This is a genomic window from Rhizobium sp. GN54 (assembly GCF_021026345.1).
Classification (GTDB): Bacteria; Pseudomonadota; Alphaproteobacteria; order Rhizobiales; family Rhizobiaceae; genus Mycoplana.
Genome location: NZ_JAJNCZ010000002.1, coordinates 171123 through 228048, shown reverse-complemented (window position 1 = coordinate 228048; position 56926 = coordinate 171123). Strand labels below are relative to the sequence as shown.

The window sequence follows — 56926 nt, the reverse complement described above, 5'->3', positions numbered from 1 at the left end:
TAGGAATGCGTCAGAAGCCCTGTCCGGCCGAGCGGGTGCCGGCCGTCGACGGACGTCATGCGCAGGGCCTCGACGCCATGGAACCGCTTCTCCCGCATGGTCAGCTTGAAGGTGCCGGGCGGCGTCGGGCCGCGCATCTTCATATGGGCGTATCGCGGGTTGTCGCGCATCTTGCCGATGCCCGAATGGGCCTCCAGCCTTTCGCCGTTCGGCAGATGCACGATCCCGGCGGAGATGTCGTAGTAGGCGGTGCGCCCCCTCGCCTTCCGGCCGAAGCTGCCGAACAGGCCGGGCCGCTTCTCGCGCACCTCGTCGTCGTCCTTCAGCTGGGAGGGACTGGCATAGGCAAGCTCCCGGGCGGCGGCGGGCTTTGCGGCCTTGCGATCGGTTTCCGCGTCATCGACCTTCGCCAGCCGCTTCGGCCGGGCCTCCGGCAGCGGGATCGTATCGGGCAGGCCGAGTTCGGCCGCCTCCTCGGGCAGCACCAGGTTGAAGGGCTTGTCGAGCGATGGACGCGCCGCGCCCGGATCGACCAGCGCCGAGACCAGCGTCGGCTGCACGGCGACGTTTGCCGCAGCCACGGTCCCGGTCGTCGTGCTGGCCTCGGCCCGCGAGGACGCGGCCAGCGCGTAGGCCTGCGCCTTCCTTGCCGTCTCGCGCTCGATCTTCGCCGCAGCAAGGACGGCGCGCCGGTCATAGTGGTCCTTGATGACCGCAACAGTGAGGCCGGCGGGCCAGAGCTGATCAGCCGGGGTCTTCGACAACCGGGAGAACTTCTTGATGCGGATATTGCGCTCGACCGGCGCCTTCTGCGCCAGCTTCGGCATGTCGAGGGAGGCCTGCAGCCGCCCCTGCTTGGCAGCCGCCGCCGGAGAAGCCGTCGCCTGGACCGTGGCGAGCGCGCCGGAGACCCAGGCACCGGCAGCGACCGAAAGGCAGGCGGCGAATGCGCCGAAGAGCATGCCGCGCGTGGTCTTGAAGAAGGAGCCGCCCCGGGAACGGGAAGGAATTTCACCGCACGCAACGACAGATGACGCCATGATACCCGTTACCCAAACTACTGGTTACTCGATCCGGCGCCAATCGAACGGATTGTCGCCGGGACCGGCCCGATGGCGTCGCAGCGCCGTCTTTCTCGGCGCCCCGTGCCATGCACGCTGGTCGAAACAATGACCGAAATGCTGTCAAACTATGGTAAGCAAATCCTTTACGGCGTTTCAGAAAACGCCGGCAGCACGGCTTGGATGCCTGTGCAGAGGCCGGAATCGTCCAGTATTTTCAACAGCCTCCGCAAGGAAGAACGCTGCAGAAAATATTCTGCGGGCGCGCGAAATCCGGGCAGCTTCGCAATGGCGAATTGCTTTATCTGCTAACGAAAGGGAGTGGGCAGGTTAGTGCGGAAGCCGGCCTGGCTGGCAGACACACGGCGGACGAGACGGCGATCATCCGCGCACGCGGGGAGGCCGTTCGCCTTGTCGCCACTCGACAGGCGGACGAGCCGAGTTCGGCCCACAACAGTGCCTCAGGCCACCTTCATCGGCGGCATGCCGTCATGGATCGCCTTGCGGATCTCGGCGCGGAAGGCCGGCGTATCGTGCTCTCCATGATTGTACACCGCATGCAGCACGGCGGCGTCGATCAGCTCCTCCTCGCTGTCGGCGGAGATGGCGATCGTGCACTTCATGTCGCTCGGAAATTCCCGGCAGTCGATATATCTGCGTCCCATGGGTCCCTCCCGGTGCCCGGCGGCCGGCGCGCGACCGCGAAACGGCAAGGATACGTCCGCGCGGCACGACGGACAAATCACAAAGCCCGGTGCCACGCCCGCAAGGATCAGCCGATGTCGGGTGCCCGTCCGGTCCAGTCGGCCAGCGCCTCGTAGGCGGCAGCGACCTGCAGCACCGCCCTGTCGGCACGCGGCGGCCCGATGATCTGGATGCCGGCGGGCAAGCCTTCCGGGCCGAAGCCGGCCGGCATGGCGGCGACGGGCAGCCCGGCCATGGTCGGCCCGATCACCACCTCCATCCAGCGATGGTAGGTGTCCATCGCCCTGCCCGCGATCGACCGTGGCCAGTGCGTCTCCACGTCGAACGGAAAGACCTGCGCCGACGGCAGCACCAGAAAGTCGTAGCGCTCGAACAGCGCCAGCACATGCCGGTACCAGTCGCTGCGGACCGCAGACGCCGCGGCGATCTCGCCGGCCGACAGCGCGAGCCCGTTCTCGATCTCCCAGATCATTTCCGGCTTCATCATCGCCCGCCGATCGGGATCGGCATGATCGGCCGCCTGCGCGGATGCGACGAGGAAGTGGCGGTAGGTTTTCCACCCCCACCAGAGGCGGTCCATGTCGAAGCCCGCCGGCACCTCGGCAACGGCGGCGCCGAGCGCGGCCAGGACCTCGAGCGCCGAACGGCAGAGCTCCAGCACGCCGGGCTCGAAAGGCAGGTGGCCGCCATGGTCGCCGAGCCAGCCGATCCTCGCCGCGGAGACGTCGCGGGCCCTGCCCGGCGCAAGATCTTCCGTCGGCAGCGACAGCGGATCGCGGGCGTCATGGCCCGCCTGGATCGCAAGCAGCGCGGCGACGTCTGCGACCGAGCGCCCCATCGGCCCGTTCACCGCATGCTGGCCGAGATAAAGTTCGTTGCCGAGCGAGGGCACGCGGCCGAAGCTCGGGCGGAAACCGATGACGTTGTTGAAGGCTGCCGGATTGCGCAGCGATCCCATCATGTCGCTGCCGTCGGCGACGGGCACGAGCCGGGCCGCCAGCGCCGCCGCCGCACCGCCGGACGAGCCGCCGGCGCTCTTCATCACGTCGTAGGGATTGCGCGTCGCGCCGAAGACGTCGTTGTAGGTATGCGAGCCGAGCCCCATCTCCGGCGCATTGGTCTTGCCGATGACGATGGCGCCGGCCGCGCGGATGCGCTCGACATGGATGTCGTCATGATCCGGCACGAAATCGCGATAGATCCGCGAGCCGTAGGTGCAGCGGATCCCACGGGCTTCGGAGAGATCCTTGACGGCGAAGGGCATGCCGTGCAGCCATCCGCGCGACCGCCCCTCTGCGAGCGCCCGGTCGGCCGCCTCGGCCTCGGCGATCAGTTCGCCCTCGTCCCTGAGGCTGACGATCGCGTTGAGGAGCGGGTTGATCGCTCCGATCCGCGCCAGATACGCCTCCATCACCGAACGGCAGGAGATCTTGCGGCCATGGATCGCCACCGAAAGCTCGGTTGCTGACAACGCGGTCAATCCGTCCACTTCGGCATCCCTTCCTCTCGTGCGCGCAAATCCTTATACCAACCTGCAGTGATATTGACCGATTGCGCCGGAGCGATTTTGGCCTGCGGCCAAGAGAAAACCGCAGTCGGACCTGTCGGTCCGGCGAGGATTTTCGACGCCGTCCGCAGTCCAAAGGCGCCCGGCCCTCCGGGTGGGCCGCCTGTCGGCCACCGGCGGCGTCGCAATCCTCGACCGATGCCCAGGCATCGCTCTGCGGTATGCTCCTTTCCGGATGACCGCAGGCGGTCCCACGCAATCGGCCAATATCACTGCAGGTTGGTATTAGCGCACCCGCCGGTGAACGCAAAGCCGGCCTGCCCCATTGCTCCCGGCCTGCCGCCGCCCTAACGTCACCCGGAATCACGGGAAGGAAAGAAGACCATGGCGGCACCGCTCATCGAACTCTGCGTCGAAGGCATCGACGGTTTCTTGGCGGCGCAGGAGGCCGGCGCCGACCGGGTGGAGCTCTGCGCCAGCCTGATGGAGGGCGGCCTGACGCCGAGCCTTGCGACGATCCGCGCAGCCGTGAAGGCGGCCCGTATTCCGGTCCATGTCATCATCCGCCCCCGCGGCGGCGATTTTCTCTATTCGCAGGCCGAGTTCGAGACCATGCGCGAGGACATTTCGGCCCTGCGCGCCGAGGGCGTGGCCGGCGTCGTCATCGGCTGCCTCACTCCGGACGGCCGCATCGACGAGGCGCGGACGAAGGAACTGGTGGCCACTGCCCGGCCAATGTCGGTCACCTGCCACCGCGCCTTCGACATGACCGAGGACGCCGGCGAGGCGCTCGAGGCTCTGGTCCGCTGCGGCGTCGACCGGGTGCTGACCTCCGGCCAGCGCGACACGGCGGTCGAGGGGATCGACATCCTGAGGCGGGCGGTGGCGCAGGCCGGCGAGCGCATCGTCATCATGGGCTGCGGTGCGCTCGATGCCGGCAACATCAAGGCGGTGCGCGACGGCGCGGGGCTGAAGGAGATGCACTTCGCCGCGCTGAAGACGGTGCCGAGCGGCATGCGCTTCCGCAATCCCCACGTCGGCATGGGCGGCACGGAGAAGGACCGGGAATACGAACTGACCCTGACCGACCCCGAAAGCGTGCGCGCGACGATCGCCGCTGCGAAAGCGCCCTGAGGCCGGCCGACATTGCAAAGTGCCGCGCGGCACCTAAGTGAGATGGAGAATGCCGCAGCAGGACATGAGACATTCCGCATATCGCCTTGAATCGATTCCTGAATCGATTCCGTTTCGATGCCCGACGCTTCCAGCCCCCATGGAGACCGCCCGATGACTGCTTCCCGCCTTCGCATCGCCCTGGCTGCAGGCCTTGCCCTCCTTGCCACCGGTTCGCTCGCCGACACGGTCGGCGAAGTCGGGGTGGACTGGATGGGCAACGATATCAAGATCGATGCGGTCGGCGACCCCGAAGTTTCCGGCGTGACCTGCCACATCACCTATTTCGACCGGGGCGTCCTGGACCGGCTGCAGAAGGGCAACTGGTTCGAAGATCCCTCCAACAACGCCATCGCCTGCCAGCAGACCGGCCCGATCACGATCGGCGAGATCGATCTGTCGAAGGACGGCGAGGAAGTGTTCAAGGCCGGCCTGTCGCTGATCTGGAAGAAGCTGGTGGTCACCCGCATCTACGACCGCAAGAACGACACGCTCATCTACCTGGCCCACTCGCGGGAACTGACGGAAGGCTCCGCCAAGATGTCGATCTCCACGGTGCCGCTCTTCGGCGAGAACGTCACCTGGACGAACGGAAAGCCGCAATAGGCCGGATTGCCCCGGACCCATTGCGGCCTCCTCCTCCGTAGCTGTTTGTCGGCGGGCGCCCGGCCGGCCTACAGGACGATGAACGTCACGCTGCCGTCGCCGTTCTGCTGGACGGAAATGACCTGATCGACATCGACCTGCTGCGCCTCAAGCGCTGCGACCAGGTCTGCATTGGTCCTGATGTCGGACTGGAGCTTGCGCATGTCGGCGGAATGGCTGTCTGACAGCAGGCGATACTGCTCGCGGGTATCCTCGTCGGCGACCTCGTCAACGCGCATCACCGCGATCCTGGCGACATCGATCGCCTTGAAGTCCTCGACACCGGAGACGCTCGGCGCGATCGCACCGGTGCTCATCATGTCCATGGCCTGACCATCCTGAGCCTGGCCATCCTGGCCGGAAGCGTCAGGCCGGGTCATCGGCTCGGCGGACGCCTGCGCCATCTCGAGGGCGGGACGCGGGGTCGGGACCGGAACGTTCATGCCGTCGATGGTCGTAGCCGCAAATGCGGGAGCGGCGATCGCGCCGGTAAGCAGGATGAACGAAAGAGTTGCAAGCGGTTTCATGGTGATCTCCCTGCAGCGCTTTTCTGCGCCTTCGGAAGGGGAAATGCGGTTCGCCCCGCTTTGTTCCAACCTGCGGTTCAGCCGCCGGTCACGCCTCGCGCAGGATCTCGGCCTCCGTCACTGTCGCAACCCCTGCCGCAGCCATCGCCTTTTCCGCCGCAGCGACCGTCTCCGGCGCAATGCCGCGGCTCAGGTCCTCGACGAAGCGGACGCGCACGCCGGGCAACATCTCGACCGCGTCAATCGCCGAAGCCTGAACGCAGTAATCCGTCGCAAGCCCGCCGATGTCGATCTGCGTCACCCCGCGCTGGCGCAGGTAGTCGGCAAGCCCGGTATGGGCCGTCCTGTCGTTGTCGCGAAAGGCGGAATAGCTGTCGACCTCGCGATCCATGCCCTTCTTCTGGATGTAGTCGATCCGCGTCACGTCGAGGGCGGGATGGAGCGCTGCATCCTCGGTGTGCTCGACGCAATGGTCCGGCCAGAGCATCTGCGGCTTGCCCTTCAGTTCTCCCATCTCGAACGGGTTCCGCCCGGGATGGCTGGAGGCGAAACTGCCGTGGTCGGCGGGATGCCAGTCCTGCGAGGCGACGATCAGGTCGTAGCCGCCCTTCGCCATCAGCCGGTTGGCGACTGGGATCACGTCGTCGCCCTCGGGGACGGCCAGGTTGCCGCCCGGGCAGAACCCGGACTGGAGGTCGATGAGCAGCAGGCACTTCATGATGGGCACTCCGATTTCATGGCGCATTTCCGGGGCTAACGCATGTCGCGCAAAAGTGTGCAGCGGGTTTGCGACGACAACATGCGTAAAATCAATGGACTAAAGCACCGGAGCGAATCTGAAAGATCGCGGCGTGCTTTAGATCCAGACTACGGACAAGCATGTTGCATCGCGTTGCGAAGAATCAAGGGGGCGAACGAAAAGGCCGGTGTGCGGCGCGCGCGCGAAAACCCCGGCGACGCGCGTCCCGGGGTTTCGTCATGCGACCGGCCGGTCTCCGTCGATCAGGCGGCCTGCGCCAGTTCGTCGGCGATCACGGTGTCGAGGTTGAGGAAGCAGACCATCGTCTTTTCCAGGGCGACGATGCCGCGGCAGAAGGCGCGCTGGGCTTCCGGGATGATTTCCGGCGCCGCCTGCAGGTCTTCGCTCTTGATGGTCATCATGTCGGAGACCTGCTCCACCAGCAGGCCGACGAGCTTGCCGGCGATGTCGGTGACGATGATCGCCGAACGCTCGGACGGCTCGGTCATCTTCATGCCGAGACGGCAGGCCATGTCGATGACCGGGATCACCGCACCGCGCAGGTTGATCAGGCCGAGGACGTAGGGCGGCGTATGCGGCATCGGCGTCACCGGCGCCCAGCCGCGGATTTCGCGGATCGCCATGATGTCGATGCAGAATTCCTGGTCTCCGAGGTGGAAGGAGACGATTTCGAGATAGGCGCCGGATTGCTTGATGGCGTTGGACATGGATCGGACTTCCCAGATTCGGCCGAGGGATCGCATCTGCGCGCAAGGCCTGAACGGCCGGCGGACCTCATGCCCGAGAGGCCAGGACGGCCCATACGCTGCGGCAAGCCTTGCAGAGATAGATTAAGCAAACGCTAAGAATCTCCGGCAAACGTCCGGTTTCGGGGCGTTGCACGGCCTTGAGGCCGCCCGGGAGCACGCGGCTCCGCGCCGGCGGCCGGCGGCCGGCACCGGCGCCCTGCCCCATTCCGGTCGGCGCCCATCTGCGCTAACATGCGCTCATGACCACCGCCCGCCACACCGTCCGCGCCGCCGTCCTGATCGCTTCCGGGGCAGCCCTGCTCGGCGCGCTCTCCGCGCTCGCCTTCGCCGGCTGGCTGGAACATGGCTCGTCGATCCTGCTTTCCATGGCGGAAACCGGCCTGTCCTGGTGCTTCTGACGCAGTCGGACCGGCAGGATCGCCGCCCGGCGCGCCCGCTTGCGGCAAAACGTGCATTTGCCCCCTGCGGCGGGACCGACTATGACACGGTCTGAACCGGCCGCGCCGCGGCCGACCTGCCGATGACGGATTGCCTCATGAAGACCGTACGCACCATCCTCTGGATCGCCATTGCCCTCCTTGCCGGCCTGCTCGGCTGGCTGACGCTGGAGATGACGCGCACCGGAGACCAGTTGGCCGAGGGCCCCTTCGGCGTGCCCTTCACGCTTGTTTCGCAGGACGGCAGCCCCGTCACTGAGAAGGCGTTCACCGGCAAGCCGACCGCGCTCTTCTTCGGCTTCACCCATTGCCCCGAGGTCTGCCCGACGACGCTGTTCGAGCTCGACGGCTGGCTCGCCAAGACCGATCCGGACGGCTCGAAGATGCAGGCCTATTTCGTCACCGTCGATCCCGAGCGCGACACGCCGGAGATCCTCGGGACCTATGTTTCCAATGTTTCCAAGCGCGTGACCGGCATTTCCGGCCCGGCCGACAAGGTCATGGACATGGTCAAGGGCTTCCGCGTCTATGCCCGCAAGGTACCGGTCGACGAGAGCCAGCCGGACGGCGAATACACGATGGACCACACCGCTTCCGTCTTCCTGCTCGACAAGGACGGTCGCTTCCGGGGCACCATAGCCTATGGCGAGAACCCCGATGTTGCCGTACAAAAGCTGGAGAACCTCATCAAGGGATAGGGACCTCCGCCCATGGTTTCACGCGCCGACTGCTCGATCCTCATCGCCGGCGCGGGACCGGTGGGGCTGACGCTGGCCCTCGAACTGGCACGCCGCGGCATCAAGCCGCGCATCGTCGCCGAGACCGATGGCCCCGTCGCCGAAAACGAGAGCCGCGCGCTCGGCGTCAACGCCCGCACCCTGATGCTGCTCGGCCCCTCGGGTGTCGCCGCCGACATCGCCGCACAGGCGCTGCCGATCGAGGGCCTCAAGCTTTCCTCACTCGGTGCCCCGCTTCTCACGGTCAGCACGGCGCGGTTTCGCGGACCCGGCCCGGCGCTCAGCATCCTGCCTCAGGGCGCCACCGAGCGCCTGCTGCTGGAGCGGCTGCGGGCGCTTGAGGTCGAGCCCGAATGGCACACGCGGGTCAACAGGATCGACGGCACCCCGGATGCGCCCGAGGTCACGCTCGTGCGCAACGACGACAGCGGCGAAACGGTCAGGCCGACCATGCTCGTCGGCGCCGACGGCGCCCATTCCACCGTCCGCAAGGCCTGCGGCTTCACCTTTCCGGGCGACGCGCTGGACAACGACTTCTTCCTTGCCGACTACGCCTATGACGCGCCGGTCGACGTCCGCCACGGGCGGGTGGAGTTCTTCAATCCCGGCGTCCTCGCCTGCATCCCGGTCCGCGCCAACGTGCTGCGCTACATCTCCACCATGGCCGATTTCGAGGACCGGATCGTCCATCCGCGTCCGAATGGCGAATGCGCCTGGCGCTCGCAGTTCACCGTCAGTTTCCGCCATGTCGAGACGATGTCGGCCGGGCGCGTCTTTCTGGCGGGCGACGCCGCCCATATCCATTCGCCGATCGGCGCCCGCGGCATGAACCTCGGCATCGAGGACGCCTGCTGGCTCGCCTGGCTCGTCTCGGAGGGACGCGAGGCCGACTATTCGGACCTGCGCCTGCCGGCGGTCCGCGGCGTGCTGCGCCAGACCCGCATGCTGACGGCGATGGCGACGATGGACCGGCCGGCATCGCTCGCCCTGCGCGACCGCATCCTGCCGCTGATGGCGCATCTCCGCTTCGCCGAGCGGGCGCTGGTGCGCAGCATTGCCGGCATGGACACGCCGGAGCCGCCCTGGCTGCCCGTCGCGTATTGATGCGCTTTGCGCCAGCCCGCGGACATGCTACTGCGCCGCGGGTCGGATCGGCAGCGGCCCGTGTCGCAGCCGACCGCGTAAATGGCCAGGGCATGCCGTCCGGCCGGCAAGCAGGAACACCGAGACCGTGAGCGAGATTCGTCTTTTCACCACCACGACCGAGAAGAACGCCGAGGCGATCCTGGCGCTGATGTCCGACGCCTTCGAGGACGAAGGCTACGCCATCGCCACCATGGAGATCGACGAAAAGCGCGACATCTGGGAAGCATCGCTGTACCTGATGGCCGACGAGGAAGAGGAGATGCGCGAGCGCTTCGCCGCATTGCTGGCGCCCGCCTTTCCCGAAGCGAGGATCGAGCGCGAGGACATTCCCGACGTCGACTGGATCGCCAGGTCGCTGGAAGGCCTGCAGCCGGTCCGCGCCGGCCGCTTCGTCGTGCACGGATCGCATGACCGGGGCACCGCCCGCTCCGGCGAGATCGCAATCGAGATCGACGCCGGGCAGGCCTTCGGCACCGGCCACCACGGCACCACCGCCGGCTGCCTCGAGGTGATCGAGCACGTCATGCGCAGGGGCCGGATCCGCTCCGCCCTCGACCTCGGCACCGGCAGCGGCGTGCTGGCGATCGCCGCCCGCAAGCTGGCGCCGATCCCGGTACTGGCCACCGACATCGACCCGGTCGCCACGAAGGTGGCGCGCGAGAACGTGCGCAAGAACGGGATCGCCGCCGGCATGACGCTCGAGACGGCGACCGGCTTCCACCACACCGCCTTCCGCCGGCACGGCCCCTTCGACCTGATCATCGCCAACATCCTCGCCCGCCCGCTGATGCGGATGGCGCCGCAGCTTGCCGCACATCTGGCACCCGGCGGACACGTGGTCCTCTCCGGCATTCTCGCCAACCAGCGCTGGAAGGTGATCGCCGCCTATTCCGGCGCCGGCCTGCGCCACGTCCGCACCATCTGGCGCAATGGCTGGGTGACGATCCATCTCGACAGGCCCTGACGTGGCCCTGACGCGCATGCGTCAAAAAAAACCTCCCGGCCGCGCAGGGATGCGACCGGGAGGCATGACCGAAAAGGCCTTCAAAAAAGAGAAAGGCGGTGCCGGAGGCACCGCCTATGGGTCGGTTTCCCGACCTGTCCGCGAGCTTGGGAGGAGGAGAGCTCAAGCGGACTCTACGTGCTCCGAACACCCGCCCGGAGGAGGGAGGAGGAGTGACCGGACAGGTATTGGACCGGAGCACCTAGCAGGATCGCCTTGCGGCGAAATCTTTCGTTTCTCTTTCGCTTCGACCGCATATCGCGTTCGCTTCGATGCGCGCTTTATAACCGAAACAAAAAATAACGACAGCGAAATCTTGGCATGGGAGCCATGCGTGCATCGCATGGATTAATACCGACACCGCACACCCTCGCAACACTCCCGACGCGATCGGATCAGTCGCGCGAAGCGAGGCAGGGGTCGAGCAGAACATGGCTGTCGTCCTGAATTCTCATGGCGCCGCGCACGGTCACGACATCGCCGACCTGCATGCCGTTGTCCGAGTAGGTCACGCACAAGACGCGGATGCCCGGCACCGGGCAGATGCCGAGGTACCAGAGCACCTCGTCCGTCTCCACGATCGTCAGCGGGCCGGAAGCCCACAGATCGATGCGCTGGCCGCTTGGAGGCTGGAAATTCTCAATGGTCTTGTGGAGATCGTTGCAACGCGCGGTCTCCAGGGGTGTTCCTTCCGGGAAGGCCAGTCCCGGCCGGCCGGGATAGGGACTCTCTTGCGCCGGCGCCGGGGCAGCGAGCATCGGCAGCATGAAAAATGAGGCGAGTATCCTGCCACGTATCAACATTGAGGACCTTTGCTTCCGCCTTTCCACTGCCGTCATCGATGGACGGCACGCCCGTCAGGCGGTGTACCACATCTTCGGCGGTCGTCTGGCCGGCATGCCCCGCTTTTTCCCATGTAATCGTCCGCAAACCGGTTACCACTTTCGAAAGACATGCTTTAGTGTCCTTCTTCGTATTCAAATCCGTTCGGTAGCACAGCCATGTTCCAGAGTTTCGACGTCACCTCCACCCCGCAATTCGGCCGCGAACGCGTGGAAGCGCTGCGCGCCGCCTTCGATGGCCTCGGCATCGACGGCTTCCTCGCGCCGCGCGCCGACGAATTCCAGGGCGAATACGTGCCGAAGAACGCCGAGCGGCTGGCCTGGCTCACCGGTTTCACCGGCTCGGCCGGCATCGCGCTCGTCGCCCGCGGCGAGGCCGTCGTCTTCGTCGACGGCCGCTATGTGACGCAGCTTGCCGAACAGGTGGACGGCAGCGTCTTCAAGGGCGGCGACCTCGTCGGCGAGCCGCCGCACCTGTGGATCCCAAAGCATGCCTCGAAGGGGTTCCGCCTCGGCATCGACCCCTGGCTGCACACCGGCGGCGAGGTGCGCAAGCTCGGAAAGGCGCTGGAAACGGCCGGCGGCAGCCTCGTCCTGCTCGACCACAATCCGCTCGACCGTCTCTGGGCCGACCGTCCGGCCGAACCGCTCGGCCGGGTGAAGATCCAGCCGATCGAGTTCGCCGGCATGCTCGCCAAGGACAAGATCGCCGAGATGGCCGCGAAGGTCGCCGAGGCCGGCGCCGATGCGCTCGCCGTCACCGATCCCTCGACCACCGCCTGGTTGTTCAACATTCGCGGCAGCGATGTCCCCCACACCCCTCACCCGCTTGTGCGCGCGATCCTGCATGCGGGAGGCAAGGCCGAGATCTTCGTCGACAAGCGCAAGACCGGCATCGAGGAAGAGGCCTACCTGACCCAGCTTGCCGACTTCTCCCCGCCGTCCGCGTTTCCGGCCCGCATCGCCGCCCTGTCGCGCGAGGGCAAGCGCATCATGCTCGACCCCGACCAGGCGCCCTTCGCGCTCGCCGAAGCGATCCGCGCAGCCGGTGGCACGGTCGTCGAAGGGGCCGACCCGGCCCGCCTGCCCCGCGCCTGCAAGAACGCGGTCGAACTGGCGGGCTCCGCCAAGGCGCACCTGCAGGACGGCGCCGCCATGGTCGAGTTCCTCGCCTGGCTGGACGCGTCCGAACCGGGGACGCTCACGGAAATCGCGGTGACGAAGAAACTCGAGGCCTGCCGCGCCGCCGTCGGCCAGCGCATGCAGAACCCGCTGAAGGACGTCTCCTTCGACACGATCAGCGGCGCCGGCGCCCACGGCGCCGTCATCCACTATCGCGTGACCACGCAGACCGACGCGACGCTCGAGGACGGCACGCTCTTTCTGATCGATTCCGGCGCGCAGTACATCAACGGCACGACGGACATTACCCGCACGGTTGCGATCGGCGACGTGCCCCACGAGCAGAAGCGCTTCTTCACGCTGGTGCTGAAGGGCATGATCGCGATCAGCACGGCCCGCTTCCCGAAGGGAAGCCGCGGCTGCGACCTCGACCCGCTCGCCCGCACGGCGCTGTGGAAGGCCGGCGCCGACTATGCCCACGGCACCGGCCACGGCGTCGGCTCCTATCTCTCCGTGCATGAGGGACCGCAGCGGATCTCGCGGCTCGCCACGCAGGAACTGCTCCCCGGCATGATCCTCTCCAACGAGCCCGGCTACTACCGCGCCGGCAGCTTCGGCATCCGCATCGAGAACCTGATCCATGTCCTGGCCGCAGCCCCGATCGAGGGCGGCGACATCGACATGCTCGCCTTCGAGACGCTGACCTTCTGCCCGCTCGACAGGCGCCTGATCGTCACCGACCTGCTGACGCGCGAGGAAGCGGACTGGATCGACGCCTATCACGAGCAGACGCGCGAAAAGCTGATGCCGCTGATCGAGGATGCCGACGTGCGGGGATGGCTGGAGGCCGCGACGGCTCCGCTCGGCGGCGAGGGCTGACGGGCAGCGGGCGTCTGCAGGGTTTGTATAAAGGCGCCGATCCGCCGCCCGTCCGAAGTGTGCGGCTGCCCCTCATCCGCCTGCCGGCACCTTCTCCCCGCAAGCGGGGAGAAGGACGCAGACCGCGACGTCTCCGCCCCTTCATGGCGAGCGGAGTGACGGGAAGGGAAGAGACTGGGGGAATGGAGGCACGACGTCTCCGTCCTCTCTCCCCGCTTGCGGGGAGAGAGGGTCAGGGTGAGGGGCATTCCTTCGGCCGGTGCGCGAGACGGCGAACGGCCATCCCCCGCCCCTGCCCGCTCAGGCCGAATGCGCCAGCGGCACGTCCTCGCGGACGGGTCCCAGGCCGAAATGCTCCCGCAGCGTCGTACCTTCGTAGTCCTCGCGAAACAGGCCGCGCTTGCGCAGGATCGGCACAACCTCGGCGGCAAACAGCTCGAACTGGCTGTAGAGGATCGGCGGCATCACGTTGAAGCCGTCGGCAGCCCCAGAGACCAGCCAGTCCTCGATGATGTCGGCCACCGCTTCCGGCGTCCCCGTCGCGGTAAAGTGCCCGCGTGCGCCGGCCAGCCGCCGCAGCAACTGGCGAAGCGTCAGTCCCTCGTTGAGCGAAGTCTCGACATAGCCGATGGCGCGGCTCTTCGACGCCTCCACCCGCTCCGGATCCGGGAAGTCGCCGCGCTGCAGCGGGCGGTCGAGCGGCACGCCGCTGAAATCGTGGCCGCCGAAGCGGGCCGACAGCCGCGACAGTCCGATCTCGGTGCTGGTCAGCGCATCGAGCTCCTCCCACACCTGCTCCGCCTCGCGCGTCGTCGAACCGATCGCAGCGCTGAGGCCGGGCAGGATGACGATATCCTCCGGCCGACGCCCGAAGGCCGCCGCCCTGCCTTTCACGTCGGCATAGAAGGTCCGCGCCGAATCTTTGGTCAGGTGCGCGGTGAAGATCGCCTCGGCCCAGCGCGCTGCGAAGGCGCGGCCCGTGTCGGACTGCCCCGCCTGCACGTAGACCGGCCGCCCCTGTGGTCCGGCCGGCACGTTGAGCGGGCCGCGGGTGCGGTAGTGCCGCCCCTCGTAGTCGACGGGTTGGACCAGCGACGGATCGAGGTAGCGCCCGCCGTCGCGATCGTCGAGCACCGCATGCGCCGGATAGCTGCGCCAGAGCGCGTCCACCGCCTCCACGAACTCCTCGGCGATCCGGTAGCGCTCGCCATGCTCGACATCCGCCGCAAGACCGTAGTTCAGGCCGGCCTGCGGCGCCCAGGAGGTGACGATGTTCCAGCCGACCCGACCGCCCGAGATATTGTCGAGCGAGGCAAACTGCCGCGCCAGCGTATAGGGCTGGCTGTAGGTGGTGGAGGCGGTGCCGATCAGCCCAATCTTCTCGGTACGCATCGCGAGCGCCGAGAGCAGCGTCAACGGCTCCAGTGCCCCCGTCGCCACCAGCCCGCCATTGTTGGGCGCGACCAGCGCATCGGCGAGGAATACCGCATCGAATTTCGCCGCCTCGGCGATCTGCGCGGCCTTCGCATAGAGATCGACATCGGTCAGGGCCTTTCGGGCCGAGGCCGGATGCCGCCACGCCGCCTCGTGATGGCCGCGCGGCATGAGGAACAGGTTCAGGTGCAGCTTGCGGGTCATGGTCCTGCCTTTCAGACGGTTTCGGCTTCAACGCCGAGGCTCGACAGCAGCGTCTGTCGGAGCCCGGCGAAATCGGGATGGTCGACGCGCCGCGGCTGCGGCATGCGGACGGGATGGTCCTCGGCGATCCGCCCGTCCTTCAGGACGAGGATGCGATCGGACAGAAGGAGTGCTTCCTCCACGTCGTGGGTGACGAGGATGACGGTCGGCCGCTGCCGTTCGACGAGGCGCAGGAGCAGCGCCTGCATGCGCAGCCGCGTCAGCGCGTCGAGCGCGCCGAAGGGTTCGTCGGCAAGCAGCACGTCCGGTTCGCGCAGCAGCGAGCGTGCGAGCGAGGCCCGCTGCTTCTGGCCGCCCGAGAGCGTCGACGGCCAGACGTCCGCCTTGTCGCCAAGGCCCACGGCCTCCAGCATTTCCAGCGCCGCCGCCCGCCCGTCCGGGCGTCGCAGGCCGAGCGTGACGTTGCCGATCACGCTCATCCACGGCAGCAGGCGCGAATCCTGGAACAGCACCGAGGAACTGCCGGCGACCTGGAAATGGCCGGCCGTCTCGGCATCGTCGTCGAGACCGGCGAGCGCGCGAAGCAGCGTCGTCTTGCCGGAGCCGCTCTCGCCGAGCAACGCCACGAACTGGCCGCGCGGGATCTCCAGCGACACCCGGTCGAGCACAGTCTTGCCCCTGAAGCTGCGCGACAGGTCGCGCAGGACGACCGAGGGGGTGATGGGACGGTGGAAGGTCATGAGCCGAGCGACCTCCGGTAGGACAGCACCCTTGCTTCGACGGCGCGAACGACCGCGTCAGACACGAGCCCGAGCACCGCATAGATGATGATGCCGACGACGATGATGTCGGTCTGGCCCCAGTCGCGCGCCCGGTTCATCAGGTATCCGATGCCCGTCTGGGTGTTGATCAGTTCGAGCACCACCAGCGCCGTCCAGCAGAGCGCCACGGCAAGCCGCAGCGACACGAAGAAGCCGGGAAGCGCGCCGGGCAGCGCCACGTGGCGGATGAACTCGCCGCGCGTGAGCCCCAGCGTCCGCGCCAGCTCGATATGGCCGATGTCGATGCCGCGCAGCGCCGCATGGGTATTGATGTAGACCGGCACGAGCACGGCGGTGAAGATCAGGAACACCTTCATCGCCTCGCCGATGCCGAGCCAGATGATCACGAGCGGGATCAGCGCCAGGGTCGGCACCGCCCGCTTGATCTGCACCAGCCCGTCGATCAGCGCCTCGCCGGTCCGCGTCAGCCCCGAGAGCAGCGCCAGCACCACACCGGCGAGCACGCCGAGGAAGAGCCCGGAATAGGCACGGCCGGCCGAGGCCAGAAGATGCGGCAGCAGGCTGCCGTCGGAAAACATCTGGTAGCCGGTGACGAGTGCGGTCGATGGCGCCGTCAGCGTCGCCGGCGACAGCAGCCCGAGCCGCGAGGCGGCCTCCCATGCCAGAACGACCAGCGCCGGCCCCAGCAGGCGAAGCCCCGGCGGCAGACGCTCCGGCGGCAGCCGGACCGCGCGAGCCCCACCGCGAGGCGCGGCAGGCGATCGCTCGCCTGCCCGTCCCGCCACGTAGAAGTTGCCCCCCGAAGTCACGTCGGTCATGTCGTCTCCTGTCGTTTGCAGCAGCGCGCTCAGGCGCGGGCGCCGGCAATCACGTCGTCGAAGGTGTCGACGAAGGAGCCTGCGGCATCGAAGCGCTCCTTCAGCGAACCGGACTGGTAGAGGATGTCGATCAGCTTCTGGTGATGCGGGATCGCCTCCACCGACGTCTGGAACACCAGCGGCGACTGGCCGGCGAGGATCGCCGCCGTGTCGTCCGGGGCGATGCGCTGGAAATCCGTGTAGTAGTGCTTCGCCCAGGCATCCTCGTTGTCATTGCTCCAGCGACCGGCGCGGACGAAGGCGCCGATGAACTGGCGGACCGCTGCCGCCTTGTCCGGATCGGCGAGCACCGCCGGGCGGGCGTAGAAGTAGCTCGTGCTCGGCAGCAGTTTTCGCTCCTCCGGGTCGAGCACCGGGCTGGCGCCGACCTGGTTGACCAGCCGCGTCACGTGCGGCTCCTGCAGCACTGCCACGTCGATGGCGCCCGAACGGATCGCATCCGGCAGGTCTGCGATCCGCAGCTTGACCAGTTGCACGTCGTCGAGTTTCAGCCCGGCGCGGTTGAGCGCCTCGATCAGGAACACCTGTCGTCCCGAGCCCTCGATGTAGCTGACGCTCTTGCCCTTCAGTTCCGAGAGCTTGTTGATCACCAGGCCCGGCCGGCTGGTCAGCCGGTACTGCGCCACTTCGCGGGTGAAGGTGGCGACGATCGGCAGGAGCGTGCCGGCGGCGCGTGCCTGGATCGGCGGCGTGTCGCCGACATAGGCGATGTCGAGCGCCTCCGCCCGGATCGCCTCGTAGATCGCCGGCCCGCCGGCAAAGTTCGGCAGCTCGAACTGGAACTCCAGCTTGCTTCCCTCTCCGCTCGCCTCGAGCAGATTGCGCACGAGTTCGCTCTGGTCGGCAACGACCAGCTTCGTCGTTGCGGCGGGACCGTCTTGCGCCGCCGCGCCGCGTCCGAACGCCGCCGAAAGCCCCACGGCGGCGGTGGTTGCGAGAAATGCTCGTCTGTCCAGCATGATATGCCCTCTCCTGTCGGTTTGTGGGAGAGAGGCTATGCCAGGAAAACGATGGCATCAATATCGATAGATTTTATGGATTTAATTTAATAATATATTCCAGCCCGGGGCGCCGGTGCGATGCCTTCGTTCTGCAAACGGGCTGTTCCGTGATCGGTGGTTCTCATGTCAAGAGCGCAGCATCCGCCCGCCGGATACCGGCACGGGCGGAAATTCGCTCTCTTCCGGAAGGTCTTCTTCAGACGCCGAGGGCGTAGCGCATCAGCATCACCGCGCACCAGCCGATCGCCAGCATCGGCAGCACGGAGAACCTGAGGCTTGCGATCAGGGCCGCTGCCATCGCCACCTGCACGTCGGGGCCGCCGGTGAAGAAGGCGGGCGCCACGAGCGTCGTCAGCACCGCCGCCGGCACGGCGTTCAGCGCCGCCTCCAGCCGCGGCGGGATCGTCTTCATCCGCATCACCAGCCAGTATCCGCCGATGCGCGTCAGGAAGGTCGCGACGGCACCCGCAAGGATGATCGCGATCATGTCGGCATGAAAGAACGCGCCCATTTCAGCCCTCCCTCGCCGCGTCGCGCGACGCCGGGCCGCGCTTGACCGGCAGCACGGCGGCGAGCGCCATGCCGGCAAGCGCGCCGATGCTGACATGCCAGGGAGAGCCGACGGTGTGATAGGCGATCACCGAGACCGCGCCGCTCACCGCGACCACGGAGAGGAAGTTCGGCCGCTTGCGGAAGCCGAGCACCAGCGCCATGAAATAGATCGGCAGCAGCACGTCGATGCCGATCACCTTCGGATCGCCGATGAGCTGGCCGAAGACGCCGCCGAGCGCGGTCATCACCTGCCAGGGAATATAGATGACCAGCGCAAAGCCGATATACCAGGCGAAGCTGACCTTGCGGCCCGATTCACCGCGCCGCAGCGTTTCGGCGAATTGCGGATCGGTAAGGACAAAGAAGGCGAAGAACTTTTCCGCCGGCGAGAAATGCCTGACGAACGGCGTCATCGCCGCCGAATAGAGGATGTGGCGGAAGTTCACCGCGAAGATCGACAGCACGATGACCCAGGGCGCGATGTTCTGACCGAACAGCTCGATGCCGACCAGCTGGCTGGCGCCGGCGAAGATCGTCATGCTCATCAGCACGGCCTCCGCGATCGTCTGGCCGTTGGCAACCGCGATCGCGCCGAACAGTGCGCCGAACGGCGCCGCCGACAGGAACACCGGCGTGCCGTTGCGCACGCCCTCGAAAAAATCAGCCTTGTTCACCTGGCGCGCACCTCTGCCCTCACGTGGAACCGCTGTAGTCCCCCGCACCCCTCAGCGCAATTGAATATGGCTGAAGTATCGATCGATTTCGTTGAACCGTTGATCCGGCCGCAGCCGGGTCGTCCTTCCGGGATCAGGACTTGGCCTTCACCTGGAACGTGTGTTCCTGGGCGGGGAAGGTCCGCGCCCTCACCTCCTCGGCATAGGCCGCAAAGGCTTCGCTGATCTGCGGCGCGAGGTCGGCGAAGCGCTTGACGAAGCGCGGCTTGAAGTCGGTGAAGATGCCGAGCGCATCGTCCACGACCAGCACCTGGCCGTCGCAGGCCGGCGACGCGCCGATGCCGATCGTCGGCGCCTTGACCGACTCCGTGATCTCGCGGGCGAGCGGTTCGACCGTGCCCTCGATGACGATCGCGAACGCGCCCGCATCGTCGATCGCCTTGGCGTCGCGGCGGATCTTGTCGGCTTCCTTGTCGCTGCGCCCGAGCGAGCGGTAGCCGCCGGTGGTGTTGATCAGTTGTGGCATCAGCCCGACATGGCCGAGCACCGGAATGCCCCGCCGGGTGAGGAAATCGACGGTCTCGGCCATCTCCGCGCCGCCCTCGAGCTTGACCGCGCTGCAGCCGGTCTCCTTCAGCACGCGCGCGGCGCTGTGGAACGCCTGCTCCTTCGATTCCTGATAGGAGCCGAACGGCAGGTCGACCACGACGCAGGCCTTGTCCGATCCGCGCATCACCGCCTGGCCGTGCGCGATCATCATCTCCAGCGTCACGCCGACGGTGGAATCGAGCCCGTAGACCACCATGCCGAGCGAATCCCCGACCAGCATGAAGTCCACATGCGGATCGAGCAGCTTGGCGATCGGCGTCGTATAGGCCGTCAGGCTGACGATCGGCCGCTGGCCCTTCAGGGCCCGGATTTCCGCGGGCGCAAGGCGCCGTTTCGCTGCATGCACGCTCATTGTCAGGCTACCTTCGCTGAATTCTGCACGTTCTGGCCGATAATCCGGTTGTCGAGCAGCTTCGTGCTCCCGATCCGGACGAAAAGCAACAAAAGAACCGGTCCGGGACCGATTTCTGCGACCTCGGTGAGCATTTCGGGGTGCCGCAGCGCCACGATTTCCGCATTCGCCAGCGGTTCGGCGGCGATGAAGGCGCGAACGCCGTCCTCGACGGCGCGCGGGCTGGTCTCGCCGGCGCCGATGAGCCGCTCGGCCTCCGCCAGCGCCTTCGGCACGATCACCGCCGCCGCCCTCTGCTCGGCATTCAGGTAGACGTTGCGCGACGAGCATGCGAGCCCGTCCGCCTCGCGGACAGTCGCCACCCCGACCACCTCGACCGGCTGCGCCAGGTCCTCGACCATGCGGCGGATGATCGTCAGCTGCTGGAAGTCCTTCTCGCCGAAATAGGCGCGGTCCGGGCCGACGATGTTGAAGAGCTTGGTAACGACCGTACAGACCCCGGAGAAATGGCCGGGCCGCACGGAGCCCTCGAGTTCGGCGCCGAGCGTGGGCACATCGACGACCGTCGCCATCGGGCGAGGATACATATCCGAAACACCGGGCGCGAACACGAAGTCGACGCCCCCCTCTTCGAGCATCTTTTCGTCGCGCGGCAGGTCGCGCGGATAGCGTGTCAGGTCCTCGCCGGCGCCGAATTGCAGCGGATTGACGAAGATCGAGGCGACGACGACGTCGTTCTCGGCGCGTGCGCGCCGCACGAGCTCCATGTGGCCGACGTGAAGGTAACCCATCGTCGGCACGAGGCCGACGGACTTGCCGCTGGCGCGAAACGGCGCCAGCGCCGCACGCAAGCCTTCGATCGTGGTGACGGTCTGCATCGAGGCGGATCCTCCAGCCTGGCTGACCACGGAAGATGAGCGATCCGCCAGGGCCAGCACGAATTTCACTGCCGCGCACCGGCCCCGCCGCACATCGCTGCCGGCCCGACCCGTCTGCGCCACACCTCCTCCCAAAGGTGCCGCCGCCGGTAGCCTCTCGGCTCTTTCGCGGCAGCGGCGCTTTCTAGCTTGTGCAGCGCAAAAACACAATCTCCCGCCGCGCCGAACTCCGACTGGCCTCCTGTCCGCACACGGCCTCGCGGCAGCCAATGCGGCAGCCGATATTCTATCTGTACTTTTGCGCCGCTTCCCGCTACGAACGCGCCAATCGCAGACGGCCGGAGAGCCGGAGCAATGCGCCCGCACGTCCGGGCCGGACCTGACGCATGCGCCCCCGAAGACGTGCAGCGGTTTCGGGACCGCTCCATGCACAGGAAGAGACACGGAAGGCACGTGAGCCGTTACCAGGCAGCGCGCCTCACAATATCGAAAGACCAGACATGACCGATTACGAACGCCTCGTTCCGGCGATGGCAAGCGCGTTGGCGAAACGCGGCTACACGACGCTGACCCCTGTGCAGAAGGCAGTGGCCGATCCCGACCTCGAAGGCGCGGACCTGCTCGTTTCCGCCCAGACCGGCTCGGGCAAGACGGTGGCCTTCGGGCTCGCCTTTGCGCCGACCCTGCTCGACGGCGAGGAGCGCTTCGGCCGGGCGTCCGTGCCGCTGGCGCTGGCGATCGCGCCGACGCGCGAGCTCGCCCTGCAGGTGAAGCGCGAGCTCGAATGGCTCTATGGCGAGACGGGCGCCGTGATCGCCTCCTGCGTCGGCGGCATGGACATCCGCACCGAACGCCGTGCGCTCGAACGCGGCGCCCAGATCGTCGTTGGAACCCCCGGCCGCCTGCGCGACCATATCGACCGCGGCGCGCTGGATCTTTCCCGGCTGAAGGCGGTGGTGCTCGACGAGGCCGACGAGATGCTCGACCTCGGCTTCCGCGAAGACCTGGAATTCATTCTCGAGGCCGCGCCGGACGAACGCCGCACGCTGATGTTCTCGGCGACCGTTCCCCGCGCCATCGAGGAACTCGCGCGCAACTACCAGCGCGACGCCGTGCGCGTGACGACGGCGGCCGAGAAGGGCCAGCACGGCGACATCGCCTATCGCGCGCTGGCGGTCACCCCACATGACCGCGAGAATGCCATCATCAACGTGCTGCGCTTCTACGAGGCCCCGACGGCGATCGTCTTCTGCTCGACCCGTGCCGCCGTCAACCACCTGACCGCGCGCCTGAACAATCGTGGCTTCTCCGTCGTAGCACTCTCCGGCGAGCTGTCGCAGAACGAGCGGACCCACGCCCTGCAGGCGATGCGCGACGGCCGCGCCCGGGTGTGCATCGCAACCGACGTCGCCGCCCGCGGCATCGACCTGCCCAATCTCGAACTCGTCGTCCATGCCGACCTTCCGACCAATCCGGAGACGCTGCTGCACAGGAGCGGCCGCACCGGGCGGGCGGGACGGAAGGGCGTGAGCGCGCTGATCGTTCCGGTGCCGGCGATCCGCCGCGCCGAGCGCCTGCTGGCGACAGCCAAGATCACGGCCGAATGGGCGAACCCGCCGTCCGCTGACGAGATCCTTCGCCGCGACGACGAGCGGCTTCTGGCCGATCCGGTGCTGGCCGAGCCGGTGGCCGACGACGAGGCGGAATTCACCGACACCCTTCTTTCGACCCTCGACGCCCGCCAGATCGCCGCAGCCTTCGTGCGTCTCTACCGCAAGGGCCGGTCTGCGCCGGAGGATCTGCGGGAAGTCGATCTTACGCAACGCCGCCCCGCCCGCGAACGCCGGTCGGGCGAAGCCGGAGAACCGGCGCCCCGCCCGCCGCGCGACGCCTTCGGCCCCGGCCGCTGGATCTCGATCTCCGTTGGCCGCAAGCAGAACGCCGAGCCGCGCTGGCTGATCCCGATGCTCTGCCGGGCCGGCGGCATCACCCGCAACGAGATCGGCGCAATCCGCATGCAGCAGGACGAAACCTATGTCGAGCTCGCCGAAGCCTCCGCAGAGGCCTTCCTCGAAAGGATCGGCCCGAAGCAGATCATCGAGAAGGGCATTCGCCTGACGAAGCTCGACGGTGCACCGGACATGACACGCGGCAAGCCGGCAGGCGACCGCCCCGGCCGCGGCCCGCGGAAGGATCGGGATTTCGCAGGCGAGCGCGAGAACGGCCCGCGCGAGCGGGCCTCCGACAGGCCTGCCCGCGCCGATTTCGCCGGCAAACCCGCCCGCAAGGGCTGGGAGAAGGCCGCCCAGGCCGAAGGCCGCAGCCGGTCCCCCCAGGACCGGGACGAGCGTCCCGGCAAGCCCGCCGGCTTCAAGGGCAAGACGGCGGACTTCAAGGGCAAGGCCAAGTCCTTCAAGGACGGCGCCTTCGCCGACAAGCCACCCCGCCAGGACCATCCGGCCAAGGCTGCATCGCCCAAGCGGAAGGCGCGCAAGTCCAACGGCTGACGCCCGGAAGGCGGCATGTGCCTGCCGCCTTCCCGCCTCTCTCATCGCGTCCCTGATGGCGTCCCGACCACGTCTCGCAATCGAGGATTGGGCTGTCGCTTCGCCGATTCGCGCAACGAATGGGCGTATTTTGCCGTTTTCCCCCTTCACCACCTGCCGGAAGAATCATATTGTCGCTGCAGCGCCACAGGATTTTCGAATCAGGACGGGGGCGGCGCGACGTGGCGGGCTGAATGGCAGAAACGAAACCAAATATGGGCCGGAACAGTCTCCTGTCCCTCTCCATGGACAGGCTGACCGAGGAGTTCTGGGAACGCTACCGTCGCCTGCACGACGCCATCGACGCAGAAGACATGCCGCTCGTCCACCGTATGGACCGGGAACTGACGAACGCGCTGACGGCGCTGGTCGACCACCAGACGCAGGACGCGGCCGAGCAGCAGGCGCAGTTCACCGCCCTGCTGCGGCTTTTGCGCGAGGAGGCAGAAGACGCCTCGAGCGTCCGCAACAATGCCGACCTGATCGAACTGCTCCTCCGGCGATACATCACCGTCCGCACCCGGCCGGCCGATCAGAACGGCCTGCCCGCCCTGTCCGCGCCGGTCCGCAACGGGGTACTGGACATCGGCCAGCTCGATACGCTGGCCGAGCGCGTCTCGGTCGTGACCACCGACTATCGCTATCTCTACGCCAATGCCACCGATGCGGCACGGCTGAAGCGCAAGCCGCACGAACTGGTCGGGCGGCACGTGCGCGACATCGTCGGCGCCGATCACTTCAACAACGTTATCAAGGGCAATCTCGACCGCTGTTTTGCGGGCGAGACCGTCGAATACACCAATGCCCGCGAGCGGGACGGCAACCTCGTCGTGATCCGCCGGCGGCTGACGCCCTGTTATTCGGAAGGCGCCACGATGATCGGCGCGCTGGTGGTCATCCACGAAGGCCCCGACCGCCGCCGCCGGGACCACTGAGACCTGGCGTAGCCCACGCCGCTGGCCCCCCATCCGCTCAGGCCTTGGCGCGCTCCAGCCACTGGTCCTCGTCGATCACCTCGACGCCGAATTCCCGTGCCTTGTCGAGCTTGGAGCCCGCGCCCGGGCCGGCCACGACGAGATCCGTCTTTTTCGACACCGAGCCCGATACCTTGGCGCCAAGCCGCTCGGCCATCGCCTTGGCCTCGTCACGCGTCATCTTCTCCAGCGTTCCGGTGAAGACCACTGTCTTGCCGGCAACCGGGCTGTCGCTGGCAACGGGCGCCTCGGCAGCTTCCGGCGTGACCTCTTCGATAAGTCGCCCGATCACGTCGAGGTTGCGCGGCTCCTTGTAGAACTCCACGATGGCGCGGGCGACCACCTCGCCGATGCCGTCGATGCTGTTGAGCTCCGCCCACGCCTCGCCCGAAAACGTGGCCGCCCCCTTCATCCCCGCCTCGAAGGCCGCATAGGTGCCGTAGGCACGCGCGAGCAGCTTGGCCGTCGTCTCGCCGACATGGCGGATGCCGAGCGCGTAGATGAAGCGGTTGAGCGCGATCGTCCGCCGCTCGTCGATCGCGTCGAACAGCTTCTTCACGCTCACCTTGCCGAAGCCGTCGATGTTCTCCAGCTTGGTCAGCGAAGTCTCCTGCCGCCGCTTCAGCGTGAAGATCTCGGGCGCGGTGCGGATCGACAATGCCGGATCCTCCGCCTCGAAGAAGAAATCGATCTGCTTGGAGCCGAGCCCCTCGATGTCGTAGGCGTTGCGTGAGACGAAGTGCTTCAGGTGCTCCACCGCCTGCGCCCGGCAGACGAAGCCGCCGGTGCAGCGGCGCACCGCATCCACCTTGCCGGACTTCTCGTTGATGTCGCGCACCGCATGGCTGCCGCAGACCGGGCAGGTCTTCGGAAACTCGTAGGGCACGGCATCCGCCGGCCGCTTCTCCATCACCACGTCGAGCACCTGCGGGATGACGTCCCCTGCCCGCTGCACGATCACCGTGTCGCCGATGCGGATGTCGTGGCCGTCGTCGCGGATGCGCTCGCCGGAATTGCCGAGGCCCTTGATGTAGTCTTCGTTATGCAGCGTCGCATTCGTCACGACGACGCCGCCGACGGTGACCGGGGTGAGCCGCGCCACCGGCGTCAGCGCGCCGGTGCGCCCCACTTGGATATCGATCTTCTCGACCTTCGTGAACGCCTGCTCGGCCGGGAACTTGTGCGCCGTCGCCCAGCGCGGGCTGCGCGAGCGGAAGCCGAGACGCGCCTGCAGGTCCAGCCGGTCGACCTTGTAGACGACACCGTCGATCTCGTAGTCGAGATCCGGGCGCTTCAGGCCGATCTCGGCATAGTGGGCGATGATGTCTTCCACCGAGGTCAGCCGCTTCATCAGCGGATTGACCGGAAAGCCCCAATCCCTGAACGTCTCGACCATGCCCATCTGCGTATCGGCCGGCATGGCGGACATCTCGCCCCAGGCATAGGCGAAGAACTTCAGGTTGCGGCTTGCCGTCACCTTCGCATCGAGCTGGCGCAGCGATCCTGCCGCCGTGTTGCGCGGATTGACGTAGGTCTGCTTGCCTTCCGCCGCCATCTTCTCGTTGAGCGCCAGAAACTCGGCCTTGCTCATATAGACCTCGCCGCGGACCTCCACCACATCCGGCACGCCGGCCGGCAGGCGGTCGGGGATCTCCCTGATGGTCCTGACGTTCTCGGTGACGTTTTCGCCGGTCGTGCCGTCGCCGCGGGTCGCCGCATTGACGAGGCGCCCCTGCTCGTAGCGGATCGACATCGAAAGCCCATCGATCTTCGGTTCGGCGGTAAACGCGATCGATCCGTCCGGCAGAAGCCCGAGGAAGCGGTAGACGGAAGCGACGAAGTCGCGCACGTCCCCGTCGGAAAACGTGTTGTCGAGCGACAGCATCGGCCGCGAATGGGTGATCGGCGCAAAGGTCGCAAGCGGCGCGGCGCCAACCTTGATCGAAGGGCTGTCGGCGCGCACGAGTTGCGGGAACCGCGCCTCGATCGCATCGTTGCGCCGCTTCAGCGCGTCATAGTCGGCGTCCGAGATCTCCGGCCGGTCCTGGCCATGGTAGAGCACGTCGTTCCTGGAGATCTCGGCTGCAAGAAAGGCCAGCTCGGCCGCCGCCTGTTCTTCTGTCAGGTTCTCGACGGGGATTTTCTCGACGGACATCGCGCTGCTCCAGAAAGGTTCGTCTGGTTTTTAGAGCATGGCAGTAAAAAGAAAAGCAGCCTCGGGCGCAGTCCTCACGAAGATTTGGGCACCCGCCGCTGCAGAGGCATCTTGAGGCTCGGCAGCCTCGGTCAGCCGCCGCCGGACAGGAGCCGCGCCGCCGCCGCCCTCGCCTCCTCGGTGACCGACGCGCCGGCGAGCATGCGGGCGATTTCCTCGGTACGGGCGCCGTCATCCATCCGGGCCACGCGGGTGGCGATCGCCTCGCCGCCGTCGACCGGCCCCTTGGAGATCAGAAGATGCGTGGCAGCACGCGCCGCCACCTGCGGCGCATGGGTGACGGAAAGCACCTGCACTGTCGACGACAACCGCTTCAGCCGCTGGCCGATCGCATCCGCCACCGCCCCGCCGACGCCGGTGTCGATCTCGTCGAAGACGAGCGTCGGCGCCGAGCCGCGGTCGGCAAGCGCCACCTTCAGCGCCAGCAGGAAACGCGAGAGCTCGCCGCCGGAGGCGACCTTCATGATCGGGCCGGGGCGCGTGCCCGGATTGGTCTGGACATGGAATTCGACGGTGTCGATCCCCTCCTCCGCCCCGCCGTCGGGATCGGTGGTGATGTTGACCATGAAGCGGGCGCGCTCCAGCTTGAGCGCCGGAAGCTCCGCCATCACCGCGCCGGCGAGCGCCTCGGCCGTATGGTGACGGCGCTCCGACAGCGCGCGCGCGGCGGCGTCGAAGGCAGCCCGCATCTCGCCCAGGGCCTGTTCCAGCCGGTTCAGCTTCTCCTCGCCCGCATCGAGATCGGCGAGATCCGCGATCATCCGCACGGCCAGCGCCGGCAGGCCGGAGACGGGTACGGAATATTTCCGCGAGGCGGCGCGGAGCGCAAACAGCCGCTCCTCGGTGCGCTCCAGAAGCTTCGGATCGAACTCGGTCTTGCGCAGCGCCACCTCCACCGCCATCTGCGCGTCCGAGAGTTGGTCGACGGCGCGGCCGAGCAGCTCGACCGTCTCCTCCAAAAGACCCGGCGCCTCCTGGCTCTTGCGCTCCAGCCGCCGCACCATCGAGGCGATGACGGGAACCGGCGAGGCGTTGCCGTTCAGGAAATCGCTCGCCTCGTTGATGTCGCCGGCGATCCGCTCGGCCTTCATCATCCGCGCGCGTTCTTCCGCAAGCACCTCCTCTTCGCCGTCCTGCGGCGAGAGCTTCTCCAGTTCGTCTACGGAGGAGCGGATATAGTCGGCCTCGCGCGCGGCCGCCTCCACCTTTTCGCGGTGGCGACGCAGCGCGCGCTCGGCATCCTTCCAGTTCTGGTAGAGGCGGGAGACGTCCGCCACCGTCTCGCCAAGGCCGCCGAAGGCGTCGAGCAGAACGCGGTGCGCATCTGTGTCGATCAGCGCGCGATCATCGTGCTGGCCGTGGATCTCGACGAGCAACTGCCCCGCCTGCCGCATCAGCTGGACGGAGACCGGTTGGTCGTTGACATAGGCCTTGGTGCGGCCGTCGGCCGACTGCACGCGGCGGAAGATCAGGTCGCCGTCGTCGTCGATGGCGTTGTCGCGCAGGAGCGTGCGGGCCGCGTGCCCCGTCGGCACGTCGAACACGGCCGTCACCTGGCCCTTGTCCAGCCCGTGGCGGACCAGCGAGCCGTCGCCGCGCCCGCCGAGCGCGAGCGAGAGTGAATCGAGCAGGATGGATTTTCCGGCGCCGGTTTCGCCGGTCAGCACCGAGAGCCCGCCATCGAAAGCGAGGTCAAGCCGTTCGATCAGGACGATATCGCGGATCGAAAGCTGTGCCAGCATCCGAGGTCATATCTCTTTGCTCAGGCGCCGATGAGGGCCTTGCCGGCGCGCGAAATCCAGGAACCAGCATTCTCGCGCGGCTCCAGCCCCTTCGACTGCAGCAGCTTGTAGGAATCCGCATACCACTGGCTGTCCGGATAGTTGTGGCCGAGAACGGCGGCAGCGGTCTGCGCTTCGCTGGTAATACCCATTGCATAATAGGATTCGACGAGGCGCGCGAGCGCTTCCTCCACCTGGTTCGTCGTGCCGTACTGCTCGACGACGGTGCGGAAGCGGGTGATCGCCGCCAGGTATTCCTTGCGCTCGAGATAGTAGCGGCCGACCTGCATCTCCTTGCCGGCGAGCTGGTCGCGCGCAAAGCGGATCTTGGCCTGCGCGTCCTCGACATACTCCGAATCGGGGTACTTAGTGACGACCGCCTGCATCGCCTCGATCGTCTGCGTGGCCGGACGCTGGTCCTGTGTCACGCTCGGGATCTGCTTGGCATAGGCCAGCCCGACGATGTACTGCGCATACGCCGCATCCTCGGACTCCGGATAGAGCTTGAGGTAGCGCTGGCCGGCGGTGATCGCCTCCTGGTTGGCGCCCTGGCGATAGTTCACAAAGGCGCTCATCACCAGCGCCTTGCGGGCATATTCGGAGAACGGGTGCTGCCGGTCGATCGCGGCGAACTTGCGCGAGGCCTCGGTGACGTTGCCGGCATTGAGGTTCGCCAGCCCCTGGTTGTAGAGAACCTCAGGCGGATCGGTCTCGGCCGAAAGCTTGGTGATGTCGATGTCGGGATCGCTTTGGCATGCCGTCAGCGCCAGCGGCACCGTGGACAGGAGGGCGACGCAGGCAATCCGCGTCCAATGCTTGGCACCAACAATCCCTGCAAATTTCATCTGACAATCCCAAAATCATCGCGGCGCCCTGTTCGAGCGCCGTTCATTGAACGCGTTCTATCCCCAATCCCGCGCATACCGCAACGCCATGCCGCTGCATTAACGCATTTTTATGGCAAAGAAAGTGTGAAGCACCGTGCGATCGGGAATGCTCCCGGCCCTCAGGCGGACCAGGGAGCGAACTCCGGTGCGTTCACGGTGATGAGCTCGCGTTTGCCGGCGCGAGCGCGCGGGACCGAAGCCTCGACGACCTCGTAGGCCGTGCGATCGTTGAGCAGCGCCTTCAGCGCCATCGCGTTCATCTTGTGGCCGCCGCGGTAGGAGCGGTAGCAGCCGATGAACTGCGCGCCGGCAAGCGCCAGGTCGCCGACGGCGTCCAGCGTCTTGTGACGGGCGAACTCGTCGCCGTCGTAGCGCAGGCCCTCGATGTTGATCACGGCGTTGTCGTCGGAGATGACGACCGAGTTCTCAAGCGAGGAGCCGAGCGCATAGCCGGCCGCCCAGAGGCGTTCGACGTCACGCATGAAGCCGAAGGTCCGGGCGCGCGACAGCTCGCTGCGGAAGGTCGCAGGCGTCAACTCGCCCTTCCAGGCCTGGCGGCCGATCAGCGGGCAATCGAAATCGATCTCGACCTCGAAGCGGGTGCCGTCATGCGGCGAAAACTCCGCCCAGGACGAACCGGCCTCGACGCGGACCGGCTTGACCACGCGGATGTAGCGGCGCTTGACCGCGAGCGGCCGCAGGCCGACCTGGTCGATTGCATCGATGAAGGGAGCGGAGCTGCCGTCCATGATCGGCATCTCGGCGCCCTGGACCTCGATCAGCACGTTGTCGAGCGAGAGCGCATAGAGCGCTGCCATGACGTGCTCGATGGTGGCGATGGACTTGTCCGGCGAGAAGCCGAGAACGGTGCAGAGGTCGGTGTTGCCCACCTGCGAGGAAACGGCGCGGTATTCGCTCACGGACCCGTTGTCGTGAAGGCGCTGGAAGACGATGCCGCTGTCGGCCTCGGCCGGATGAAAGGTAATGGAAACGACCGCGCCGGAATGGACGCCTGTTCCCGAGATCGTAACCGGGCTCGAGATCGTCGTCTGAAAACCCAGCAAGCTGATGGACATCTTCTAATTCGCCTTATCTTATCACCGGCACCGGGCCGATCGTCACTATTTTGTTGTCGTTTTGCTTCGCGTGCTCCTCGACCGTCGAAGCGGGAAATCGGAGCGTTGCAGCAGAGACTGCGCCAGGCCTGTAAAAATCGCCCGTGAATCAATGCGCTGGCGGCGTTTCTGGCCGGAATGTAGTTGCGCGCCTGAATTGTTACAAATCACTGTTTCTTTCGTTTTGTTACGCCCCACAGAGACCACTCAAACTACTGAAAGATTTGATAAAAAAGAAGGCCCGGACAGACGGTCCGGGCCTTCGTTTGCAACAATGGTGACAGCCCTAGTTCGACTGGCGGCGCAGGAAGGCGGGAATCTCCAGCTGGTCGTCCTCGCTGAGCGCCCGCGGCTGCGGCGTGGCACGACCATGGTCGTCGAGCTGTCCCCGGCGCGGTGCGTAGATGCTCGCTTCCGGCGACATCGCCCGGCGCTGCGGGGCGGCGGCTTCTGCTGCCGGCTGCTCCTCCTCGTCGCGGCGCGCGAGAGAGGACGTGATGCGCTTCAGGAGTCCCATCGGGCCGCGTTCCTCCGGCTGGGCCTGCGCCGGCTGGACGCGGTGCTCCATCTCGGCCTGCACCACCGGCGGGAAGTCCTCGATCTTCGGCATGCGGCTGGCGACCGGCTCCTGGCGGATGACCGGGGCCGCAGGCTCGGCGCGCTGCTGGACCGGGGCCGGCTGGTACTGCGGCTGCGGAGCCGGCGCCGGGCGTGCGGCAACCGGAGCCATGACCGGGGCTTCGGCCGGAGCGGAGGCGAAGATCCGGCTCTGCGGGCGGAACTCTTCCTGCGGGGCGGGCGCCGGCTTGGCGTCCGGCAGGGCCAGTTCGCGCTCGAGGCCGATCTCGGCCTGGCGGATCGTCTCGGCGACCGGGTCGGCCACGCGTGCCGGCTGCGGCGCCACGGGCTGCGTCATGACCGGTGCGGCTGCGACCGGCTGCGGCGCCGGGGCGACCTGCGGATGCGGCGGAACGGCGGCCGACGGGCGCACCAGCGGCTTGTTCACCGGGCGAAAGTCGGCGGTGCGGCCGGCGTCCTGCGACGTCGCCCGGTCGATGCCGGTGGCGACCACGGAGACGCGGATCAGGCCTTCGAGTTCCTCGTCGAAGGTGGCGCCGAGGATGATGTTGGCGTCCGGATCGACTTCCTCGCGGATGCGGGTCGCAGCCTCGTCGACTTCGAACAGCGTCAGGTCACGGCCGCCGGTGATGGAGATCAGGAGGCCCTGCGCGCCCTTCATCGAGGTCTCGTCGAGGAGCGGGTTGGCGATCGCGGCCTCGGCTGCGGCCATCGCGCGGCCCTCGCCCGATGCCTCGCCGGTGCCCATCATGGCGCGACCCATCTCGCGCATCACCGAGCGGACGTCGGCGAAGTCGAGGTTGATCAGGCCTTCCTTGACCATCAGGTCGGTGATGCAGGCGACGCCCGAATAGAGCACCTGGTCGGCCATCGCAAACGCGTCGGCGAAGGTGGTCTTGTCGTTGGCGATCCGGAACAGGTTCTGGTTCGGGATCACGATCAGCGTGTCGACCGACTTCTGCAGCTCCTGGATACCCTGTTCGGCGAGACGCATGCGGCGGCCGCCTTCGAAGTGGAACGGCTTGGTGACGACGCCAACGGTCAGGATGCCCTTGTTGCGGGCCGCCTGCGCGACGATCGGGGCAGCCCCCGTGCCGGTGCCGCCGCCCATGCCGGCGGTGACAAAGCACATGTGCGTGCCGTTCAGGTGGTCGATGATCTCGTCAATGCACTCCTCGGCGGCCGCACGGCCGACCTCGGGCTGCGAACCGGCGCCGAGGCCCTCGGTGACCTGCGCGCCCATCTGGATGATGCGCTCGGCCTTGGTCATGGTCAGTGCCTGGGCATCCGTGTTGGCGACGACGAAATCGACGCCCTGCAGCCCCGCGGTGATCATGTTGTTGACAGCGTTGCCGCCGCCGCCGCCGACACCGAAGACGGTGATGCGGGGCTTCAGCTCAGTGATGTCCGGCTTCTGCAGCTTGATGGTCATTGTCGATGTTCCTTTTGTCTGTTCCGGCCCGCGTCGCCACACCGGCCATGTTCCCTAATTCCGTAACCCGCCTACGCAACTACCCGGCGGCAACCCGTCAGAAACTCTCCTTCAGCCATTGCCCCATGCGGGCAATGCGGCCGTTTCCTCCTGCAAGCGACGCAAGCATGCCGCCCTGCGTCGAATGCGCTTCCAACTCCGCCACCTGCGGATAGATCATCAGGCCCACCGCCGTGGAAAACGCCGCACCCTTGGCCGCGGCTGGCAGGCCCGACACGCCGAGCGGACGCCCGACGCGAACGTTGCGCGCCAGAATCCGGCGCGCGGCTTCCGGCAGTCCCGTGAGCTGGCTGGCACCGCCCGTCAGCACGATTCGCTTGCCCACGATCGGCGAGAAGCCGGAGCGCTGGATCCGGTCGCGGATCAGCTCAAGCGTCTCCTCGATGCGGGCGCGGACGATGCGCGACAGCAGTGCCCGCGGCACATGGGTCGGCTGGTCGCGGTCGTCCTCGCCGATCGGCGGGACGGCGACGATATCGCTTTCGTCGGACGCATTCGGCAGCGCCGAGCCGTGCACGACCTTCAGCCGCTCCGCATCCTCGATCCGGGTGGAGAGGCCGCGGGCGATGTCGGTGGTGACGTGATGGCCGCCGAGCGCCACGGCGTCGGCATGCACCAGCTTGCCCTCGGCAAAGACCGAGATCGCCGTCGTGCCGCCGCCCATGTCGATGCAGGCGCAGCCGAGCTCGACTTCGTCGTCGACCAGCGCCGAAAGACCACTGGCATAGGGGGTCGCCACCATGCCCTCGACCGAAAGATGGGCGCGGTTGACGCAGAGCTCGAGGTTCTTCAGCGCCGTGCGCTCGGCCGTCAGCACGTGCATGTCGACGCCGAGGACGTCGCCATACATCGACAGCGGATCGCGGATGCCGCGCTCGCCGTCCAGCGAATAGCCGGTCGGCAGCGAATGCAGGATCGCCCGGTCCTGGCGCAGCGAACGCTGGCCCGCCGCCGTCAGCACCTTGCGCAGGTCGGCCGCCTCGACTTCCTGTCCGCCGAGATCGATCGTGCCGGTATAGATGTCGCTCTGCAGGCGCCCGGCCGAGACGTTGACGATCAGGCTGTCGATCGTCAGCCCGGCCATCCGCTCGGCGGCGTCGACCGCCAGCCGGACGACGCTCTCGGCCGCATCGAGATCGGCGATCACGCCGTTCTTGACGCCGCGCGAGCGCTGGTGGCCGATGCCGATGACCTCGATCGAATGGGTGCGCCCCGGCAGGATCTCGCTCTCCGGGCGCGGCGTCAGCCGACCGATCATGCAGACGACCTTGGTCGAACCGATGTCGAGCACCGAGACAATGTGCGACCGCTTCGAATTGAGCGGCTTCAGGCGCGGCAGGCCAAAATGGGAGGAACCGAAGATACTCATGAGCGGTCGGTCACCTTCTTCAATTCCTTCGTCCGCTGCTCCAGCACCTTCTTGCGGCGCTCAGCGGCACCCTCTGTCAGTCGAACGGTGGTGCGGTCTTCCAGCCTCAGGTCCACGGCGGCGATGTCGCGCTCCAGGATCCCCTGCTCCGCCTCGAACCTTGCGAGGACCGCCATGGCGCGCGGCACGTTGGTCTCCGGCAGCATGACGACGACGCCGTTGTCCAGGCGCAGGTCCCAGCGGCGGCCGGCGACGCGGACATAGGCCTTCACGCGCGCCTTGACGTCCGGCCAGGCCTCGAACTGCTTCTCGAACTCGGCGGCGGCGGCTTCGGCGTCACGGCCGACGAACAGCGGCAGCGCGGAAAACTTGCTGTCGCGCAGCGGCGCGATTACGCTGCCATTCTTCTCGATCAGGGACAGGTCGTTGCCGTGCTGCCAGATGCCGAAGGCGCTGCGCTCTTTCAGCGCCACCTCGATCGTTCCGGGATAGACCTTGCGCACGGAGACATGCTCGACCCAGGGCAGTTCCGACAGCTTCCGGCGAGCCTCCTCGACGTCGAGCGCCACGAGCGAGGTCGTGCCGTCCAGGCCGAGCAGTTCGAGGATCTCGATCTCCGAGGTTTCGCGGGCGCCGGAAACCTTGACGTCGTCGATGGCGAACCCGACCGCGGTCGTGGTCGTCTGCGCGAAGTCCTGGCTATGGCCGCCAAGCGACATGCCGTAGAAGCCGGTGGCAGCGAAGAAGGACACCGCGGCCACCGTGCCGGCATGGCGCGGGATCGTCACCCGGCCGACCGCGAGACCGACGGCAAGGCGCACGACGCGACGCAGCGGACGCGGCAGCACGCGGCCGCCCTCGGCCTCCGCAAGCCCTGCGGTGTCCATCCGGCGCGCTCTGCCTCTCTTTCTGCCGGTCAACGCAAACAAGACGCGTCCTCCACCATCCAACTCAAGAATTCACCAAAGGAATGGCCGGCATGGACGGCCATTTCGGGCACCAGGGATGTCGGGGTCATGCCGGGCTGCGTATTGATTTCCAGCCACACGATCTCGCCATTTTCGGAGAAGCGGTCGTCGTACCGGAAGTCCGATCTGCTGACGCCGCGGCACCCGATCGCTTGATGCGCCTTGAGTGCGAGTGTTTGTATTTTTTGGTAAATATTTGGTGAAATTTGTGCCGGAAGGACGTGTCTCGAGCCGCCTTTCTCGTATTTTGCATCGTAATCGTAGAAGCCGTGTCCCTGCGGCACCACCTCGGTGACGCCGAGCGCGACATTGCCCATCACCCCGCAGGTCAACTCGCGACCATAGACGTAGCGCTCGACCATGACGTCGTCGCCGTAGCGCCAGTCGGCCGAGGTGACGACCTGCGGCGGATGCGGTTGGTCCTCCTTGACGATGACGACGCCAAAGCTCGACCCCTCGCGCACCGGCTTGACCACATAGGGGGGCTTCATCGGATGCGCCGAGGTGATGTCGAACCGGTTCATCAGCTTCGCCTCGGCGACGGGGATGCCCGCGGCTTTGGCGACGATCTTCGCCTGCGCCTTGTCCATCGCCAGCGCCGACGAAAGGACGCCGGAATGCGTATAGGGGATCTGCAGGTATTCCAGGATGCCCTGAATCTTGCCGTCCTCGCCGAAGGGGCCATGCAGGGCATTGAAGGCGACGTCCGGCGCAAGTTCGGCAAGGACCGTGGCGACGTCATAGCCGACATCGACCCGGGTGACGCGGTAGCCATGCGCCTCGAGGGCATCCGCACAGGCGTTGCCGGACGAAAGGCTTACGGGCCGTTCGGAGGAAATTCCACCCATCAGCACCGCGACATGCTTGCTCATCTTCACCCCTGGACTCGATCTCTCACATTGACCGGATTTCCTTGCCCGGGCCTGACCTCGATCGGCGCCGGCGACTCGAATTTCCGCCTCCCCGTCACTACAACGGCATTATGGTTAATGAAGCGTTTACTTTCGTTAACCGGCCCGCGATGAAATCGTAAACGCATCATTCCCGAATCAAGCCGCGGCAGGGATTCTCTCCTTGGAATCAGAGAGTTGCCGGCAATGCAAGCTCCGACACACGAGGAAGAGAAATGAATGCGCCCGCCCCGGACACCGGAGCGGGCGACGTTTCACGCCGGGAAAATGCGGATCTCAGTCGTCCTCGCCGACCGCTTTCCAGGCCAGAGCGCCGAGGGCGCCGCCGATGATCGGGGCGAGCCAGAAGAGCCAGAGCTGGGCGATCGCCCAGTCGCCGACGATCAGGGCGACGCCGGTCGAGCGGGCCGGATTGACCGAAGTGTTGGTGACGGGGATCGAGACCAGATGGATCAGCGTCAGCGTCAGCCCGATCGCGATCGGCGCGAAGCCGACGGGCACGCGGCCATGGGTGGAGCCGAGGATGATGAAGACGAACATGAAGGTCATCACTACCTCGATCAGGAAGGCGGAGGTGACAGAGTATCCGCCCGGCGAGTGTTCGCCGTAACCGTTGGAGGCGAAGCCGCCGAGCTCGAAGCCGGGCTTGCCGGTGGCGATGAAATAGAGGACGAGGGCTGCGACGATCGCGCCTGCGACCTGCGTCACCACATAGGGCACCAGCGCCGACGCCGGGAACTTTCCGGCAACCGTCAGGCCGACGGACACGGCCGGATTGAAGTGGCCGCCCGAAATGCCGCCAACCGCATAGGCCATGGTCAGCACCGTCAGGCCGAACGCCAGCGACACGCCGAGCAGGCCGATGCCGACCTCCGGAAAGGCGGCTGCCAGCACCGCGCTGCCGCAGCCGCCGAACACCAACCAGAACGTACCCAGAAATTCCGCAGCAAGCTTCCTGATCATGCGCACCTCCCCGAACTGCCCTGCCCGATCGAGGCACGCGGCGTTGATTGAAACAGGACTCTGCGCACAGGGCGCCGGTGAAATAAACTCAGGCTTTCGGTTGATGCCGTGCGGCAACCATTGTCACGACGCCAACCCCACCCGGTCGCGGATGATCCCGTCGAACGGCGTCTCGTATCGGGCAGGCGGAGCGACGCCCCCGACCTCGCGCTCGTGCACGACGCGGTTGCGGCCGGAAACCTTGGCGAGGTAGAGCGCCCGGTCTGCATGGGAGAAGAGGTCGTCGAAGTCCCGTCCCGGCACGAAATCCGCGACACCCACCGAAACGGTGACGGCGATGGAGCCCGTTCCGCAGGCGATCGGCCGGGCTTCGATGAGGCTGCGGGCATCCTCGACCAGCCCCAGAGTCTCGTCCGGCGACAGCCCGCACACCAGAACCGCATATTCCTCGCCGCCGATGCGCGAGACGATGTGGCGTCCACCGGCGAGCGCTTCGAGCCTGCCGGCGATCGAAACGATGACCTCGTCGCCCGCCACATGGCCGAGCGTGTCGTTGATCGACTTGAACCGGTCGACGTCGAAGATCGCAAGGGCGGCCGGCGACACGGCGGTCTCGATGGCCTCGAGGAAGGCGCGCCGGTTCAGGAGCCCCGACAGCGAATCCGTCCGGCTCAGGCGCTCGAATTCGGCGCGCGACAAGGCCAGCTCGTAGACGGCGTGCCCGACCACATAATAGGCGGCAACGGCGACCGGCAGGGACACCAGCGGCGTCAGGACGGTGGCGATCACCAGCGCCTTCGCCAGATCGTAGGGAAGCAGCCCCACGCCATGGAGGACGAGATGGGCGGCGACGTTGATGCAGTAGGCGAGCGCGGCGATGCGCAGGGCCATGACGAGCGAACGCCGCAACACCTGCTCGCGCGAGGAAAACTCCCCCAAGGCAAGCTGGTCGGTCACCCAGGCTTTGACGCGCTCGATCATGTGCGGCCCCCACTGGCCCTATCTAGGACCGCCGAAGTTAACAATTTGTTGGGAAATCGCTCACCATAAGTTGCACGTCATCCTGCGCTCGCGCCGTTCCGCAAGAACATGCGACCGAAAATGTCGCCACGACACGCCTGAACGGTACGAAAATTATCGCAGCGACCGTCCTGCGGCATATTTGTTGTTTCACAATTGCCGTGCGTGCCGTATGAGGGGCGCGCTGCCTCCCAAGACGGCACTGACATTCAAGAAACAGTTGAGAGAAGATCAATGAGTGACACTCCCATAACGGTGTCACCGACCGCGACGCATTCGACTACCTCCGCCGTGAACTCCCCGGCGCGTGTCCTTTTTGCAAGCCTGGTCGGTACGACCATCGAGTTTTTCGATTTCTACGTCTACGCAACAGCAGCGGTGCTCGTGTTCCCCGCGCTGTTCTTCCCCAACAGCGATCCGACCACCGCGCTGCTCGCCTCCTTCGCCACCTTTTCGATCGCATTCTTCGCCCGTCCGCTCGGCGCGATCGTGTTCGGCCACTACGGCGACCGCATCGGACGGAAGACGACGCTGGTGGCGGCCCTTCTGACGATGGGGATTTCCACCGTCATCATCGGACTGCTGCCGACCTACGAGACCATCGGCGTGCTGGCGCCGCTGCTCCTGGCGCTGTGCCGCTTCGGCCAGGGCTTCGGCCTCGGCGGCGAATGGGGCGGCGCCGTCCTGCTCGCAACCGAAAACGCGCCCCCCGGCAAGCGCAGCTGGTACGGCATGTTCCCGCAGCTCGGCGCTCCGGTCGGCCTGTTCCTGTCATCGGGCGTGTTCTGGGTGCTGTTGCACTTCATGTCGCAGGAATCGCTGCTCGGCTGGGGGTGGCGCGTTCCGTTCATCGCCTCGATCGTGCTGATCGCCGTTGGCCTTTGGGTCCGCCTGTCGATCACCGAAACGCCGGCCTTCCAGAAGGCGATCGACAAGAAGGAGCGGGTGGAAGTGCCCGTTGCGGAACTGTTCCGCAACCACAAGCGCAGCCTCGTCCTCGGCACCTTCGTGGCGCTTGCCACCTTCGTGCTGTTCTACATCGGCTCGGCCTACCTGCTCTCCTACAACGTCAAGGTCGTCGGCATCCCCTTCGTCGAGGCCCTCGAGATCCAGATCGTGGGCTCGGTGCTGTTCGGCCTGTTCATCCCGCTTGCCGGCAAGCTCGCCGAGAAGTACGGGCGCCGCGAGGTGCTGATCGCCACCACGGTGCTGATCGGCGTCTTCTCCTTCTTCCTGCCGGGCCTGATGACCGGCGGCGAAGGCGGCATCATCGTCTTCGTGATCGTCGGCATGGCGCTGATGGGCATGACCTATGGCCTGATCGGCACGGCGCTCGCCGCCCCCTTCCCGACCAAGGTCCGCTATACCGGCTCGTCGATCACCTTCAACTTCGCCGGCATCTTCGGCGCCTCGCTGGCGCCCTACATCGCGACCTACCTGCAGGCCAACTACGGCATGACCTATGTCGGCTACTACCTCGGCATCTCCGCGGTGATCACGCTCGCCTGCATCCTGCTCTCGGGCAAGGAAGAGGTCTGAGCTTCGGCTGAACCGACACCCGGAAACGACAAACGCCGCGGCAACCACCGCGGCGTTTTTGTTTGCCGGTGAACGCGTTCTTGTCGGGCGCTCCCTATCCGCGTCTCCCCGGACCCGATCCGGGGTCCAGCAGCACCGCGTCTGCGGTGCGAAAGAATCTATTGCGCGCAAGGACTTGCGCGCGCTGGATGCCGGCTCGGAGGCCGGCATGACAGTTCGTTTTGGTGACCCGTTCGAAGAAATAACGACCCGGAACAACGCATCTTGTCAGCGGTCAGCCGTAGCGGAAATGGCCACGGCGTTCTCTACCAATGAACCGCTTCCGCGTTCAGGCCGTGGCCCGGCCCAAGAACTCCCGCACCTCGTAGCCCGGCATGAACTTGCCGACCCGCTTGATCTCCCATTGCAGCATCACGCCGGAGTGCTCCAGGACGCGCGAGCGCACCGTCTCGCCCAGATATTCCAGTTCGTAGCCGGTCGCCTGGCCGGTATTGATCATGAAGTTGCAGTGCATGGGCGACATCTGCGCGCCGCCGATCATCAGCCCGCGGCAGCCGGCCTCGTCGATCAGCTTCCAGGCCGAGTGGCCCTCCGGGTTCTTGAAGGTGGAGCCGCCGGTCTTCTCCCGGATCGGCTGCACGGTCTCGCGATGCTGGCGTACCGCGTCCATCCGCGTGCGGATCTCGGCCTTGTCGCCCGCCTGCCCCTGGAAGACGGCATGGGTGAAGATGAGGCCCTCGGGCGCCTTGGAATGGCGATAGCTGTAGCCCATGTCGGCGTTGGACAGGACATGGGTCTCGCCCTTGCGGTCGACCGCATGCACCTCGACGACGAGGTCTTTCGTCTCGCCGCCATTGGCGCCGGCGTTCATCCGCAGCGCCCCGCCGATCGAGCCCGGGATGCCGTAGAGGAATTCCAGGCCGGCGATGCCGTTGTCGAGCGCCATGGCGGCGATGTTCTTGTCCGGGCAGATGGCGCCCGCCTTGATCCTGTTGTCGCCTGCGAGTTCCAGGTCGCCGAACCCCTTGGCCGAAAGCCGGATGACGACGCCGGGAATGCCGCCGTCGCGCACCAGAAGGTTCGAGCCGACGCCCACCACCATCAACGGCACCGTTTCGGGCAAGAGCTTGAGGAAGGTGACCAGGTCGTCGGTGTCGTGCGGCTGGAACATCACTTCCGCCAGCCCTCCGGCCCTGAACCAGGTGACGCGATCCATCGGCGCGTCGGGCGTCAGCCGTCCCCGCACATCCTTCAGGCTGTCGCCCAGCGACGCCAGCAGTTTCTCGCCATCCACCTGCTTCATGCCGTCATTCCCGAAATGCCTGCCAGTTCCTTCGGCAGCGCCGCCGCCCAATAGGTTATGCTACCTGCCCCCAAGAGAACCACAAAGTCGCCGGGCCTGGCAATGGCGCCAATGGTGGAGGCCAGTTGTTCCGGCCCTTCGAGGTAGCGTGCGTCGCGATGTCCGCCGGACTTGATCCGCGACACCAGCGTCTCAGCGCTCACCCCTTCGATCGGCTCCTCGCCGGCCGCATAGATCGGTGCGATCATCACGGTATCGGCATCGTTGAAGCAGCCGGCGAACTCCTCGAACAGGCTGTGCACGCGCGAATAGCGGTGCGGCTGGTGGACCGCGACGATCCGCCCCTGGCAGGCCTCGCGCGCCGCCCGCAGCACCGCCTTGATCTCGACGGGATGGTGGCCGTAGTCGTCATAGACGGAAACGCCGTTCCAGGTTCCGGTCAGCGTGAAGCGCCGCTTGACGCCGCCGAAGGCCGCGATCCCGCGGGCGATGTCGTCCGGCTTGATTCCGAGCCGCTGGGCGACCGCGATCGCCGCCGTCGCGTTGGAGACGTTGTGGCGGCCGGGCATCGGCAGGCGAAGGTCCTTCAGTTCGATCACCTGGCCGGTGCGGCGCCGACGGATCTCGACGTCGAACACCGAGGTCGCCCCGTCCATGCGGATATTGCCGAAGCGCACGTCGGCCTGCGGGTTCTCGCCATAGGTGATGACCTTGCGGTCCTCGATGCGGCTGACCATCGCCTGCACTTCCGGATGATCCAGGCACATCACCCCGAAGCCGTAGAACGGCACGTTCTCGACGAACTGGCGGAAGGCGGCGCGGACGGCGTCGAAATTGCCGTAGTGGTCGAGGTGTTCGGGGTCGATATTGGTGACGACGGCGACGTCGGCGGGAAGCTTCAGGAAGGTGCCGTCGGATTCGTCGGCCTCGACCACCATCCACTCGCCCTCGCCCATGCGCGCATTGGTGCCGTAGGCGTTGATGATGCCGCCATTGATGACGGTCGGGTCGAGCCCGCCGGCTTCCAGCAGCGACGCGACCATCGAGGTGGTGGTCGTCTTGCCGTGCGTGCCGCCGATCGCGATCGCGTTGCGGAAGCGCATCAGTTCGGCCAGCATCTCGGCCCGGCGCACCACCGGCAGCAGTTTCTCGCGCGCCGCGATCAGTTCGGGATTGTTCTTCTTGATGGCGGTCGACACCACCACCACTTCGGCGTCGCCGATGTTCTCCGCCTTGTGGCCGACGAACACCTCGATACCCTTGTCGCGCAGCCGCTGCACGTTGGCGCTGTCGGACTGGTCGGAACCCTGTACCCGGTGGCCGAGATTGTGCAGCACCTCGGCGATGCCGCTCATGCCGATCCCGCCGATCCCGATGAAATGAACGAGCCCTATGCTCTTCGGCATCTTCATGGCCGTTCTCCCTTGAATTCTGCGATCGTCTTGAATTCTGCGATCGTCTGGCCGCCCGCAATAGCCTCTACCATGCCGGCGAGCAAGCGCGCGGCATCCGGCTTTCCGGTCTTTCGGGCGTTCGCTGCCATCTCCGTCATGCGCTCCGGCTGCTTCATCGCCTCGCCGATGATCATCGACAGCTTTTCCGGAGAAAGCTCCGACTGGGCGATCACCTTCGCCCCGCCCTGGGCGGCGAGCGCGGCCGCGTTAGCCGCTTGGTCGTGGTCGAGCGCGTAGGGATAGGGCACCAGCACCGACGGCCGGCCGATCACGGAAAGCTCGGAGACGGTCGAGGCGCCAGAGCGGCAGATCACCAGATGCGCGCCTGCCAGCCGCTCGGCCATGTCGCCGAAGAACGGCGAGACCTCGGCCGGGACGGCGAGCTTCGTATAGACCGCCTCCACGCCCTCGCGGTCTTCCGGCCGGGCCTGCTGGGTGATGTGCAGCCGCGCCCGCTTGTGCTCGCCGAGCCGGCAGATCGCCTGCGGCACGGCCTTGGAGAAGAACTGCGCACCCTGGCTGCCGCCGAACACGACGAGACGGAAATCGCCGTCCGCCACGGACGGACGGTAGGGAACCTTCGCTGCGGCCAGGACCGCGGGCCGGACGGGGTTGCCGGTCGTCACCGTCTTGGCGGCATAGGGCCCTTCGCTGTCCGGCGGGAAGCCGCCGGCGATCGCCCGGACCCGGGCGGCCAGCGCCTTGTTGGCGCGCCCCATCACCGCGTTCTGCTCGTGGATCATCGAGGGGATGCCCATGCCGGTGGCGGCGAGCAGCGGCGGCAGCGTCGGATAGCCGCCGAAGCCGACGACGGCGGCGGGTCGCAGCCGCGCCATCAGCCGCCGCGCCGTGCGCAGGCCCTTCCACAGGGTCCAGAGCGAGGACACCACCTTCACCGGGTTCTTCGAACCGATCGTCGCGGACGGCACCACATGGATCTCGTCGGCCGGAAACTTGCCGGCAAAGCGCTCGGCGCGGCTGTCGGTGACGAGATGCACCGACCAGCCGCCGGCCTTGAGCTCGTGCGCCAGCGCCTCGGCCGGAAAGAGATGGCCGCCGGTGCCGCCCGCGGCCAGCAGGATGATGCCTTTCGTCATGCGCTCACTCCGCCGGCGCCATCATGCCGGAGCGGAACAGGCTCCGCTCGGTGGCGCGCTTCTCCGGCCGGTGGCGCGTCAGCGCCAGGATGAAGCCGGCGGTCACGCAGATCGCCGTCATCGATGAACCGCCATAGGAGATCAGCGGCAGGGTCATCCCCTTGGCCGGCAGCAGTTCGAGGTTCACGCCGACATTGATCATCGACTGGGTGCCGATCAGAAGCACCAGTCCCGCCACTGCGAAGCGGGTGAAGTCGTTGCGCTCCTTGAAGGCATGGTTCAGGCCGCGCAGCACGACGAAGGCGAAGACGGCGACGATGACCATGCAGAAGATGATGCCGAACTCCTCGGCTGCCACCGAGAAGATGAAGTCGGTATGGCTGTCGGGGATGATCCGCTTGACCACGCCCTCGCCCGGCCCCTTGCCGAACCAGTCGCCGCGGATGATCGCCTCGCGGGCGGTATCGACCTGGAACGTGTCGCCCTCCCCGGTGAGGAACCGGTCGATACGGCCGGCCACGTGGTCGAACAGATAGTAGGCCGATACGAAGCCGCCGAGCGCCACGCCGCCGAGCAGGATGATCCATATCCACGGCATGCCGGCCATGAAGAACATGCCGCCCCAGACCGCGGTGACCAGGATCGTCTGGCCGAGGTCGGGCTGCGCCACCAGCAGTGCCGCGACGATGCCGAACAGGAGGATGGAGAAGAGGTTGCCGGGAATTTCCGGCTGGCGGGCATGCTCGGAAAACAGCCATGCGCAGATGACGACGAAGGCCGGCTTCATGAACTCCGACGGCTGGACCGACAGGCTGCCGATCGACAGCCACCGCCGCGCGCCCTTGACCTCGACGCCGAAGAACAGCGCCAGCACCATGGCGACCAGCGAGACGATCAGCAGGATCGCCGCCATTCGCCGCACTTGCCGCGGCGTCAGGAAGGAGATCGCCACCATCGTCACAATCGCCGGCACGAGGAACAGCGCATGGCGCTTGACGAAGTGGAAACTGTCGAGGTTGAGCCGCTCGGCCACGGCCGGGCTGGCGGCGAAGGACAGCATGAAGCCGATCCCCATCAACAGGATGAAGGCGGCGAGAAACAACCTGTCTATCGTCCAGAACCAATCGGCAACCGGACCGCGCTCGGCGCGACTTACCATGGCATATCCCCCTAACCGTTGGTCTCGATCAGCATTTCTACGCCCGCGACAGCGGCGACATGACCGACGAAGGCGTCGCCCCTGACCTCGAAGTTCTTGTACTGGTCGAAGCTTGCACAGGCCGGGGACAGCAGGACCGCGACCGGTCCGTTTGCGTCACCCGCCGCATCCGCCGCCGCATGCGCCACCGCGCGCTCCAGCGTGCCGGAAATCTCATAGGGAACCTGCTCGCCGAGCGTCACCGCGAAGGCGGCGGCCGCCTCGCCGATCAGATAGGCCTTGGCGATCCTCGGGAAGAAGCCGGAAAGGCTGGCGATGCCCCCTTCCTTCGGCAGCCCGCCGGCGATCCAGTAGATCCGGTCGTAGCTGGAAAGCGCGGGCGCTGCCGCATCCGCATTGGTCGCCTTGCTGTCGTTGACGAAGACGACGCCGCCCTTGCGACCCACCGGCTGCATGCGGTGCTTCAGTCCCGGGAAGGACGCGAGCCCCTTGCGGATTTCCTCCTCGCCGACCCCGACCGCGAGGCAGGCGGCGATCGCCGCCGCCGCGTTCTGGGCATTGTGGCCGCCGCGCAGCGTCTGGATCTCGGAAAGGTCGGCGACCGGGCGTGACGTGCCGCCATGGGCAAAGCGGATATGCCCGCCTTCGGCGTAGAAACCGTCTGCCAGCGGCCGGCGGCGCGAGACGCGCACGACCTTGGTGCCCGAGCGTTCGATCCGGTCGGCGATCAGCGCCGTGAAGCTGTCGTCGACGGCGACGACCGCCGTGTCGCTTCCGGCGACGAGACGTTCCTTGATGTCGGCATAGTGCTGCATCGTCCCGTGCCGGTCGAGATGGTCCGGCGTCAGGTTCAGAAGGATGCCGGCGGTCGGGTCGATGGTGGGGGAAAGGTCGATCTGGTAGGACGAGCACTCGACGACATAGAAGCGGCCGGCCTTCGGCGGATCGAGCGTCAGCACCGCCGTGCCGATATTGCCGCCGAGTTGCGTGTCGCGGCCGCTCGCCTTCAGGATATGGGCGATCAGCGCCGTGGTGGTCGACTTGCCGTTGGTGCCGGTGATCGCGATGAACGGGCAGTCCGGCGCATGCGCCCGGCGCTCGCGCACGAACAGTTCCACGTCGCCGACGATCTCGACGCCCGCGGCGCGCGCGAGGTCCACGCTCCAGTGCGGCTTCGGATGGGTCAGCGGCACGCCCGGCGACAGCACGAAAGACGAGATCCCGCTCCAGTCGACCTGACGCAGATCAGCAGTCGGGATGCCGGCGGCCGCAGCCTTTGCGACGCTGTCCGGATTGTCGTCCCATGCCGTGACATTGGCGCCGCCCTCGACCAGCGCCTGGGCGGTCGCAATCCCCGAGCCCCCGAGGCCGAAGAGTGCGACGTTCCTGTTCCTGAGCGTGGTGACGGCGATCATGGCCTTACCGAAGCTTCAGCGTCGAGAGGCCGACAAGCGCGAGGATCACGGCGATGATCCAGAAGCGGATCACCACCTGGCTCTCGGTCCAGCCCTTCTTCTCGAAATGATGGTGGATCGGCGCCATCAGGAACACGCGTTTTCCGGTGAGCTTGAAGGAGCCGACCTGGATGATGACCGACAGCGTCTCCATGACGAACAGGCCGCCGATGATCGCCATGACGATCTCGTGCTTGGTGGCGACCGCCACCGTGCCGATCAGGCCGCCGAGCGCCAGCGAACCGGTGTCGCCCATGAAGATCGCAGCCGGCGGCGCGTTGAACCAGAGAAAGCCGAGGCCCGCGCCGATCACGGCGCCGAGGATCACGGCGAGTTCGCCCGTGCCGGGCACGAAATGGATCTGCAGGTAGTTGGCGAACACCGCGTTGCCGGCGAGATAGGCGATGATGCCGAAGGAGGCCGCCGAGATCATCACCGGCACCGTCGCAAGGCCGTCCAGCCCGTCCGTGAGGTTCACGGCATTGCCGGCGGCGACGATGACGAAGCCGCCGAAGAGCACGAAGAAGATGCCGAGGTCGAGCACGAAGCCCTTGACGAAGGGAAACGCGATCGAGGTGCCGAGCTCCGAACCCGCCACGCCGGAGGAGACCGCAGCCCGCATCATGAAATAGGTGGCGATGCCGGCGATGATGAACTCAAGCCCCAGCCGCGCCTTGCCGGAGAAGCCCTTGTCGGTCTGCTTGGTGACCTTGAGATAGTCGTCATAGAAGCCGATCGCGCCGAAGCCGAGGGTGACGAGCAGCGTCGCCACCACGTAGATGTTCGACAGGTCCGCCCACAGAAGCGAGCTTCCGACGATGCCGGCGAGGATCATGATGCCGCCCATCGTCGGCGTGCCGGCCTTCTTGAAATGGGTCTGCGGCCCATCGGCGCGGATCGGCTGGCCCTTGCCCTGGCGCACCCTGAGCGAGGCGATGATCGCCGGCCCGAACAGGAAGACGATGGTGGCCGAGGTGAACAACGCTGCGCCCGTGCGGAAAGTGATGTAGCGGAACAGGTTGAACACCTGGAGTTCGTCCGCCAGTTCGACAAGCCAGAGCAGCATTCGTGACCTTTCCCCAAAGGATTTGCGGTGTCGCGGCCGGACGGGACAAGACCGTCCCGGCGCGGGACCGCGATAAATTCAGAACCGGAGACCGCAAGGGCCGGATCGCCCCGCATTCCCCCCTATGCCAATCGTCGAAACGCCGCGAACCCCGAGGGGTCGCGGCGCATCATTCGGCGCGCTCCGTGTCGGAGAATGCCTCGAACTTGTCAAGCAAAGCCGACACGACACGGCTGAATTCGGCCGATTTCGACGACTTGACCACAAGCACGTCCCCCGGTCGCACCGATTCCAGAACGAATTTCCGCATGCCCTCGGCGTCGTCGCGGTATTCGACCCGCGCCGCCTCGCCGATCGCCGCGCGCAGCGCCGCCATTTCCGGACCGCCGATCCAGACGTCCTCGATCCCGGCTTCGGCCAGCGGCGCCGCCAGTTCGGCGTGCACCTGCTCGGAGAACGCGCCCATTTCCAGCATGTCGCCGAGGATGGCGATCCTTCGGCCGCCGGGGCCGGGAACCGTGTCGCGCAAAAGCGCGATCGCCGCCCGCATCGAGGCGGGGTTGGCGTTGTAGCTGTCGTCGATCAGCGTGAAGAAGCCACCGTCGATCGCCAGCCGGTGGCGACGTCCCCGCCCCTTTTCCGGCTGCATCGTCGAAAGCGCGTGCATGACCTTCTCGATGTCCGCGCCGGCGAGATGGGCCGCGCCGAGGACGGCGACCGCATTTTCCGCGATATGGCGGCCCGGCGCACCCATCGGGATCTCCAGCGTCTGCCCGCCGATCGAAGCCCACAGCACGTTGCCCTGCGCGCCGGCCACATATTCGATCAGCTTGAACTCCGCGGCAGGATCGGCGCCGAAGGTGTGGACATGCTCCACGCCCGCCGCCTTCGCCGCCTGCTCGAGCAGCGGGAACTGGGCATTGTCGCGATTGAGCAGCGCGTGTCCTCCCGGCGCCAGCCCCTCGAAGATCTCCGCCTTGGCGGCCGCGATCTCCTCGAGGCTTGCGAAATTGCCGAGATGGGCGGCGGCGATCGTCGTCACGATCGCCACGTGCGGGCGCACCATCTTCGCCAGCGGCCGGATCTCGTCGGCATGGTTCATGCCGATCTCGAACACGCCGTAGGCGGTGTTCTCCGGCATACGCGCCAGCGTCAGCGGCACGCCCCAGTGGTTGTTGAACGAGGCGACGGAGGCATGCACGGGGCCGCAGGCCGAAAGCGCGTGGCGCAGCATCTCCTTGGTCGTGGTCTTGCCGACCGAGCCGGTCACGGCGATCACCTTGGCGGCGCTCCGGTCGCGCGCCGCGCAGCCGAGGTCGACCAGCGCCTGCAGGACGTCGTTGACCACCAGCATCGGCGCCGTCAGGCGGCCGAGCGCCGGCAGCTTTCCCTCCGATACGACGAGAAGGGCCGCACCATTGGCGTGGGCGAGGCTTGCGAAATCATGCCCGTCCACCCGGTCGCCCTTGATGGCGAAGAAGGCGTCGCCGGGGCCGATCGCCCGGCTGTCGATGGAGATGCCGGCGATACCGGCGGGCAGGTGTCCGAGCGGGCGGCCATGGGTGGCCGCGATCAGGTCGGCGATGGTCCAGAGCAGGGTCAACGGTCGAGCTCCTCCAGGGCTTTGCGCAGTTCCGCATGGTCGGAGAACGGCAGCGTGACGCTGCCGATCGTTTGCCCCTCTTCGTGCCCCTTGCCGGCGACGATCAGCGTATCGCCCGCTGAAAGCATGGCGACGGCGGCGCCGATCGCCTCCGCCCGGTCGCCGATTTCCGTTGCCCCCCTGGCCGCCGCCATGATCTCCGAACGGATCACCTCCGGCACTTCCGAGCGCGGATTGTCGTCGGTGACGATCACGACGTCGGCGAGCCTAGTCGCGATCTCGCCCATGATCGGCCGCTTGCCCTTGTCCCGGTCGCCCCCGCAACCGAAGACGACGATGACCCGGCCCGACGTGAACGGCCGCACCGAGGACAGCACGTTCTCCAGCGCATCCGGCTTGTGGGCGTAGTCGACATAGGCGAGCGCACCGGCCTTGGTGTGCCCGACGAGTTCCAGTCGCCCCGAGGCGCCGACCAGATGGCCGAGCGCGGCCATGGCGTCCTTTGCCGGTACGCCGGTCGACATCGCAAGGCCGGCCGCGACCAAGGCGTTGGCGATCTGGAAGTCGCCGGCGAGCGGGATGTGGATTTCGTAGATGTCGTCCCCGACATGGACCTCCGCCATCTGCTTGTGGCGGAAGTGCTCGACGCGTTTCAGGGAAAGGTAGTCGCCCTTGCGGCCGACCGTGCGCACGTCGAGGCCGGCCTTCGTCGCCGCCTCGACCGCAGCCTTCGACCATTCGTCATCGGAAAAGATCACCGCCGGCGCACCCTTGGGCAGGAGCGTATCGAACAGGCGCATCTTGGCGGCCAGGTAGTGCTCCACCGTCGGGTGGTAGTCCATGTGGTCGCGGCCGAGATTGGTGAAGGCGGCGGCCGACAGCCGCACGCCGTCGAGGCGCGACTGGTCGAGGCCGTGGCTGGAGGCTTCCATCGCCGCATGGGTGACGCCGGCATCGGCAAGCTCAGCGAGCAGCCTGTGTAGCGAGACCGGATCGGGTGTCGTCAGCGAACCGTAGTCCTCGCGCCCGGGCGCGGTCACGCCGGTCGTACCGATCATCGCGGCGGCATGGCCGGCATGCGCCCAGATCTGGCGGGTGAAGGAAGCGACCGAAGTCTTGCCGGCCGTGCCTGTGACGGCGACCATCGTCTCCGGCTGACGGCCGAAGTAGCGCGCGGCCGCCAGCGCCAGGAACCGGCGCGGATCGTCCACGGCAAGGACGGGAACGGCGGCCTCGACCTTCGCCCCCCGCCCCGTCACGATGGCGGCGGCCCCCCGCGAGACGGCGTCGGCCGCATAGACCGTTCCATCTGCCTTCGACCCGTGCAGGGCGACGAACAGGTCGCCGGGAGAGACCTTGCGGCTGTCCGCCGAAATGCCGCCGATCTCGGTTGCCGCCGCGGCGGCGTCCAGTTCGGCAATTTCGGCTCCGGCAAGGTCTGAGATCTTCATATGCAGCTCTGTTCTTCTTGAAGGCGGCCGTTTCACCTACGAATCGGCACTTGCCCCGTTCATTCTGCGCTCAATAAGACACGAGCAAGGCAGACCCGTCCTCCCCGAATTTCGGCTTTACACCGAGAAGTGGGGCGCTGCGGCGGATGATCTCGCCGACCATCGGCGCCGCGTTCAGGCCGGCCGTCCGCCCGCCGCCTTCGCCGGTCTTCGGCGCGTCGATGAAGGTCAGCACCATGTATTGCGGATCGTCGATCGGAAACGCCGAGAGGAAGGCATTGAAATTGAGGCCGTTCTTGGCGTAGCGGCCGTTCACCACCTTGTCGGCCGTGCCCGTCTTGCCGCCGACATTGAAGCCGGGCACCAGCGCCCGCTTGCCCGAACCGTTCATGGCGTTCCAGCGCAGCAGGAACTTCATGTCCTCGCCGGTCGACGGCTTGACGACGGCCTGCGCCATGGCGTCAGCCTCGTCGCGGCTGCGCGGCAGGAAGGTCGGCGGCACGTACTTGCCGCCATTGACGAGCGCCGCGCCGGCCACCGCCGTCTGCAGCGGCGTCGTCGAGACGCCGTGGCCGAAGGAAATGGTGATCGAGTTGATCTTCTTCCATTCGCGCGGCTGCGACGGCGTCTTCACTTCAGGCAACTCGGTCTGCATCTTCGACAGCAGGCCGAGGCGGGTCAGGAATTCCTTATGGCCGGGAATGCCGACGATGTCGGCCATCTTGGCCGTGCCGATGTTCGACGAATACTGGAAGATCTCCGGCACCGTCAGCACCCGGTGCTTGCCGTGGAAGTCCTTGATGGTGAAGCCGCCGATGCGAATCGGATAGCGGGCGTCGAAACTGTCGGTCAGCTTCACCTTGCCGGAATCGAGCGCCATCGCGGTGGTAAACGTCTTGAAGGTCGACCCCATCTCGAAGGTGCCGTCCGACATGCGGTTCAGCCAGCCGTCCTTGGCGCTCTCGGCCGGATTGTTCGGATCGTAGTCCGGCACCGAGGCCATGGCGAGCACCTCGCCAGTGTGCACGTCGAGAACGACCGCGCCGGCGGCCTCCGCCTGATACTTCTCCATCGAGGAGACCAGCACGTCGTGCAGCATCGACTGGACACGCAGGTCGATCGAAAGCCGCACCGGCTCCATCTTGGCGTCGCTGGTCATGCCGATCGCGGCAAGGTCGGCCAGGCCCTGGTTGTCGATATAGCGCTCCATGCCGGCGATGCCGCGGTTGTCGATGTTGACGTAGCCGACGATATGAGCCGAAGCGGCCCCGCTCGGATAGAAGCGGCGCTTTTCGGGCCGGAAGCCGACGCCGGGGATGCCGAGCGCGAGGATGCGGCTCTGCTGCTTCGGCGTCAGCTGGCGCTGCAGCCACTGGAAGCGCGAATCCGATTTCAGCTTCTTGTAGGTCGCCTTCGGGTCGAGTTCGGGCAGCACGGTCTGCAGCAGTTCCAGCGCCTCGTCGGCATCGACGATCTTGTGCGGTTCGGCATAGAGCGAAACGGTGCGGATGTCGGTTGCCAGGATTTCCCCGTTGCGGTCGACGATGTCGGGACGCGAGGCAAGCAGGCGGTCGGCCGGGCCGATGCTGGAAACCGATTCCGGCTGCGTCATGCCGTATTGCACCAGCCGCCCGCCGACGACGCAGTAGGCGAGCCCGAAGCAGGCCATGATGACGGCCACCCGGCTCTTCGCCTGCGAGGCGCTGCGCTTGCGGTGCCCCTGGAAGGCCGTGGCGCCCGTCGCGCCCGCCGGCCGGCCGTTGCCGCCATGCGAGAAGTGGGCCTTGCTCTTGAGGTCCATGATGCGGGAGAGAAACGACATCAGCGTGCCACCGAGCCTGTTGCGATCTTGTCGGTGCCGGCGGCACCCTTTGCCCTGGCGATCTTGTCGGCGTCGCCCTTGATGTCCTTGTCGTCTTCGAGCGCCGGCAGTTCCGCCGTCGGCATCGGCAGTTCCATCGGCTGGACGAGCTGGGTGGATTCCGTCGGCACGAGCTTGAGATCGCCCTCGTAGATCTTCACCAGCCGGTTGAGCCGGGCCGGCTGCGTCAGGAGCGCCCAGTCGGCGCGCAGGAGGTCGATCGTATGCTCCTCGAGCATGATCTCGGCGTCCAGCTTGCGGACCTCGTCGAGCTTGTTCTCCGCCTTGTGCTTGATCGTGTAGGTCACGGTCGCAGCGGCGGTCATCACGACGACGAGAATGGCGTCAAAGGTGCGGAACATCCATCAGCCTCCAATCTTCTCAAGGCTTGCCAGGTCGGGCAGTTCGAATATCGCCAGGTCATCCGTCCCGGGAGGGGCCGCCGTCCGCTCGCCGGCCCGCAACTTGGCCGAACGCGCGCGGGGATTGGCGGCACTCTCCTCCTCGCTCGCAACGATCATGGACTTCCCGACTGGTGCGAAGATTACGTCACGCTTAATTAGCTCCGGCAGATGGCGCGAACCGGCGGACTTGCCCGAGCGGTCGAGGAAGAATTTCTTGACGATCCGGTCCTCCAGCGAATGGAAGCTGACCACGACGAGCCGCCCGCCGGGCTTCAGCACGCGTTCGGCCGCAAAGAGCGCGCGGGCCAGTTCGCCGAGCTCGTCGTTGACGAAGATGCGCAGCGCCTGGAAGACGCGCGTCGCCGGATGGATCTTGTCCTTGGCCTTCCTGGGGGTGACGATCTCGATCAGCCCCGCGAGGTCGCGGGTCGTCTCGAACGGCGTCTCGCTGCGGCGCTTCTCGATGGCGCGCGCGATCCGGCCCGCCTGCTTCTCCTCGCCGAGAAAGCCGAAGATGCGGATGAGGTCGGAGACCTTGGCGCGGTTGACGACATCGGCAGCCGAGACGCCGGCCGCCGACATGCGCATGTCGAGCGGGCCCGTCTTCTGGAACGAGAAGCCGCGCTCGGCCTCGTCGAGCTGCATCGAGGAGACGCCGATATCGAGCACGACGCCGTCGAGCCCACCGTCCGGCGCATGCCGCGCCAGCTCGGAAAACTGCGAATGGATGAGCGAAAGGCGCCCGCCGGAGGCGGCAACCAGCGCCTGGCCGGCGGCGATCGCGTTCGGATCGCGGTCCAGCGCGATCACCGAGGCACCCTTGTCAAGAATGGCGGAGGTATAGCCGCCGGCGCCGAAGGTGCCGTCGAGGACGACCTGGCCGGGAGCCGGCTTCAGCGCGTCCAGAACCTCGGCAAGAAGAACCGGGATGTGGCGGACCGGTCCGCCATCGGCTTCAGAATGTCCTCCGCCTGCATCCGCCGCCATCCCGTTTCTCCACTCTATTCCGAGCCCAGACCTCGCAACCTGCGCTCCGTCCTGGCCGCCGCCTGCATTGCCTCGAACGTCTGCGGCGCCCAAAGCTGAAAATGATCCGCGCGACCGACGAAGGTGACCTCCGCCGAGATCCCGGTGAAGTCGCGGATGAAATCCGTGACCATCAGCCGCCCTTCCGAATCGAGCTTCATGAAGACGCCGCCCCCGTGAATGAGGAGCGACATCTGATTCGCTGCCGGCGAGAACGGATCCTCGCTGGCGATCTGCCGCTCGAAACGGTCGAGCAGATCCGGCCCGCCGATACTGATCGCCGGGAAGACGAAGTCCTGGAAGCAATAGAGCTCCCGGATGTCGCGTTGCGCAAGGACGGCGCGGAAGGACGAAGGCACGGAAACCCTCCCCTTCGCATCGATCCTGTTTGTCGCATTCGACAGGAACCGGTTCATGACGCTCTACAGCCGCTTCCCTGACCGGCGAAAACCCACTGAGAGCCGGAAAATCCCCACTGAACACACGCGCACAGACAGACCCGGACACGACGCCAAAACGCCATGCCGCCCCGGACCGGGACCCTTTTGAAGCTTGCGATGAACGGGCGATCATTCGCCCCCGTGCGGTATGTTTATGGGATACCATGGGACCATATGGGCGTCAATGGGAATTGGCCGGTTCCCTGAAGCGAAGCCATCAAACGTTTATAAGCTGTTAAGTTTAACAAAGGGTTACGAACCGCCATCCAAGTAGCTGGATTCAATCGTAAATCAGCTCGGGTAAGTCGGCGCCGGGCGCCGGTGCCGGCTGCAATCCGGCAGCCTGAAAGGCGCAGGCGACGCCCGGTGATTGCGCTGTTTTGCGGGCCTGCGGGCCTCCGGCCGGCCGGCTGATGCAGGCCCATGGAGCCTCCTTCGGCGGCGGCCGTGAATCACTGTGTCGATCAGGGGAAAAACGCCAGTTGGCCTGTAAGCCGGGTTCTGTATGGCTCCGACTGACGTCGGAACGTGGCAGCCATTCATCTGGGACCGGACTTGCGCCCGGCCTCGTGCAACCCACCCGGATGACCGGCCCGGAAACGGGCTGAACGGCTTGCGCCGTTCGCGTCATCCCTATTCGGTCTTGCTCCCGGTGGGGTTTGCCGTGCCGTCCATGTCGCCATGTCCGCGGTGGGCTCTTACCCCACCCTTTCACCCTTACCTCCGAAGACGAAGGCGGTCTGCTCTCTGTGGCACTTTCCCTGGGGTCGCCCCCGCCGGACGTTATCCGGCACCGTGTTTCCGTGGAGCCCGGACTTTCCTCCCCCCGCGGCCTTTCGGCACTTGCGGAGCGCGGCTGCCCGGCCAACTGGCCCGCGTTCCTTAGCGAAAGCGCGATGCCATGGCCAGAGATTTCGACAGGATTTTCAAGGGTTGGTGCACCGGCTCAGGTCGGAGCCCGGCGAAAGTGGACGGAAAAATCGGTTGCGTAGTCCGGTTCGTCCACATGCCCGCGGACGAGAAGATCCGCGCCGATACGCCCGATCTCGTCGCAGCTCTTGGCCGCAGCCCCGCAGCCGCCGGCAAGGAGGGCGATCCGTTCACCGTCGACGAAACCGGCATAGGGATAGCCGTGTACCGTAAACGTCGTCACGCAAGGGGCGCTGGAGAAGGAGACAGGTTCGAGATCCGGCATCGCCCGGGCCAGCACGCTGCGCAGATGGGCGGCAGCCGCGGGATTTCCCTCCGTCCGGAACCAGGCACGGACGGCCGCCGCGTCGGGAAGGACGATATCGGTCGGATCGCCGCCGATCTTGATGTAGCACTTGCCGTCCGGGTAGCGGATCGGCGGCAGCAGGTAGAAATGCTCGTGCGGCAGGTAACTCTCGTCGATCCAGCTCGGCATGTCCGCGAACGCCGCAAGATCGGCCTCGGCGATCTCGGCGAACACTACCGTGCGCGCCTTGACCGTCAGATCGACCGCGCGCGGCAGAAGCCCCTCGCCGATCGAGAACCCGCCCGCCGCCACGAGCACACGCCCACCGACGACGGTTTCCCCGGAGCGAAGCGTCACCGCGGCGCCCTTGTCGATCGCTTCGACGGACACGACCTCGCTGCGGATCACCGTGCCGCCGGCCTTTTCAGTGCAAACCGTCTCGGCCGCGACCAGGCCGCGGGGATTGATGTAGCCGGCGCCCGCCGCCTCGAACACGCCGGCTGAGGTTGCCGGGATCGCGAACCGGGGAAACCGGGCCTCGACCTGCGCGCGGTCCAGGAGCGGCGCATCGACCTGCAGCCGATCGCGCGCGGCGACGACCGCGTCGAGATAGCCGCCCTCGCCGCGAGGCGCCGGCCCGCTGATCAGGCATCCGGCCTCGGTGTAGAACAAGATGCCGCTCTCCGCCTCGAGGGCGCGGTAGCGAGCGATCGAGCGACGGGCGAGCAGCGCCCAGTCCGCGTCGGCATCGATGGTTCGGGTGATCCGGCCCTCGTCGTAGTGGCTGGCAAAGACACCGTCGTGCCGCATCCTGTCGGAGGGCTCGTCCGGCCCGATCAGCGCGACGCTTGCGCCCGCCGACGCCAGATGCCGGGCGGCGGCGGCCCCCATCATCCCCTTCCCGACCACGATGAACTCGAACCGACGCGTCATGACCACCCTCGCCTGCAAGACGAGACCGGCTTAGCCCATGGCAACGCAATCGGAAAGTGGCGCGGCATTGTCGACGGACTGCCGGCCCGGAAAGCAGGAAGCCCCCGCCGCGAACGGGCCAGGGGCATCGGGTGCAGGTTGGTAAAACGGCGACAGATGCCTGCGGAACAAGCCGCAGGCCCGCGGCGTTGTCGTATCAGAGGTCGAGCAGGGTCTGGATCTTGCCGCAATAGCGCTTGGAGACCGGGTTCATCCGCTTGGCGGCATGGCCGGCATTGTACTTCAGGATCGTGCCGCAGGTGGTGCCGCCGCCGAGTTCGTGCGCCATGGCGAGGTACTTCATGCCCCACTTGATGTTCGTCTCGGGATTGTAGAGGCCCTTGGCGCCGCCGCGATAGCCCAGCATGCGGGCCGTCGCCGGCTTGATCTGCATCAGCCCGATCTCGCCGGCGCTGCCGCGGGCCTTGGGATTGAAGTTGCTCTCGACGCGGACGACCGCATGGGCGAGGTCGACCGGGACGCCGTACTGCTTGGCATAGGTCCTGATCAGCGTCGAATATCCGGTCGGCGCGCCCATCTTCGGATAGGCGGAATCCCGGGTGGCGGTTTTCAGGGGGCGGCTTTCGGCTGCGTCACGGGAGGCCGCGGTGGCCGAAACGGTCTGCGCCAGAAGGGCAAGCAGGCAGGCCGCCCCTGCGGCCACGATCGAATTCCTCATGTCTACTAAATTCTCCAGTCGTATGGGCGCACGGCGAGGCCTTGGGAACCGGCCCATCGGCCGAAACCCAGCGCAATGTTCAAACTTCATGAAAGATCCGTGCCGGTCCGGCATGGACCCAGACAGTCGCGGAAGAGGCCCTACCTCCCGCCGCCGAATGCCCGGTGCCTCGATCCTCGGTTGCAGCGCGGCCATGGGAACGGCCCGCGCCTGCCGGTTCGGAGGCAGGGGGAAAAGACATGCCCTTTCCGGTCAGGATGTGGCAAAAGGCTGAACTTATGTTAAAAAGTGAAATATTTCGTGATCACGCCAACGCCGGATCGGACCGGTCCGGCAGGCTTTTCAGCAGCCGGTGAAGCGTGTCGATCGTGGAGAAATCCGCGATCCCGTCGACCCTCGAAGGGCGGAAATGACGCTGGAACGCGGCGACGTCGCCTTCCGTCCTCTCGTCGAATAATCCATCGATTTCCGTGGCATAGCCGTAGAGCGACAGCATCGCCTGCAGCGCCTCCACCGGCGCGCCCCGGTCGCCGCGCTGGAAGAAGCGACCGCCGGTGATCGAAGCGGGCTCGACCCAGTGACCGACGCCTGCCGCATGCAGCCGCCCCCAAGGGAAATTTTCACCCGGATCGACCTTGCGGATGGGGGCGACATCGCTGTGACCCAGCACCCGCTCGGGCACGACCCCCCACCTTTCGCCACAGTTGCGACAAAGTTCGACAACT

The 56926-nt window shown here is 66.6% G+C and carries 50 protein-coding genes and 1 other RNA gene (2 of these 51 only partly in view); 10 read left to right on the top strand and 41 right to left on the bottom strand.

Annotated features, from left to right (window positions below):
* From LQK81_RS07105 to LQK81_RS07095, 3 genes are all read right to left on the bottom strand, one after another.
* Positions 1–962: the 5' portion of a DUF2778 domain-containing protein gene (locus LQK81_RS07105; RefSeq protein WP_230804826.1), read on the bottom strand. The gene continues 157 nt to the left of window position 1, outside the view; the window shows 962 of its 1119 coding nt (coding positions 1–962); its start codon is at positions 960–962; its stop codon lies beyond the left edge, outside the window.
* A 560-nt stretch (positions 963–1522) separates the two neighbouring features.
* The gene (locus tag LQK81_RS07100) at positions 1523–1726 is read right to left on the bottom strand and encodes a DUF1059 domain-containing protein (RefSeq protein ID WP_230804824.1); all 204 of its coding nucleotides are present in this window, start codon (positions 1724–1726) and stop codon (positions 1523–1525) included.
* A 107-nt stretch (positions 1727–1833) separates the two neighbouring features.
* Positions 1834–3255: an amidase gene (locus tag LQK81_RS07095; protein WP_230804821.1), complete on the bottom strand. Its 1422-nt coding sequence runs from the start codon at positions 3253–3255 to the stop codon at positions 1834–1836.
* 402 nt (positions 3256–3657) lie between these two features.
* On the opposite strand from LQK81_RS07095, the gene LQK81_RS07090 reads away from it, so the two are divergent.
* Both LQK81_RS07090 and LQK81_RS07085 read left to right on the top strand, forming a co-directional pair.
* Positions 3658–4407 carry a copper homeostasis protein CutC gene (locus tag LQK81_RS07090; RefSeq protein WP_230804819.1) on the top strand — a complete coding sequence of 250 codons (750 nt, stop codon included), beginning with the start codon at positions 3658–3660 and terminating at the stop codon, positions 4405–4407.
* Positions 4408–4560: 153 nt separating this feature from the next.
* Positions 4561–5052, top strand: a complete 492-nt coding sequence (locus tag LQK81_RS07085) for a CreA family protein (protein WP_230804818.1) — start codon at positions 4561–4563, stop codon at positions 5050–5052.
* Positions 5053–5120: 68 nt separating this feature from the next.
* Here LQK81_RS07085 and LQK81_RS07080 read toward each other — a convergent pair whose 3' ends face one another.
* From LQK81_RS07080 to LQK81_RS07070, 3 genes are all read right to left on the bottom strand, one after another.
* On the bottom strand, positions 5121–5618 hold the full coding sequence (locus tag LQK81_RS07080; RefSeq protein WP_230804817.1) for a hypothetical protein: 498 nt from the start codon (positions 5616–5618) through the stop codon (positions 5121–5123).
* Positions 5619–5706: 88 nt separating this feature from the next.
* On the bottom strand, positions 5707–6336 hold the full coding sequence (pncA, locus tag LQK81_RS07075) for a bifunctional nicotinamidase/pyrazinamidase (protein WP_230804815.1): 630 nt from the start codon (positions 6334–6336) through the stop codon (positions 5707–5709).
* Between the two features lie 284 nt (positions 6337–6620).
* Positions 6621–7085 carry a chemotaxis protein CheW gene (locus tag LQK81_RS07070; protein WP_230804813.1) on the bottom strand — a complete coding sequence of 155 codons (465 nt, stop codon included), beginning with the start codon at positions 7083–7085 and terminating at the stop codon, positions 6621–6623.
* A 281-nt stretch (positions 7086–7366) separates the two neighbouring features.
* Between LQK81_RS07070 and LQK81_RS07065 the strand changes: the two genes are divergently transcribed.
* The 4 genes from LQK81_RS07065 to LQK81_RS07050 all read left to right on the top strand — a co-directional run bounded on the left by LQK81_RS07065 (position 7367) and on the right by LQK81_RS07050 (position 10411).
* Positions 7367–7525, top strand: coding sequence for a hypothetical protein (locus LQK81_RS07065; RefSeq protein ID WP_230804811.1), 159 nt, complete (start codon positions 7367–7369; stop codon positions 7523–7525).
* A gap of 137 nt (positions 7526–7662) precedes the next feature.
* Positions 7663–8262, top strand: a complete 600-nt coding sequence (locus LQK81_RS07060) for an SCO family protein (protein ID WP_230804809.1) — start codon at positions 7663–7665, stop codon at positions 8260–8262.
* A 12-nt stretch (positions 8263–8274) separates the two neighbouring features.
* Complete coding sequence (locus LQK81_RS07055; RefSeq protein ID WP_230804807.1) at positions 8275–9405, top strand: FAD-dependent oxidoreductase; 1131 nt, start codon at positions 8275–8277, stop codon at positions 9403–9405.
* A 127-nt stretch (positions 9406–9532) separates the two neighbouring features.
* A complete protein-coding gene (locus LQK81_RS07050; protein WP_230804806.1) occupies positions 9533–10411 on the top strand; it encodes a 50S ribosomal protein L11 methyltransferase in 879 nt (292 codons plus the stop codon).
* Positions 10412–10845: 434 nt separating this feature from the next.
* On the opposite strand, the gene LQK81_RS07045 is transcribed toward LQK81_RS07050, so the two are convergent.
* Complete coding sequence (locus tag LQK81_RS07045) at positions 10846–11289, bottom strand: hypothetical protein (RefSeq protein ID WP_230804805.1); 444 nt, start codon at positions 11287–11289, stop codon at positions 10846–10848.
* Between the two features lie 162 nt (positions 11290–11451).
* Here LQK81_RS07045 and LQK81_RS07040 point away from each other — a divergent pair, with 162 nt between their 5' ends.
* Positions 11452–13293, top strand: coding sequence for an aminopeptidase P family protein (locus tag LQK81_RS07040; RefSeq protein ID WP_230804804.1), 1842 nt, complete (start codon positions 11452–11454; stop codon positions 13291–13293).
* Between the two features lie 300 nt (positions 13294–13593).
* Here LQK81_RS07040 and LQK81_RS07035 read toward each other — a convergent pair whose 3' ends face one another.
* The 8 genes from LQK81_RS07035 to panC form a co-directional block, all read right to left on the bottom strand.
* Positions 13594–14931, bottom strand: a complete 1338-nt coding sequence (locus tag LQK81_RS07035) for an LLM class flavin-dependent oxidoreductase (RefSeq protein WP_230804803.1) — start codon at positions 14929–14931, stop codon at positions 13594–13596.
* Positions 14932–14942: 11 nt separating this feature from the next.
* Positions 14943–15671 (bottom strand): ABC transporter ATP-binding protein, encoded by a 729-nt coding sequence (locus LQK81_RS07030; RefSeq protein WP_230804795.1) that lies wholly within the window; start codon positions 15669–15671, stop codon positions 14943–14945.
* On the bottom strand, positions 15668–16531 hold the full coding sequence (locus LQK81_RS07025) for an ABC transporter permease (protein ID WP_230804793.1): 864 nt from the start codon (positions 16529–16531) through the stop codon (positions 15668–15670). Before LQK81_RS07025 ends, LQK81_RS07030 begins: the two co-directional genes overlap by 4 nt.
* Positions 16532–16560: 29 nt before the next feature.
* Entirely contained in the window at positions 16561–17550 is a 990-nt protein-coding gene (locus LQK81_RS07020) for an ABC transporter substrate-binding protein (RefSeq protein WP_230804791.1), read from the bottom strand.
* Positions 17551–17788: 238 nt separating this feature from the next.
* Entirely contained in the window at positions 17789–18103 is a 315-nt protein-coding gene (locus tag LQK81_RS07015) for an AzlD family protein (RefSeq protein WP_230804789.1), read from the bottom strand.
* 1 nt (position 18104) lies between these two features.
* Positions 18105–18818 (bottom strand): AzlC family ABC transporter permease, encoded by a 714-nt coding sequence (locus tag LQK81_RS07010; RefSeq protein ID WP_230804787.1) that lies wholly within the window; start codon positions 18816–18818, stop codon positions 18105–18107.
* 133 nt (positions 18819–18951) lie between these two features.
* Positions 18952–19779, bottom strand: coding sequence for a 3-methyl-2-oxobutanoate hydroxymethyltransferase (gene panB, locus LQK81_RS07005; protein ID WP_230804785.1), 828 nt, complete (start codon positions 19777–19779; stop codon positions 18952–18954).
* A 2-nt stretch (positions 19780–19781) separates the two neighbouring features.
* Positions 19782–20657 (bottom strand): pantoate--beta-alanine ligase, encoded by an 876-nt coding sequence (panC, locus tag LQK81_RS07000; RefSeq protein WP_230804783.1) that lies wholly within the window; start codon positions 20655–20657, stop codon positions 19782–19784.
* Between the two features lie 500 nt (positions 20658–21157).
* Between panC and LQK81_RS06995 the strand changes: the two genes are divergently transcribed.
* Positions 21158–23164 carry a DEAD/DEAH box helicase gene (locus LQK81_RS06995; protein WP_230804781.1) on the top strand — a complete coding sequence of 669 codons (2007 nt, stop codon included), beginning with the start codon at positions 21158–21160 and terminating at the stop codon, positions 23162–23164.
* A gap of 254 nt (positions 23165–23418) precedes the next feature.
* Entirely contained in the window at positions 23419–24138 is a 720-nt protein-coding gene (locus tag LQK81_RS06990; RefSeq protein WP_230804778.1) for a PAS domain-containing protein, read from the top strand.
* Between the two features lie 37 nt (positions 24139–24175).
* On the opposite strand, the gene ligA is transcribed toward LQK81_RS06990, so the two are convergent.
* The 10 genes from ligA to LQK81_RS06940 form a co-directional block, all read right to left on the bottom strand.
* Positions 24176–26332, bottom strand: coding sequence for an NAD-dependent DNA ligase LigA (ligA, locus tag LQK81_RS06985; protein ID WP_230804776.1), 2157 nt, complete (start codon positions 26330–26332; stop codon positions 24176–24178).
* A gap of 131 nt (positions 26333–26463) precedes the next feature.
* Positions 26464–28134 carry a DNA repair protein RecN gene (gene recN / locus LQK81_RS06980; RefSeq protein ID WP_230804774.1) on the bottom strand — a complete coding sequence of 557 codons (1671 nt, stop codon included), beginning with the start codon at positions 28132–28134 and terminating at the stop codon, positions 26464–26466.
* Positions 28135–28154: 20 nt separating this feature from the next.
* Complete coding sequence (locus tag LQK81_RS06975; protein ID WP_230804772.1) at positions 28155–29018, bottom strand: outer membrane protein assembly factor BamD; 864 nt, start codon at positions 29016–29018, stop codon at positions 28155–28157.
* A gap of 161 nt (positions 29019–29179) precedes the next feature.
* Complete coding sequence (gene lpxC / locus LQK81_RS06970; protein WP_230804770.1) at positions 29180–30136, bottom strand: UDP-3-O-acyl-N-acetylglucosamine deacetylase; 957 nt, start codon at positions 30134–30136, stop codon at positions 29180–29182.
* Positions 30137–30461: 325 nt separating this feature from the next.
* A complete protein-coding gene (ftsZ, locus tag LQK81_RS06965; protein WP_230804769.1) occupies positions 30462–32186 on the bottom strand; it encodes a cell division protein FtsZ in 1725 nt (574 codons plus the stop codon).
* Positions 32187–32283: 97 nt separating this feature from the next.
* Positions 32284–33615, bottom strand: a complete 1332-nt coding sequence (ftsA, locus tag LQK81_RS06960; RefSeq protein WP_230804768.1) for a cell division protein FtsA — start codon at positions 33613–33615, stop codon at positions 32284–32286.
* Positions 33612–34544, bottom strand: a complete 933-nt coding sequence (locus tag LQK81_RS06955) for a cell division protein FtsQ/DivIB (protein ID WP_230804767.1) — start codon at positions 34542–34544, stop codon at positions 33612–33614. The genes ftsA and LQK81_RS06955 overlap by 4 nt, the downstream gene beginning before the upstream one ends.
* Positions 34532–35455 carry a D-alanine--D-alanine ligase gene (locus LQK81_RS06950; RefSeq protein WP_230804766.1) on the bottom strand — a complete coding sequence of 308 codons (924 nt, stop codon included), beginning with the start codon at positions 35453–35455 and terminating at the stop codon, positions 34532–34534. The genes LQK81_RS06955 and LQK81_RS06950 overlap by 13 nt, the downstream gene beginning before the upstream one ends.
* 315 nt (positions 35456–35770) lie before the next feature.
* Complete coding sequence (gene aqpZ, locus LQK81_RS06945) at positions 35771–36457, bottom strand: aquaporin Z (protein ID WP_230804763.1); 687 nt, start codon at positions 36455–36457, stop codon at positions 35771–35773.
* A 123-nt stretch (positions 36458–36580) separates the two neighbouring features.
* Positions 36581–37438 (bottom strand): GGDEF domain-containing protein, encoded by an 858-nt coding sequence (locus LQK81_RS06940; protein ID WP_230804762.1) that lies wholly within the window; start codon positions 37436–37438, stop codon positions 36581–36583.
* A gap of 273 nt (positions 37439–37711) precedes the next feature.
* On the opposite strand from LQK81_RS06940, the gene LQK81_RS06935 reads away from it, so the two are divergent.
* Positions 37712–39016, top strand: a complete 1305-nt coding sequence (locus LQK81_RS06935; protein WP_230804761.1) for an MFS transporter — start codon at positions 37712–37714, stop codon at positions 39014–39016.
* 328 nt (positions 39017–39344) lie between these two features.
* On the opposite strand, the gene murB is transcribed toward LQK81_RS06935, so the two are convergent.
* The 16 genes from murB to LQK81_RS06855 all read right to left on the bottom strand — a co-directional run.
* Complete coding sequence (gene murB / locus LQK81_RS06930) at positions 39345–40319, bottom strand: UDP-N-acetylmuramate dehydrogenase (RefSeq protein ID WP_230804760.1); 975 nt, start codon at positions 40317–40319, stop codon at positions 39345–39347.
* The gene (gene murC / locus LQK81_RS06925) at positions 40316–41731 is read right to left on the bottom strand and encodes a UDP-N-acetylmuramate--L-alanine ligase (RefSeq protein WP_230804758.1); all 1416 of its coding nucleotides are present in this window, start codon (positions 41729–41731) and stop codon (positions 40316–40318) included. The genes murB and murC overlap by 4 nt, the downstream gene beginning before the upstream one ends.
* Complete coding sequence (murG, locus tag LQK81_RS06920) at positions 41728–42870, bottom strand: undecaprenyldiphospho-muramoylpentapeptide beta-N-acetylglucosaminyltransferase (protein WP_230804756.1); 1143 nt, start codon at positions 42868–42870, stop codon at positions 41728–41730. The genes murC and murG overlap by 4 nt, the downstream gene beginning before the upstream one ends.
* Positions 42871–42874: 4 nt before the next feature.
* A complete protein-coding gene (ftsW, locus tag LQK81_RS06915) occupies positions 42875–44029 on the bottom strand; it encodes a putative lipid II flippase FtsW (protein WP_230804754.1) in 1155 nt (384 codons plus the stop codon).
* 11 nt (positions 44030–44040) lie between these two features.
* On the bottom strand, positions 44041–45444 hold the full coding sequence (murD, locus tag LQK81_RS06910; protein WP_230804752.1) for a UDP-N-acetylmuramoyl-L-alanine--D-glutamate ligase: 1404 nt from the start codon (positions 45442–45444) through the stop codon (positions 44041–44043).
* Positions 45445–45448: 4 nt separating this feature from the next.
* Positions 45449–46549, bottom strand: coding sequence for a phospho-N-acetylmuramoyl-pentapeptide-transferase (gene mraY / locus LQK81_RS06905; protein ID WP_230804750.1), 1101 nt, complete (start codon positions 46547–46549; stop codon positions 45449–45451).
* Between the two features lie 169 nt (positions 46550–46718).
* Positions 46719–48152, bottom strand: coding sequence for a UDP-N-acetylmuramoylalanyl-D-glutamyl-2,6-diaminopimelate--D-alanyl-D-alanine ligase (locus LQK81_RS06900; RefSeq protein WP_230804749.1), 1434 nt, complete (start codon positions 48150–48152; stop codon positions 46719–46721).
* On the bottom strand, positions 48149–49603 hold the full coding sequence (locus tag LQK81_RS06895) for a UDP-N-acetylmuramoyl-L-alanyl-D-glutamate--2,6-diaminopimelate ligase (protein WP_230804748.1): 1455 nt from the start codon (positions 49601–49603) through the stop codon (positions 48149–48151). The genes LQK81_RS06900 and LQK81_RS06895 overlap by 4 nt, the downstream gene beginning before the upstream one ends.
* Before the next feature lie 70 nt (positions 49604–49673).
* Entirely contained in the window at positions 49674–51425 is a 1752-nt protein-coding gene (locus tag LQK81_RS06890) for a peptidoglycan D,D-transpeptidase FtsI family protein (protein ID WP_230804747.1), read from the bottom strand.
* Positions 51425–51826: a cell division protein FtsL gene (ftsL, locus tag LQK81_RS06885; RefSeq protein WP_230804746.1), complete on the bottom strand. Its 402-nt coding sequence runs from the start codon at positions 51824–51826 to the stop codon at positions 51425–51427. Before ftsL ends, LQK81_RS06890 begins: the two co-directional genes overlap by 1 nt.
* Before the next feature lie 3 nt (positions 51827–51829).
* Positions 51830–52855, bottom strand: a complete 1026-nt coding sequence (rsmH, locus tag LQK81_RS06880; protein WP_230804745.1) for a 16S rRNA (cytosine(1402)-N(4))-methyltransferase RsmH — start codon at positions 52853–52855, stop codon at positions 51830–51832.
* Positions 52856–52869: 14 nt separating this feature from the next.
* On the bottom strand, positions 52870–53310 hold the full coding sequence (mraZ, locus tag LQK81_RS06875) for a division/cell wall cluster transcriptional repressor MraZ (protein ID WP_230804744.1): 441 nt from the start codon (positions 53308–53310) through the stop codon (positions 52870–52872).
* 498 nt (positions 53311–53808) lie between these two features.
* Positions 53809–54206, bottom strand: an RNA gene (gene rnpB / locus LQK81_RS06870) — RNase P RNA component class A.
* Between the two features lie 74 nt (positions 54207–54280).
* A complete protein-coding gene (locus LQK81_RS06865) occupies positions 54281–55483 on the bottom strand; it encodes an NAD(P)/FAD-dependent oxidoreductase (protein ID WP_230804743.1) in 1203 nt (400 codons plus the stop codon).
* A gap of 196 nt (positions 55484–55679) precedes the next feature.
* A complete protein-coding gene (locus tag LQK81_RS06860; protein ID WP_230804741.1) occupies positions 55680–56201 on the bottom strand; it encodes a lytic transglycosylase domain-containing protein in 522 nt (173 codons plus the stop codon).
* Between the two features lie 304 nt (positions 56202–56505).
* On the bottom strand, positions 56506–56926 hold the 3' portion of the coding sequence (locus LQK81_RS06855; RefSeq protein ID WP_230804739.1) for an N-acetylmuramoyl-L-alanine amidase. 356 nt of this gene lie beyond the right edge of the window; 421 of the gene's 777 nt are visible here — the last part of the coding sequence; the start codon falls outside the window, past its right edge; its stop codon occupies positions 56506–56508.

Bases quoted from the DNA above. Each gene is read 5' to 3' on its own strand.
- LQK81_RS06990 (WP_230804778.1), top strand. From the start codon at position 23,419: ATGGGCCGGAACAGTCTCCTGTCCCTCTCCATGGACAGGCTGACCGAG.
- LQK81_RS06895 (WP_230804748.1), bottom strand. From the start codon at position 49,603: ATGAAGATCTCAGACCTTGCCGGAGCCGAAATTGCCGAACTGGACGCC.
- aqpZ (WP_230804763.1), bottom strand. From the start codon at position 36,457: ATGATCAGGAAGCTTGCTGCGGAATTTCTGGGTACGTTCTGGTTGGTG.
- murD (WP_230804752.1), bottom strand. From the start codon at position 45,444: ATGATCGCCGTCACCACGCTCAGGAACAGGAACGTCGCACTCTTCGGC.
- ftsA (WP_230804768.1), bottom strand. From the start codon at position 33,615: ATGAGTATCTTCGGTTCCTCCCATTTTGGCCTGCCGCGCCTGAAGCCG.
- LQK81_RS06975 (WP_230804772.1), bottom strand. From the start codon at position 29,018: ATGAAATTTGCAGGGATTGTTGGTGCCAAGCATTGGACGCGGATTGCC.
- LQK81_RS07065 (WP_230804811.1), top strand. From the start codon at position 7,367: ATGACCACCGCCCGCCACACCGTCCGCGCCGCCGTCCTGATCGCTTCC.
- LQK81_RS07080 (WP_230804817.1), bottom strand. From the start codon at position 5,618: ATGAAACCGCTTGCAACTCTTTCGTTCATCCTGCTTACCGGCGCGATC.
- LQK81_RS07085 (WP_230804818.1), top strand. From the start codon at position 4,561: ATGACTGCTTCCCGCCTTCGCATCGCCCTGGCTGCAGGCCTTGCCCTC.
- LQK81_RS07100 (WP_230804824.1), bottom strand. From the start codon at position 1,726: ATGGGACGCAGATATATCGACTGCCGGGAATTTCCGAGCGACATGAAG.
- recN (WP_230804774.1), bottom strand. From the start codon at position 28,134: ATGCTGGCACAGCTTTCGATCCGCGATATCGTCCTGATCGAACGGCTT.
- ftsZ (WP_230804769.1), bottom strand. From the start codon at position 32,186: ATGACCATCAAGCTGCAGAAGCCGGACATCACTGAGCTGAAGCCCCGC.
- LQK81_RS06935 (WP_230804761.1), top strand. From the start codon at position 37,712: ATGAGTGACACTCCCATAACGGTGTCACCGACCGCGACGCATTCGACT.
- ftsW (WP_230804754.1), bottom strand. From the start codon at position 44,029: ATGGTAAGTCGCGCCGAGCGCGGTCCGGTTGCCGATTGGTTCTGGACG.
- rsmH (WP_230804745.1), bottom strand. From the start codon at position 52,855: ATGGCGGCGGATGCAGGCGGAGGACATTCTGAAGCCGATGGCGGACCG.
- LQK81_RS07025 (WP_230804793.1), bottom strand. From the start codon at position 16,531: ATGACCGACGTGACTTCGGGGGGCAACTTCTACGTGGCGGGACGGGCA.
- LQK81_RS07040 (WP_230804804.1), top strand. From the start codon at position 11,452: ATGTTCCAGAGTTTCGACGTCACCTCCACCCCGCAATTCGGCCGCGAA.
- pncA (WP_230804815.1), bottom strand. From the start codon at position 6,336: ATGAAGTGCCTGCTGCTCATCGACCTCCAGTCCGGGTTCTGCCCGGGC.
- LQK81_RS07070 (WP_230804813.1), bottom strand. From the start codon at position 7,085: ATGTCCAACGCCATCAAGCAATCCGGCGCCTATCTCGAAATCGTCTCC.
- LQK81_RS06865 (WP_230804743.1), bottom strand. From the start codon at position 55,483: ATGACGCGTCGGTTCGAGTTCATCGTGGTCGGGAAGGGGATGATGGGG.
- LQK81_RS07090 (WP_230804819.1), top strand. From the start codon at position 3,658: ATGGCGGCACCGCTCATCGAACTCTGCGTCGAAGGCATCGACGGTTTC.
- ligA (WP_230804776.1), bottom strand. From the start codon at position 26,332: ATGTCCGTCGAGAAAATCCCCGTCGAGAACCTGACAGAAGAACAGGCG.
- LQK81_RS07055 (WP_230804807.1), top strand. From the start codon at position 8,275: ATGGTTTCACGCGCCGACTGCTCGATCCTCATCGCCGGCGCGGGACCG.
- panC (WP_230804783.1), bottom strand. From the start codon at position 20,657: ATGCAGACCGTCACCACGATCGAAGGCTTGCGTGCGGCGCTGGCGCCG.
- murC (WP_230804758.1), bottom strand. From the start codon at position 41,731: ATGAAGATGCCGAAGAGCATAGGGCTCGTTCATTTCATCGGGATCGGC.
- LQK81_RS07030 (WP_230804795.1), bottom strand. From the start codon at position 15,671: ATGACCTTCCACCGTCCCATCACCCCCTCGGTCGTCCTGCGCGACCTG.
- mraZ (WP_230804744.1), bottom strand. From the start codon at position 53,310: ATGAACCGGTTCCTGTCGAATGCGACAAACAGGATCGATGCGAAGGGG.
- lpxC (WP_230804770.1), bottom strand. From the start codon at position 30,136: ATGTCCATCAGCTTGCTGGGTTTTCAGACGACGATCTCGAGCCCGGTT.
- LQK81_RS06950 (WP_230804766.1), bottom strand. From the start codon at position 35,455: ATGAGCAAGCATGTCGCGGTGCTGATGGGTGGAATTTCCTCCGAACGG.
- LQK81_RS06860 (WP_230804741.1), bottom strand. From the start codon at position 56,201: ATGAGGAATTCGATCGTGGCCGCAGGGGCGGCCTGCCTGCTTGCCCTT.
- panB (WP_230804785.1), bottom strand. From the start codon at position 19,779: ATGAGCGTGCATGCAGCGAAACGGCGCCTTGCGCCCGCGGAAATCCGG.
- murG (WP_230804756.1), bottom strand. From the start codon at position 42,870: ATGACGAAAGGCATCATCCTGCTGGCCGCGGGCGGCACCGGCGGCCAT.
- LQK81_RS07045 (WP_230804805.1), bottom strand. From the start codon at position 11,289: ATGACGGCAGTGGAAAGGCGGAAGCAAAGGTCCTCAATGTTGATACGT.
- murB (WP_230804760.1), bottom strand. From the start codon at position 40,319: ATGAAGCAGGTGGATGGCGAGAAACTGCTGGCGTCGCTGGGCGACAGC.
- mraY (WP_230804750.1), bottom strand. From the start codon at position 46,549: ATGCTGCTCTGGCTTGTCGAACTGGCGGACGAACTCCAGGTGTTCAAC.
- LQK81_RS07015 (WP_230804789.1), bottom strand. From the start codon at position 18,103: ATGGGCGCGTTCTTTCATGCCGACATGATCGCGATCATCCTTGCGGGT.
- LQK81_RS07020 (WP_230804791.1), bottom strand. From the start codon at position 17,550: ATGCTGGACAGACGAGCATTTCTCGCAACCACCGCCGCCGTGGGGCTT.
- ftsL (WP_230804746.1), bottom strand. From the start codon at position 51,826: ATGTTCCGCACCTTTGACGCCATTCTCGTCGTCGTGATGACCGCCGCT.
- LQK81_RS06940 (WP_230804762.1), bottom strand. From the start codon at position 37,438: ATGATCGAGCGCGTCAAAGCCTGGGTGACCGACCAGCTTGCCTTGGGG.
- LQK81_RS07060 (WP_230804809.1), top strand. From the start codon at position 7,663: ATGAAGACCGTACGCACCATCCTCTGGATCGCCATTGCCCTCCTTGCC.
- LQK81_RS06995 (WP_230804781.1), top strand. From the start codon at position 21,158: ATGACCGATTACGAACGCCTCGTTCCGGCGATGGCAAGCGCGTTGGCG.
- LQK81_RS07035 (WP_230804803.1), bottom strand. From the start codon at position 14,931: ATGACCCGCAAGCTGCACCTGAACCTGTTCCTCATGCCGCGCGGCCAT.
- LQK81_RS06890 (WP_230804747.1), bottom strand. From the start codon at position 51,425: ATGTCGTTTCTCTCCCGCATCATGGACCTCAAGAGCAAGGCCCACTTC.